Source organism: endosymbiont of Galathealinum brachiosum, from assembly GCA_003349885.1.
In the GTDB taxonomy this organism is placed as follows: domain Bacteria; phylum Pseudomonadota; class Gammaproteobacteria; order SZUA-229; family SZUA-229; genus SZUA-229.
This window is the reverse complement of record QFXC01000002.1, coordinates 230,686-288,356: the sequence shown is the minus strand read 5'-3', so window position 1 is coordinate 288,356 and position 57,671 is coordinate 230,686. Positions and strand designations below refer to the sequence as shown.

At 39.8% G+C, this 57,671-nt stretch carries 52 protein-coding genes and 1 pseudogene (2 of these 53 only partly in view); 44 read left to right on the top strand and 9 right to left on the bottom strand.

Annotated features, from left to right (window positions below; all coding sequences use genetic code 11):
• The 6 genes and pseudogenes from DIZ80_01380 to DIZ80_01355 all read left to right on the top strand — a co-directional run.
• Positions 1 to 1,749 carry the 3' portion of a hypothetical protein gene (locus tag DIZ80_01380; protein RDH86148.1) on the top strand. It extends 879 nt beyond the left edge of the window, so 1,749 of the gene's 2,628 nt are visible here — the last part of the coding sequence; the start codon falls outside the window, past its left edge; the stop codon is at positions 1,747 to 1,749.
• Positions 1,750 to 1,779: 30 nt separating this feature from the next.
• Positions 1,780 to 2,688 carry a hypothetical protein gene (locus tag DIZ80_01375; protein ID RDH86147.1) on the top strand — a complete coding sequence of 303 codons (909 nt, stop codon included), beginning with the start codon at positions 1,780 to 1,782 and terminating at the stop codon, positions 2,686 to 2,688.
• Between the two features lie 40 nt (positions 2,689 to 2,728).
• Entirely contained in the window at positions 2,729 to 4,351 is a 1,623-nt protein-coding gene (locus DIZ80_01370; protein ID RDH86146.1) for a hypothetical protein, read from the top strand.
• Between the two features lie 780 nt (positions 4,352 to 5,131).
• Positions 5,132 to 5,218, top strand: a pseudogene (locus DIZ80_01365) (VPLPA-CTERM sorting domain-containing protein).
• A gap of 163 nt (positions 5,219 to 5,381) precedes the next feature.
• Entirely contained in the window at positions 5,382 to 7,175 is a 1,794-nt protein-coding gene (locus DIZ80_01360; protein ID RDH86145.1) for a hypothetical protein, read from the top strand.
• 131 nt (positions 7,176 to 7,306) lie between these two features.
• Entirely contained in the window at positions 7,307 to 8,068 is a 762-nt protein-coding gene (locus tag DIZ80_01355) for a hypothetical protein (GenBank protein ID RDH86144.1), read from the top strand.
• 85 nt (positions 8,069 to 8,153) lie between these two features.
• Here DIZ80_01355 and DIZ80_01350 read toward each other — a convergent pair whose 3' ends face one another.
• The 4 genes from DIZ80_01350 to DIZ80_01335 form a co-directional block, all read right to left on the bottom strand.
• Entirely contained in the window at positions 8,154 to 8,672 is a 519-nt protein-coding gene (locus tag DIZ80_01350; GenBank protein RDH86143.1) for a hypothetical protein, read from the bottom strand.
• 1 nt (position 8,673) lies between these two features.
• Positions 8,674 to 9,093 (bottom strand): GNAT family N-acetyltransferase, encoded by a 420-nt coding sequence (locus DIZ80_01345; GenBank protein ID RDH86142.1) that lies wholly within the window; start codon positions 9,091 to 9,093, stop codon positions 8,674 to 8,676.
• A 221-nt stretch (positions 9,094 to 9,314) separates the two neighbouring features.
• Positions 9,315 to 10,475, bottom strand: coding sequence for a hypothetical protein (locus tag DIZ80_01340; GenBank protein ID RDH86141.1), 1,161 nt, complete (start codon positions 10,473 to 10,475; stop codon positions 9,315 to 9,317).
• Positions 10,476 to 10,577: 102 nt separating this feature from the next.
• Positions 10,578 to 11,945, bottom strand: a complete 1,368-nt coding sequence (locus DIZ80_01335; protein ID RDH86140.1) for an adenylosuccinate lyase — start codon at positions 11,943 to 11,945, stop codon at positions 10,578 to 10,580.
• A gap of 252 nt (positions 11,946 to 12,197) precedes the next feature.
• On the opposite strand from DIZ80_01335, the gene aspA reads away from it, so the two are divergent.
• The 4 genes from aspA to DIZ80_01315 all read left to right on the top strand — a co-directional run bounded on the left by aspA (position 12,198) and on the right by DIZ80_01315 (position 16,651).
• Positions 12,198 to 13,577, top strand: coding sequence for an aspartate ammonia-lyase (aspA, locus tag DIZ80_01330; protein RDH86139.1), 1,380 nt, complete (start codon positions 12,198 to 12,200; stop codon positions 13,575 to 13,577).
• A 50-nt stretch (positions 13,578 to 13,627) separates the two neighbouring features.
• The gene (locus tag DIZ80_01325; protein ID RDH86138.1) at positions 13,628 to 14,209 is read left to right on the top strand and encodes a hypothetical protein; all 582 of its coding nucleotides are present in this window, start codon (positions 13,628 to 13,630) and stop codon (positions 14,207 to 14,209) included.
• 100 nt (positions 14,210 to 14,309) lie between these two features.
• On the top strand, positions 14,310 to 15,917 hold the full coding sequence (locus DIZ80_01320) for a phosphohydrolase (protein ID RDH86165.1): 1,608 nt from the start codon (positions 14,310 to 14,312) through the stop codon (positions 15,915 to 15,917).
• A 200-nt stretch (positions 15,918 to 16,117) separates the two neighbouring features.
• The gene (locus DIZ80_01315; protein RDH86137.1) at positions 16,118 to 16,651 is read left to right on the top strand and encodes a transposase; all 534 of its coding nucleotides are present in this window, start codon (positions 16,118 to 16,120) and stop codon (positions 16,649 to 16,651) included.
• Positions 16,652 to 16,735: 84 nt separating this feature from the next.
• Here the strand turns inward: DIZ80_01315 and DIZ80_01310 are convergent, their stop codons facing one another.
• Both DIZ80_01310 and DIZ80_01305 read right to left on the bottom strand, forming a co-directional pair.
• On the bottom strand, positions 16,736 to 17,797 hold the full coding sequence (locus tag DIZ80_01310; GenBank protein RDH86136.1) for a hypothetical protein: 1,062 nt from the start codon (positions 17,795 to 17,797) through the stop codon (positions 16,736 to 16,738).
• Between the two features lie 178 nt (positions 17,798 to 17,975).
• Positions 17,976 to 19,640 (bottom strand): lytic transglycosylase, encoded by a 1,665-nt coding sequence (locus DIZ80_01305; protein RDH86135.1) that lies wholly within the window; start codon positions 19,638 to 19,640, stop codon positions 17,976 to 17,978.
• A gap of 161 nt (positions 19,641 to 19,801) precedes the next feature.
• On the opposite strand from DIZ80_01305, the gene DIZ80_01300 reads away from it, so the two are divergent.
• The 4 genes from DIZ80_01300 (at position 19,802) to DIZ80_01285 (ending at position 22,872) form a co-directional block, all read left to right on the top strand.
• Entirely contained in the window at positions 19,802 to 20,239 is a 438-nt protein-coding gene (locus DIZ80_01300) for a ribonuclease HI (protein RDH86134.1), read from the top strand.
• Between the two features lie 90 nt (positions 20,240 to 20,329).
• A complete protein-coding gene (locus DIZ80_01295; GenBank protein RDH86133.1) occupies positions 20,330 to 21,037 on the top strand; it encodes a DNA polymerase III subunit epsilon in 708 nt (235 codons plus the stop codon).
• Between the two features lie 152 nt (positions 21,038 to 21,189).
• A complete protein-coding gene (locus DIZ80_01290; protein ID RDH86132.1) occupies positions 21,190 to 22,167 on the top strand; it encodes a protein-methionine-sulfoxide reductase catalytic subunit MsrP in 978 nt (325 codons plus the stop codon).
• 51 nt (positions 22,168 to 22,218) lie between these two features.
• The gene (locus tag DIZ80_01285) at positions 22,219 to 22,872 is read left to right on the top strand and encodes a sulfoxide reductase heme-binding subunit YedZ (GenBank protein RDH86131.1); all 654 of its coding nucleotides are present in this window, start codon (positions 22,219 to 22,221) and stop codon (positions 22,870 to 22,872) included.
• 20 nt (positions 22,873 to 22,892) lie between these two features.
• Here the strand turns inward: DIZ80_01285 and DIZ80_01280 are convergent, their stop codons facing one another.
• Entirely contained in the window at positions 22,893 to 23,879 is a 987-nt protein-coding gene (locus DIZ80_01280; protein ID RDH86130.1) for a hypothetical protein, read from the bottom strand.
• A gap of 174 nt (positions 23,880 to 24,053) precedes the next feature.
• On the opposite strand from DIZ80_01280, the gene DIZ80_01275 reads away from it, so the two are divergent.
• The 6 genes from DIZ80_01275 to DIZ80_01250 all read left to right on the top strand — a co-directional run bounded on the left by DIZ80_01275 (position 24,054) and on the right by DIZ80_01250 (position 32,011).
• The gene (locus DIZ80_01275) at positions 24,054 to 26,225 is read left to right on the top strand and encodes a regulatory protein NosR (protein ID RDH86129.1); all 2,172 of its coding nucleotides are present in this window, start codon (positions 24,054 to 24,056) and stop codon (positions 26,223 to 26,225) included.
• A 107-nt stretch (positions 26,226 to 26,332) separates the two neighbouring features.
• Positions 26,333 to 28,264 carry a TAT-dependent nitrous-oxide reductase gene (locus tag DIZ80_01270; protein RDH86128.1) on the top strand — a complete coding sequence of 644 codons (1,932 nt, stop codon included), beginning with the start codon at positions 26,333 to 26,335 and terminating at the stop codon, positions 28,262 to 28,264.
• A gap of 127 nt (positions 28,265 to 28,391) precedes the next feature.
• On the top strand, positions 28,392 to 29,612 hold the full coding sequence (locus DIZ80_01265; GenBank protein ID RDH86164.1) for a nitrous oxide reductase family maturation protein NosD: 1,221 nt from the start codon (positions 28,392 to 28,394) through the stop codon (positions 29,610 to 29,612).
• Positions 29,587 to 30,522 carry an ABC transporter ATP-binding protein gene (locus DIZ80_01260; protein ID RDH86127.1) on the top strand — a complete coding sequence of 312 codons (936 nt, stop codon included), beginning with the start codon at positions 29,587 to 29,589 and terminating at the stop codon, positions 30,520 to 30,522. Before DIZ80_01265 ends, DIZ80_01260 begins: the two co-directional genes overlap by 26 nt.
• Positions 30,519 to 31,346 (top strand): hypothetical protein, encoded by an 828-nt coding sequence (locus tag DIZ80_01255; protein ID RDH86126.1) that lies wholly within the window; start codon positions 30,519 to 30,521, stop codon positions 31,344 to 31,346. Before DIZ80_01260 ends, DIZ80_01255 begins: the two co-directional genes overlap by 4 nt.
• A gap of 182 nt (positions 31,347 to 31,528) precedes the next feature.
• Positions 31,529 to 32,011: a copper resistance protein CopZ gene (locus DIZ80_01250; protein ID RDH86125.1), complete on the top strand. Its 483-nt coding sequence runs from the start codon at positions 31,529 to 31,531 to the stop codon at positions 32,009 to 32,011.
• Positions 32,012 to 32,030: 19 nt separating this feature from the next.
• Here the strand turns inward: DIZ80_01250 and DIZ80_01245 are convergent, their stop codons facing one another.
• Entirely contained in the window at positions 32,031 to 33,224 is a 1,194-nt protein-coding gene (locus DIZ80_01245; GenBank protein RDH86124.1) for a hypothetical protein, read from the bottom strand.
• A 183-nt stretch (positions 33,225 to 33,407) separates the two neighbouring features.
• Here DIZ80_01245 and DIZ80_01240 point away from each other — a divergent pair, with 183 nt between their 5' ends.
• The 20 genes from DIZ80_01240 (at position 33,408) to DIZ80_01145 (ending at position 54,377) form a co-directional block, all read left to right on the top strand.
• On the top strand, positions 33,408 to 35,348 hold the full coding sequence (locus DIZ80_01240; protein ID RDH86123.1) for a thiosulfohydrolase SoxB: 1,941 nt from the start codon (positions 33,408 to 33,410) through the stop codon (positions 35,346 to 35,348).
• Between the two features lie 518 nt (positions 35,349 to 35,866).
• Entirely contained in the window at positions 35,867 to 36,571 is a 705-nt protein-coding gene (locus DIZ80_01235) for a DNA/RNA nuclease SfsA (protein RDH86122.1), read from the top strand.
• A 96-nt stretch (positions 36,572 to 36,667) separates the two neighbouring features.
• The gene (locus tag DIZ80_01230) at positions 36,668 to 37,915 is read left to right on the top strand and encodes a lipoprotein-releasing ABC transporter permease subunit (GenBank protein RDH86163.1); all 1,248 of its coding nucleotides are present in this window, start codon (positions 36,668 to 36,670) and stop codon (positions 37,913 to 37,915) included.
• On the top strand, positions 37,915 to 38,649 hold the full coding sequence (locus DIZ80_01225; protein RDH86121.1) for a lipoprotein-releasing system ATP-binding protein LolD: 735 nt from the start codon (positions 37,915 to 37,917) through the stop codon (positions 38,647 to 38,649). Before DIZ80_01230 ends, DIZ80_01225 begins: the two co-directional genes overlap by 1 nt.
• A gap of 149 nt (positions 38,650 to 38,798) precedes the next feature.
• Positions 38,799 to 39,848 (top strand): heat-inducible transcription repressor HrcA, encoded by a 1,050-nt coding sequence (hrcA, locus tag DIZ80_01220; GenBank protein ID RDH86120.1) that lies wholly within the window; start codon positions 38,799 to 38,801, stop codon positions 39,846 to 39,848.
• 115 nt (positions 39,849 to 39,963) lie between these two features.
• Positions 39,964 to 40,566: a nucleotide exchange factor GrpE gene (locus DIZ80_01215; GenBank protein ID RDH86119.1), complete on the top strand. Its 603-nt coding sequence runs from the start codon at positions 39,964 to 39,966 to the stop codon at positions 40,564 to 40,566.
• Positions 40,567 to 40,799: 233 nt separating this feature from the next.
• Positions 40,800 to 42,740: a molecular chaperone DnaK gene (locus DIZ80_01210; protein RDH86118.1), complete on the top strand. Its 1,941-nt coding sequence runs from the start codon at positions 40,800 to 40,802 to the stop codon at positions 42,738 to 42,740.
• Between the two features lie 206 nt (positions 42,741 to 42,946).
• Positions 42,947 to 44,086 carry a molecular chaperone DnaJ gene (gene dnaJ, locus DIZ80_01205; protein RDH86117.1) on the top strand — a complete coding sequence of 380 codons (1,140 nt, stop codon included), beginning with the start codon at positions 42,947 to 42,949 and terminating at the stop codon, positions 44,084 to 44,086.
• 17 nt (positions 44,087 to 44,103) lie between these two features.
• Complete coding sequence (locus DIZ80_01200) at positions 44,104 to 44,589, top strand: hypothetical protein (protein RDH86116.1); 486 nt, start codon at positions 44,104 to 44,106, stop codon at positions 44,587 to 44,589.
• Between the two features lie 63 nt (positions 44,590 to 44,652).
• Positions 44,653 to 45,453 (top strand): 4-hydroxy-tetrahydrodipicolinate reductase, encoded by an 801-nt coding sequence (locus DIZ80_01195; GenBank protein ID RDH86115.1) that lies wholly within the window; start codon positions 44,653 to 44,655, stop codon positions 45,451 to 45,453.
• Positions 45,454 to 45,518: 65 nt separating this feature from the next.
• Positions 45,519 to 46,457, top strand: coding sequence for a [acyl-carrier-protein] S-malonyltransferase (gene fabD / locus DIZ80_01190; GenBank protein ID RDH86114.1), 939 nt, complete (start codon positions 45,519 to 45,521; stop codon positions 46,455 to 46,457).
• Positions 46,458 to 46,553: 96 nt separating this feature from the next.
• Complete coding sequence (gene fabG, locus DIZ80_01185; GenBank protein RDH86113.1) at positions 46,554 to 47,291, top strand: 3-oxoacyl-ACP reductase; 738 nt, start codon at positions 46,554 to 46,556, stop codon at positions 47,289 to 47,291.
• Positions 47,292 to 47,555: 264 nt separating this feature from the next.
• Entirely contained in the window at positions 47,556 to 47,789 is a 234-nt protein-coding gene (locus DIZ80_01180) for an acyl carrier protein (GenBank protein RDH86112.1), read from the top strand.
• A gap of 141 nt (positions 47,790 to 47,930) precedes the next feature.
• A complete protein-coding gene (fabF, locus tag DIZ80_01175) occupies positions 47,931 to 49,169 on the top strand; it encodes a beta-ketoacyl-[acyl-carrier-protein] synthase II (GenBank protein ID RDH86111.1) in 1,239 nt (412 codons plus the stop codon).
• Positions 49,170 to 49,345: 176 nt separating this feature from the next.
• Entirely contained in the window at positions 49,346 to 50,734 is a 1,389-nt protein-coding gene (locus DIZ80_01170) for an aminodeoxychorismate synthase component I (protein RDH86110.1), read from the top strand.
• Complete coding sequence (locus DIZ80_01165; GenBank protein RDH86109.1) at positions 50,731 to 51,558, top strand: aminodeoxychorismate lyase; 828 nt, start codon at positions 50,731 to 50,733, stop codon at positions 51,556 to 51,558. The genes DIZ80_01170 and DIZ80_01165 overlap by 4 nt, the downstream gene beginning before the upstream one ends.
• A 36-nt stretch (positions 51,559 to 51,594) precedes the next feature.
• Complete coding sequence (mltG, locus tag DIZ80_01160; protein RDH86108.1) at positions 51,595 to 52,599, top strand: endolytic transglycosylase MltG; 1,005 nt, start codon at positions 51,595 to 51,597, stop codon at positions 52,597 to 52,599.
• Entirely contained in the window at positions 52,599 to 53,219 is a 621-nt protein-coding gene (locus DIZ80_01155; GenBank protein RDH86107.1) for a dTMP kinase, read from the top strand. Before mltG ends, DIZ80_01155 begins: the two co-directional genes overlap by 1 nt.
• A gap of 259 nt (positions 53,220 to 53,478) precedes the next feature.
• Positions 53,479 to 53,925 carry a hypothetical protein gene (locus DIZ80_01150; GenBank protein RDH86106.1) on the top strand — a complete coding sequence of 149 codons (447 nt, stop codon included), beginning with the start codon at positions 53,479 to 53,481 and terminating at the stop codon, positions 53,923 to 53,925.
• A gap of 11 nt (positions 53,926 to 53,936) precedes the next feature.
• The gene (locus DIZ80_01145; protein ID RDH86105.1) at positions 53,937 to 54,377 is read left to right on the top strand and encodes a hypothetical protein; all 441 of its coding nucleotides are present in this window, start codon (positions 53,937 to 53,939) and stop codon (positions 54,375 to 54,377) included.
• Between the two features lie 89 nt (positions 54,378 to 54,466).
• On the opposite strand, the gene DIZ80_01140 is transcribed toward DIZ80_01145, so the two are convergent.
• Positions 54,467 to 54,808 carry a sulfurtransferase TusE gene (locus tag DIZ80_01140; GenBank protein RDH86104.1) on the bottom strand — a complete coding sequence of 114 codons (342 nt, stop codon included), beginning with the start codon at positions 54,806 to 54,808 and terminating at the stop codon, positions 54,467 to 54,469.
• Between the two features lie 259 nt (positions 54,809 to 55,067).
• Between DIZ80_01140 and DIZ80_01135 the strand changes: the two genes are divergently transcribed.
• From DIZ80_01135 to DIZ80_01120, 4 genes are all read left to right on the top strand, one after another.
• Positions 55,068 to 56,039: a DNA polymerase III subunit delta' gene (locus tag DIZ80_01135; protein RDH86103.1), complete on the top strand. Its 972-nt coding sequence runs from the start codon at positions 55,068 to 55,070 to the stop codon at positions 56,037 to 56,039.
• A 3-nt stretch (positions 56,040 to 56,042) separates the two neighbouring features.
• On the top strand, positions 56,043 to 56,396 hold the full coding sequence (locus DIZ80_01130) for a pilus assembly protein PilZ (GenBank protein ID RDH86102.1): 354 nt from the start codon (positions 56,043 to 56,045) through the stop codon (positions 56,394 to 56,396).
• 106 nt (positions 56,397 to 56,502) lie between these two features.
• Positions 56,503 to 57,273, top strand: a complete 771-nt coding sequence (locus tag DIZ80_01125; GenBank protein RDH86101.1) for a TatD family deoxyribonuclease — start codon at positions 56,503 to 56,505, stop codon at positions 57,271 to 57,273.
• Positions 57,274 to 57,342: 69 nt separating this feature from the next.
• Positions 57,343 to 57,671, top strand: partial view of a hypothetical protein gene (locus DIZ80_01120; protein RDH86100.1) — the 5' portion only. The gene runs 172 nt beyond the window's last position; only the first 329 of its 501 coding nucleotides appear in the window; the start codon lies at positions 57,343 to 57,345; its stop codon lies off the right edge, out of view.

Below are 57,671 nucleotides of genomic sequence, written 5' to 3'. Positions count from 1 at the left end.
GCCCAGGCAATTGATACAGTGAAGTCTAGAGGTGTTTCTTATTTTTCTGCGGCTGGAAATAATTATAGGCGATCATATGAATCAATTTACCGAAATTCAGGTGTAAGGGGTTATTCATCGAGAAGTAAACGGCATGATTTTGATTCTGGGACATCGACCGACTCGTTAATGCAAGTAACAATTCCGGCCAATACTCAGATTGTTTTTGTATTGCAATGGGATGATCCGTTCTTTTCTATAAGCGGAGCACCAGGTGCTGACACTGACATGGATATGATTTTATATTCTGCATCAGGGCAGGTCCTTGGCGGCAGTATAGATAGAAATACGGGTGGTGATGCGGTTGAAGTGTTTGCTTATACAAATACTTCAAGTGACGCGGTTATTTATCAAATTGCCATTGATAAAGTATCAGGCCCTGATCCAGGGCTGATTAAATTTGTGTACTTTGGTGGTATGACAATCAATGAGTATGCAACAAGTAGTGCAAGTAGTTATGGCCATTCCAACGCTAATGGTAGTCACTCGGTGGGTGCTGCAAGATATTCAAAAACACCGGCATATGGTGTAACGCCACCTTTAGTAGAAGGCTTTTCGTCTCGTGGTGGTCTTTCAGTTTTATTTGATCTTGCAGGTAATTCAATAAATGAGCTTCGACTTAAGCCAGATATAGTCGCGCCTAATGGTGTGGATAATACCTTTTTCGGTTCAGACTATGATGGCAACGGCTTCCCCAATTTTTTTGGGACATCAGCAGCTGTACCGCATGCGGCTGGTGTTGCAGCATTAATAAAATCATTTAGTTATCAGTTAACCCCTGATGAAATTTATACAATAATGGATACTACTGCAATTGATATGGGTAGTAACGGATTTGATTTCACATCTGGTTATGGATTAATTAATACTGTAGCTGCATTAACCAGTATGGATTTAGATTTAGATACTGTACTTAATGAAGTTGATAATTGTCCTAATGATGAAAATTTAAACCAGGAAAATAATGATCTGGATTCACAAGGTGATGTATGTGATTCAGATGATGATAATGATGGGATTTCTGATACAGATGAAATTGCATGGGGTTTAAATGTATTTGTTTCTGATACTGACAATGATGGCTTAACTGATTATGAAGAAGTTTGTTTTGATGGGGACTGCTTAAGTTATAACCCTTTTCCATCAGGGTTGGATGCCGATGCAAATAATAATGACACCGATGGTGATGGGGTACTTGATGGAAATGAAGTTGCTCTAGGGACAAATCTTTTGGTTATAGAACCCGCTGCACAAATTAGTGATGTAGGTGGTGTTGTTAATCAGGGTGAAACCGTAATCATAACAGGTGCCAATTTTTGCATAGAGCAGTGTGGTAATGTTTCTACAAATACAGAAACAACAGTTATGTTGGGCTGTCAATCTATAGAGTTAAGCTCAATAACACCTGGCTCGTTTGAATTTATTGTGCCACTTGATGCGATAACAGCGAATATTAAAGTGATTACTCCATTTGGTACATCAACAGATGCGTTAATAAATGTTAGTGGTACTTTTCAGGTTGGAGATATTAATGTTGATGGAGAGCTTAATGCTCCTGATTTATTATTAATGCAAAAATTTATTTTAAACATCAGTACACCTAGTGTTTCACAATCTCATCAAGCTGATATTTATCCGCCTTGTTCTGCCGATGGGCTAATAGATGCAAGTGACTTGTTCTTGTTACAAAAACAATCATTAACACAGTAATTAAAGTTGCTTGATAAATAAGGAAAACATATGAATTTTAGTAAGCAATCAGATAAAAATATATATGTAATAGTTATCGTGATGTTTTTTATGCTTCAAGGTTGTACCAATTTACAAACTTTTCCGGGAGTGGCGCGAGCAGGTGACACTATTACGCTTGCAGTTGGTTCGGCAGATGGTATGACTAAATCAGCAGCGAATACTACAGCTGTTTATGTACCAAATGTGGGCACTGAACAACCATTAACTATTCGTTCTGTTTTTAATTTATATCCAGACAAAAGAAGTCGATTATATTTAACGAATTCTGAAACTTTGCCGGTTATCGATAGTTCAGACCATGAGGCTTGGCAAACTGTAGTCGTTCTTGATTTACCTGAAGATCTACCTGTTGGAATGGGTAGTATTCAATTTAATTCGATTGCGAAATTCCCTACTATTACCAGTCATATTAACGATGTGCCAATTTCACTAGAAATAGTAAGTGGATTAGGGGCACCAACCATATTTACTCATGAATTTGGTATAGGTTCTTCTCGAAATGGCGATTTGGCGTTACTTGAGCCTTTACCGCATGCTCAGGTTACACCTCCCTCAGATAATACATATTATGGAGCTATAGAGCTTAGATTGACTTTGCCAACAACGGCAGCAGTACCATTAAGTGAGGAAAATGTGCGGGTTGTTGTGGATGATATGACGCCCAGTACCGTATCGAATCGAAATGTAGTATGGGGTGTTGATAACAATGAGTTAGTTATTATGTTGATGAGTCCTAATGGATTCTTACAGACAATTGAATCAAGGTTTTCTATTGTATTAGCACCTAAAATTAGTTTTACATCGCAACCCGTAATTACAAGCTTAAACTTTTTTGATGTAAATGGTGATCCAGTTTCTGGAGCTGTAGCGACCGATTATTCAGTGACTTTGAATTAATAAACAAATATTACTTATAACAAAGAACTTATAAAAAATTATGATACAAGAAGCCTTTAATTTGCTTAATACAGGAAGAAATGAAGAAGCAAAGACGTTACTAAATCAATTAACAAAAACAACACCTAATGATCCGCAATGCTGGTACTTATTTGGTTTGGTCAAAGCAAGGTATCAACAGTTTGATGCAGCAGAGGCGGATCTATTACATTCATTAGAATTAAGCGTTACCCCTCAGGCATGTGTGGCTTTGGGTCAGGTTTATCTTGGAACTAATAAAATAGATAAAGCTGAAACGTATTTAGAAAAGGCGCTTTCATTAGATGATACATTAGTTGAGGCATATAATGGGTTGGCAACTATCTATGCCTCAACGGGTAAAGATGCTCAGGCTATCAATTATTTTGAAAAAATAATTGATATGAATGTGGCTAATGAATTTGTATATGGCAATGTTGCTTTGTTGTATGAACGTTTGCGTAAGAGTGAGCAGGCGAATGAAGCAGCAAGTAAAGCGTTTTCACTTAATCCTAATAATGTGCCAGGTAACTTGGTTCTAGCTAGAGTTGATAGAAAAAACAAAGAGTACGATAAAGCTATTGGAAGATTAAATAAAATTCTAAATTCCCCCAATATTCATCCTTCAGTCATGATTAATATTCAATCGGAGCTTGGGTTGAATCTGGATTTAAAAGGTGATTATAATCAAGCTTATAGAGCGTTTTTAGCGAGTAATGAGGCATCAAAGCAAATAGCAAAACAAGCACCTTATGATAAGTCTTATTATTTAAATAAAGTTCATAATAATAAAATGTGGTATTCCCCTGAAAACGTAGCAGCGTTTCCATCAGTTAGTATTGGTTCATCTAATGATATATATACAGGTCGAAAACACCCGGTGTTTTTTGTTGGATTCCCGCGTTCGGGAACAACTTTAGTTGAGCAGATATTGTCATCAAATTCAAATATTGAAACTTCTGGTGAAGAATTTGGTTTAAATTATTTGATTGATTTTGCAAAATCTAATATTGGAAGTTCGAGAGCCTATCCTGAGTTTATGCAGGATTATGATACGGAAAATAAAATCTTTGAGCTTCGAAATGAGTATTTCAATAAATTAAAAACAGCTTGTGGATTTGAGGGTGGAGATCATTTGTTTATTGATAAATTACCCTTGAATATAGTGGATCTGGGTTTTATTAATCAATTATTTCCAGATGCAAAAATCATAATGGCATATCGAGATCCACGAGATGTTTGTTTAAGTTGTTTTATGCAAGCCTTTCAATTGAATCCTGCAATGATTCAGTTTTTAACCTTGAAAGACACGGCAAATTTTTATGCAAAAACAATGGAGTTATGGTTGCAATATAAAGAAGTATTGAATATAGAAATATTTGAGTATAAATATGAAGATCTAGTTGAAGATTCGGAATCTATAACTAAAAATATGGTTAGCTTTCTTGGTGAAGAGTGGTCATCTGAAATGCTGGAATACTATAAAGAAGTTGCCACTAAACATGTAGCAACACCAAGTTTTGCAGATGTTAAATCACCTATATACTCTCGTGCTGTTCAGCGCTGGAAAAACTATGCAGAAGAAATAAAACAAGTTGAAAGTGTTTTGGAACCATATATAAAATCATTTGGGTATGATGTTTAGTTGTGCATAATTTTATTAAATATTAATTTAAATAAATGGTGTGTGCCACACATTGCATACGATCTAGTTTTTTAGTGTTTACAAATCCTATGGCTTCAGTCCTTGCTATAGTTTTTGGTTTTATCAAAGGCGTATTCTTTTTGTGTTTATGGAGGATAAAAAATGAATGCAGGCTGCCAGTTCAATATAAAGTTATTATCTTATAAAGGTCTGTATTATTGAAATATAAAACTTAATAAGGAAAATAAAATGTTTAAAATAATTTTAATATGCGTGATTTCTGCTTTTTCTTCAATAACATATGCTGCTACATGGAATGTTCTCGGTGGTACTTTTCATGTAATAGATGGGTCAGGCTCAAGTCCCAATGGGGCTCCGATTTTATTTAATGGTAATGGTTCATTTTCTGATGGTGTTTTCGATGGTAGTGCAAGTGCTTTTAGTACTGATAGTTCAGCAACTTATGCAGGCGTTGAGACTTTTCAATACTTAAATGAAGATCTTGTTGCGTTTTTTGCGCCATCTGGAAAAGATGGTGAAATCGACAGGCTGACAGGGTTGAATGCACCATATATTGATTTGAATACAATGACAGCGGATATGAGTTCTATGTTTGCAAATTGGAACTCTGATCCAAGCATAAGTTATGTAGGCGAATATAATATAGGTGGTATTGCTGCGGTAACAACACTTGATGAATGGAGTTATGAATTGGCATGGAATTCACTTCAGGTATCTGGTCCGTATCAAGGTTTGACGGTAGAAATGACAATGCAAGTCAGTTCTGTTCCTGTGCCTGCTGCTGTTTGGTTATTTGGTTCAGGTTTGATTGGTTTATTTACCTTTGCCAAACGCAAGAAAGCATAGGTTTTATTTTTTTGAAGTCAACTCATTGAGTTGACTTCAAAAAATAAAGACTTAGTAGGTGAAACGCTTTGCTACTTAAGTAAGATGTCATGAATGACTTGTTATCTGAAATAAATACAAAATAAAATTATTAATTGTTACATAAAATTAGTGGAAATAAATAATGTCCGAACAAACTGTCTCTGCTTTGGGTGACCAGGCATTTGCATTATTTAATGGCGGCGACCTACAAGGTGCTAAAGTACTGTATGAAAAAATTTGTTCATTAGATCTTAATAACCCTGAGGCAACAATGATGTTAGGAGTCATTAAAGCAGATTCAGGTGATTTATCTGGGGCCGAATTTTTTTTGCAAAAAGCGTTAGCGCTTGATCCAGAGTATGCTGATGTCTTTTTTTACATAGGACATGTATTACAAGCCAAGGGCCAGCTAGAAAATGCCGTTAAAAATTTAGAGCGAGCAGTAGAATTAGACCCAGAGTTTAATGAAGCAAAAAAACTTTTAAATGAGTTACAGATGAAGTTTGCTAATGCTTTGCTTCAACAAGGAAAATTACAACAAGCTGCAGAGAGCTTTCAGAAAATAACGCAACAACAACCTCAGTTACCCATTGGTTGGGTTATGCTTGCACAGCTTCAGGCACAACAGGGTGCATTTGCTAAAGCTGAACAGTGTTGTCTTGAAGCGATTCGGCTAGATGAAAATATGCTAGATACACATCTTTTACTAGCTTCAATATTATTAAATCAAGGCAAGGTGCAGGATGCAAACCATTACAGTGATCGTGCTTTGCAATTGGATTCAGGTCATATAAATGCGATTGCATTAGCTGCAAATATAGCCAAACATTTAGGTAATCCCAAAAAAGCTTATGATCTTTTATCGCCACTATTAGAACAGGGCATTCAACAGGTAAATGTCGCATTGGCATTTGCCATGATTAGTAAAGATCTTGGTTGTCAGCAACAAGCCATTGCATTAATGAAGAAAATTTTATTATCTGACACTACATTAAGCGTGCTAAATAAAATTAACCTTAATTTTAATTTAGGCTTGTTGTACGACAATATCGAAGACTATGATAATGCTTTTTTGTACTACCAGCAGGGTAATGACCTAAAGCCAGTGAGCTTTGATGCAGAAGCTCACACACGTGAAATAGATCGACTTATCTCGGTGCACAGTCAAGCGTTTATGGAAAATCAACCACGCTCTAATATATATTCAGAGCGGCCAATCTTTGTACTAGGCATGGTACGTTCAGGTACCAGTTTGGTAGAACAAATTTTATCCAGTCATGGGGATGTTTTTGGTGCTGGTGAGTTGGGTAATATTTATCAGATGAGTAAAGAGCTGCCCAGTATCCTTGAAACAAATGATGAGTATCCCGAATGTTTATCTCAACTTACTCAAAAGCACACAGATGAATTATCAAAAACATTTTTAGATCACCTTACACATTTATCCCTAGATGCCAAACGAGTGGTTGATAAGTTGCCTGGTAACTTTATGTATTTGGGTCTGATTGAAAGTTTGTTTCCCGGCGCACGCGTCATCCATTGTATACGTGACCCACTAGATACTTGCTTGTCGACTTATTTTCAAGATTTTTCAACCGTTCATTCTTATGCGTATGACCTCACTAATCTGGGTGCGTATTATCAAAGTTACCGAAAGTTAATGTCTCATTGGCGTAAGGTTTTGAGTATTCCAGTACTTGAACTTAACTATGAAGAACTGGTGAATGATCAGGAAAAAGTGAGCCGATCATTGGTCGAATTTTGTGGGTTAGAGTGGGATGATAATTGTCTTAAGTTTCATGATAGCAAGCGGGTTGTAAGAACAGCGAGTTATGATCAGGTTAATAAACCTTTACACACTAAATCAGTCGCCCGCTGGAAAAATTATGAGAAGCACTTAACACCTCTCATTACCGCTTTAAATAATAAGCACTGATTGTTTGTTTTATTAGAAAAAATTTTTAGAAATTATTAAGATTTAGTTTGGTTTTATCGGTTTTGGAATAACTTACGATAGCCATGTTGTTCGGTTATTTAAAATGAAAATACATAAAGAAAAATAATATTATGAACGCAAAAAAAACATTATTAAACACCGCGATTGCCGGCATATTAACGAGTGCAATTTTGGCACCTGCTCAAGCAGATATTATTGATTTCAGTTTCGATGGTTTAATGACATTTGTTAACGCAAACGGTGACCCATCTATAAATACCTCTTACCCATATTATGGTGATACCACATGGAGTTATGGTAAACGGACACAAATTTCTGGCACGATGAGTTTCGATACAATAACCGGAGCAGGTACAGGGACGATTGCCCCATTTGAGTTCTTCGCAAGTGGTCCATTGCTAATACATGATATAGCGTATCAAGCAGTTGGCGACGGTGCAGGAGGTCCAGGCTCACTAGTTATAGGTAGCATGCTTTTTGACTGGAAGTCTACAAACATTGCTTTAGAAATTGTGCTTGATGCATCAGGCTTATTCGGTGCGTTAGGAGGTGGCATGACGGTAGGTGATACTGTCTCAGGTATTGGTACGCTGGGTGCAACAGAAAATATGATTGGTGACCTACCCATGGGGCTTGTTCCAGTGGCGACTTCTACATTAGATACAGATGGTGCTTCAATCATTGGCGATGATGGTATCGGAGGTTCGTCTATGGATAATGGCCCATTCAGTGGCTTCAATATGAACTTCGATATGACTTCAGTCACTATGACCGATTACACACCTTCAGCTGTTCCAGTGCCTGCCGCTATTTGGTTATTCGGTTCAGGTTTAGTTGGGTTAGTCGGGTTTGCGCGGCGCAAGAAAAAATAGTTATTAAACTTTTGTTTGTAAATAAATTAACAGGGCTGCTCGCGTATTTCATGGTTTTAAAGTTCGTATAAATTTTTAAAAAAGTTTATATGCTGAGCCTTCTTGTGTGACTGTTTTGCTCAGCTTGATCCCAGGCTAAGGTAAAAAAATCATGTAATTTATTATTTCTATTTTTGCAGTTAGATAAAATGGCTTTTTGCGATTTGTTATCGGGCTTAAAAATAAAGGTTGATTGGTCGTATAAAATAAAAGAAATTTTTACGCACTGATAATCAGCAGGGGTATCTTTAATTGTGACAATAGACGATAACTGTTGTGCTAATCCTATTAATTTATGGCCACTTTGTAATGCAGTGCTTATATCATCAACCAGTATCTGGATTTGTGCATGCCTGTTACCTTGTGTAAAGGAGAGTAGTTGTTTTCTAAACGTATCGTTATTATAGATTTCTGCTTCTAGATCAGGTGTAAAAATTTTTATAGTTCTTAGGGTGTTTTCTGTTGCTTTAATTACAGCTTCTGATATTGCCAGAGCAGAACTTAGCTGAATGTTATTTTCGTAATTTCCCTTTCGCTCAAAGTTTGTAAAGTCAAATTCCGCCACGTTATAAATCCATCTTCATTGTTTTATGTGGAATGCCAGCATCCATAAATTCTTCAGAGCTTATTTTAAAACCGTGTTTTTCGTAGAAGGAGATAGCGCCGATTTGAGCGTGTAAGTAAATCGACTTTATTTTTAATGTTTTAGAAACATCGATAAGTGCTTTTAAAACAGCTGATCCAATGCCTTTGTCTCTATAGTTTTTTAATACCGCTATGCGACCGATATGGCCATCCATTTTTATACGGCCTGTCGCAATGGGAGTGTTGTTGTGAGTAACGAGCACATGCACGCAGTTCTTATCGTCGTCATCCCATTCTAATTCTTCAGGTACATTTTGTTCTTCAATGAACACCTTTTGGCGAATTTTGCTTAAGGCTGATTTATCTTTTTCCCAGCTGGTAACCTGTATGTTGTAATTCATTTGTAGGTGCTCCTTATGGTTAAAGGCTTTTATAAATTAGTTGAAAGGTGCAGTATTGGTGTACCTTGTGTTAGCTATCAATGTGCACCTGAAGGTGCACATACAATGTTTTTCTCGTTCCCATGGTCCTCCGTAGGAGTGCATACTTAGTCTGGATTTGGTTTTAAATGAATCGGTTGGTGAGGTATGTGTTACCACGCGGGAGCGTGGGAACAAGATCATTAAATAGGCTCTTCCAGGTATAAGCTTCCTGCATTGTATAAATCTAGTAATAACTGTTTCTCTGAAGGGCTGGCCGATTCTATTAGCTCAATATCTATGTTTCTATTTTCACAGAGGTTTACCGTAAAATTATTAGGCACATCGTAATCATGGCCATCTATAAATAAACAGGATTCTTTGTCTTTTATAATAAAGGCAAAACGACTTGCTGGATGACGACTTAATATAGCACCATTTTCTATTTCGTTAATAAGTTTATCTATTGTTTCAATCAACTCTTCAGGTGCTTTAGTATGTTCTGACTTAGGGTCACTCATATACTTCCCGAACCAGCGCTCTATTTCTTTATGTTCAGGTTTTAAATATTCAGAAAATATTTTTTTAATTCGATTAATCGCATCTTCAGTAATTTCTGAAGAGTGTGACTGTAATGCTAAGTCTGCATCCTGATAAGTTAGTTTTGGTGACAGGTCCTGTGTAATATGGGCGATAAAATCATTGAGTAAATCAGCGTGGCTTACTGCACGGTAACCGACAGAAAAACTGATGCTTTCTCCTAAAGAAACACCGTGGTGAGAAACATTAGGCGGTATGTAAATCATGTCACCCGGTTCAAGTATCCATTCCTGTTCGGCTTCAAATGTTTTGTGTATACGTAGGGGGGTATCTTTTACCTGGTTGTCTTCGGTAACTTCAGCGGTGTTGATTTGCCAGCGACGTTTACCTGTGCCCTGAATAATAAATACATCATATAAATCAAAGTGGGGGCCTACTGATCCCTGGTCCGCTGCGTAACTACACATTAAATCATCTAGGCGCCAGTCGGGTATAAAACGAAACAGGTCAGGTAACCAGGCTAGTTCGGGTACAACTTTTTCCAGATCATTTAAAACCAGAGTCCAGTGTGATTCGGGCAGGCTTGAGTAGGTGTCATCATCCATAGGGCCAAAGATCGGTTGCCAGGGGTGATCTCCATCTTTCTCAATTACTATTCGTGAGTTGACTTCTTCTTCACATGAAAGACCAGCGAGCTCTTCTGCTGTTATGGGGCACTGAAAATTCGGTAAGGCCTGACGAATAACCAGGGTTTTCTTTTGCCAGTATTCGTTTAAGAAATCTTCGGGGGAGAGATTACCAAGTGGGTTGTGTTGATCATTCATATTGGCAACTACTCTGTAGGTGCTCCTTTAGGTGCACATGTGGTATTAATGTTTGAATATTGGCAGTGCGCCTGAAGGCGCACCTACAAATTAATTGTTAAATCAAATCTTATTTGTTTGCTCCACCGCATTACCAATATAATTCATCGGGGTCATATCCATTAACAGGTCTTTAGCTTCCTGGGGCATATCCAGATTTTGCACAAATTCCTGCATGATTTGCTGATCAACCCGTTTTCCACGGGTAAGCTCTTTTAGTTTTTCATAAGGCTCTTCAATGCCATATTTACGCATAACGGTTTGAATCGGTTCAGCTAGTACTTCCCAGTTACTGTCCAGATCTGCTTCCAGTGAAGCCGGGTTTATCTCTAATTTGCTCATGCCGCGTAAAGCAGATTGATAAGCAATACTTGAGTGAGCAAATCCAACACCTAATGTGCGTAATACAGTTGAGTCAGTCAAGTCTCGTTGCCAGCGTGAAATAGGTAGTTTCATACTCAGGTGATTGAATAAAGCATTAGCGATACCCAGGTTACCTTCGGCATTTTCAAAATCGATAGGGTTAACTTTATGGGGCATAGTTGAAGAACCAATTTCACCTGCGATGGTTTTCTGTTTGAAATAACCAATAGAAATATAACCCCAGATATCACGGCTGATATCGATCAGGATGGTATTGAAACGGGAAATGGCATCAAACAGTTCCGCCATGTAATCATGGGGCTCGATTTGAATAGTGTAAGGGTTGAAGGTAATACCCAGTGATTCAATAAATCTTTGTGCAAAGTCAGCCCAGTCCAGATCAGGATAAGCTGACAGGTGAGCATTGTAGTTACCGACAGCACCGTTGATTTTACCCAGTATTTTTATGCTCGCTACCTGTTCACGCTGACGTTGTAGTCGATAAACTACATTCGCCAGTTCCTTGCCCATAGTAGAAGGTGATGCAGGCTGGCCATGAGTACGGCAGAGCATAGGCTGTTCAGCCAGCTCATGTGCCAGATTTTTCATGGTGGAAATAACCTCATCCATTTGCTCTAAAAGCACATGGTTTCTACCCTGAGTTAACATTAAAGCATGGGACAGATTATTAATGTCTTCCGAGGTGCAGGCGAAATGAATAAATTCTGAAATAGCTTCAAGTTCTGCGTTACCGGTAATTTTTTCCTTAAGGAAGTATTCAACCGCTTTTACATCATGGTTAGTCGTGCGCTCGATATTTTTGATGTGCTGGGCATCTTCTTCGCTGAAGTTATCAACTATATTATTGAGTAAATTATTAGCATGCTCACCCAAAATAGGAATTTCAGCAATAGCTACTTCGTTAGCCAGTGCCTGTAACCAGCGAACTTCTACCTGTACGCGGTGACGAATCAGGCCATATTCACTAAAAATGGTCTGATAATCAGATGTTTTGCTGCCATAACGGCCATCAACGGGAGATATTGCTGTGAGTTCTGTTAGTAACATGTGTTTTATTCTTCTTTCGGCTAAGATATGTGCAGATAAAGCTACACCTATAAAAATTTAACTGAATTATACAGGTGCTACAACATTTTCACAGTTAGAGATGGCCTGTAAAGGTACTAATAATAGTTATTTATAGATAATCCATTGTCAGCCCATATTATGATCATGGCTAACGCCTACATTATTATTCGTTGTAGGCGTTGGCTTTAGCTGGCAGTTGGGAGTATTTAAAAGAATATATTGGAGAAATAAATGAGCGAAGTTCGCATAGAAAAAGACAGTATGGGTGAATTAGAAGTACCGGCAAATGCATTGTATGGCGCCCAGACACAGCGAGCTATTAATAACTTTCCGGTTAGTGGGCTGGTTGTGCCCCGTGCATTTATCAGTGCATTAGGTCAGATAAAAGCAGCCTGTGCTCAGGTAAACTGTGATTTAGGTGAAATGGAGCAGGCACAGACAGACGCAATTATTGCAGCGTCTAATAAAGTGAGTGGGGGAGAGGTTGATGAGCATTTCCCTATTGATATTTTTCAGACCGGCTCGGGTACCAGCACCAATATGAATGCAAATGAGGTAATTTCTCACCTTGCGAGTACGACTGATTTAAAAATACACCCAAATGATCATGTGAATATGGGGCAAAGTTCAAATGATGTGATACCCACTGCTATTCATGTGAGTGCCAGCCTGCAGGTAGCAGAGTTACTCATACCAGCATTAACGCATTTAAAAGATGCGGTTGATAAACGAGCAGCCGAACTGGCTAAAGTGATCAAAACCGGGCGCACACATTTAATGGATGCGATGCCTGTCAGTATGGGCCAGGAGCTCGGAGGGTGGTCAGCTCAACTGGGTTTAGGTATTGAACGTTTACAGTCTTCATTACCCCGAATCAGTGCGTTGGTGCAAGGTGGTACGGCAGTGGGCACGGGCATTAATGCTCATGAGCAGTTTGCAGATAAATTTGCAGGCCAGATGAGTAAACTGACAGGGCATCCCTTCACCAGTAATCCTAACAAGTTTGAGGGGCTGAGCACTCAGGATGCGGCGGTTGAGTTAAGTGGCCAGTTAAAGACCATTGCTGTGAGTTTAATGAAAATATCGAATGATCTGCGCTGGATGAACTCAGGCCCATTGGCTGGAATTGGTGAAATTGCATTACCTGCATTACAGCCAGGCAGTAGTATTATGCCAGGTAAGGTCAATCCGGTTATACCCGAGTCGATGGCAATGGTATGTGCTCAGGTGATCGGTAATGATGCTACTATTACTGTTGCAGGTCAGGCAGGTAATTTCCAGTTAAATGTGATGTTGCCGGTTATCGCCTATAATCTACTGCAAAGTATTGAAATTCTGGCGAATGGTGCCCGTATAATGGCTGATAAAGCGATTACAGGTTTTACCGTAAATCAGCAGAATATCGATGCCGCATTAGGTAAAAACCCAATTATAGTTACCGCGCTCAATCCGGTTATCGGTTATGAGTTAGGAGCAAAAATAGCAAAAACGGCTTATGCCGAAGGTCGTGCGGTTCTGGATGTTGCAGAACAAATGACCGATTTATCACGGGACGAGTTAGAAGAAATATTATCACCTGAAAAATTAACAAAAGGTGGTATTACTAAGTAAGGCACTTCCTTACATGAGAAAAACTAACAACTTTAAGGTTAATAATTAATATGATTAAAAATATACTTGCAGTCATTGGTGTGGCTAGTTTAATACTTGTCGTAGTTGCGGCACTTAAAATATTCCCCATAATGGAAAAACTGGATACATTCGAAGATAAAGCCGTAGACACTTATGCCGGTTTTGCGGAAAAACTTATCGAATCGGGTTCTGCTGTTGATGCGATGGTAATAAAAATAAAAGTTGAAGAAGATATCACGGCAGAAGATCTTGATACGTCAATTTTATCAATTGCGAATGAATTAAATATTAAAAATGTGGGCGAGCTTCCTCTCTCGAAGCAGGTAGAAGCGATGTCAGGTAAACCTTACCGACATGTGAAAATTTATTTATTATGCAACGCTATGACTGCTGCCAGTATGCTTGATTATAATGATTCTTTTTCAGCGTTTTTACCCTGTCGTATATCGGTCGTAGAAGACAAACAGGGTCAGTTATGGCTGTATGCCATGAATATGGATTTAATGATTTCTGGCGGAACACCTATCCCACCGGCATTGAAAAAAGAAGCACTTGTTGTACAAAACACGCTTGATGAAATAATGAGTCGTGCTGCTGAGGGTGATTTCTAATAAGCGATTAGATCGCTTTATTGCCATCCCGAGTTAAAACGAGGGATGGTATATTTCTAAAATTCGATATGAATGATGTGGAGTCATACACATGGATAAAATGATATCCAAAATTGAATTATTAAATGAAATTGGAATTGCTTTATCAGCAGAAAAAAACAGTCAGAAAGTTCTCGAGTTAATACTGGATGGTGCAAAAAAATTAACCAATGCAGATGGTGGTTCGCTTTATACGCTTAATGATAAAGATGAGCTGGTATTTGAAATTGTTTCAACTGATTCATTAGATATTCATATGGGTGGCACTACTGGCCAGTCAATCGATTTTCCTCCTTTACCACTACATATTGAAGGCCATGATAACTTATCAATGGTCGTAACCAGTGCGGTGTTAAATGACAATACCATTAACATACATGATGCTTATCATGCCGATGGTTTTGATTTTAGTGGTACACGAAAGTTTGATGAGAATACCGGTTATAGAACAAAATCTTTGTTAACTATTCCGATGAAAAATCACAAAGCAGATATCATAGGTGTATTACAGCTTATTAATTCCACATCTATTGATACAGGTGTGGTAGTTGATTTTTCAAGTGAAGATCAGAAGTTAGCAGAGTCGCTGGCTTCTCAGGCGGCAGTTGCACTGACCAATAAAAAATTAATCGATGAACAAAAAGCTCTGTTCGAAGCATTTATAAAATTGATTGCAACTGCAATTGATGAAAAATCACCTTATACAGGTGGCCATTGCAAACGTCTTCCCGAGCTGACTATGATGATTGCTGATGCCTGTGATAAAGACGATGCGGGTGCTTTAAAAGATTTTAAAATGACCGAGAAAGACCGCTATGAATTAATGATCGCGGGTTGGCTGCATGACTGTGGAAAAGTAACAACACCTGAGTATGTTATTGATAAATCAACCAAGTTAGAAACTATTTACGATCGAATTAATACCGTGAATGCACGTTTTGAAGTGTTAAAACGTGACGCTAAAATCAGCATGTTAGAAAAGCAGATGACAGCAAGAGAGACGGCAGATGAGCAGGCATTTAAGGATGCAGAGCGGGACTATGAGGCGCTTATTGAAAAACTTAATGATGATAAGGAGTTTATATCAGTCGCTAATGTAGGTGGTGAATATATGGCTGAAGATAAACAGGAGCGTGTAAGGGAAATAGCAAAGTATAAAATTGATGATTGCGAAGAGGAGCGTTGCAATTTTTTTAATGAAGATGAAATTCAGAACTTAACCATTGCCAAGGGCACCTTAACTAACGAAGAACGACAGGTCATTAATAACCATATTGTCGTCACCATAAAAATGCTTGATCAGTTGCCGTTTCCAAAACATCTTGAAAATGTGCCGGAGTATGCGGGTGGGCACCATGAACGAATGGATGGTAAAGGTTATCCTAAAGGATTAACGCGCGATCAAATGTCATGGCCCGCAAGAATGATGGGCATAGCGGATATTTTTGAAGCACTGACGGCAAGAGACAGACCTTATAAGGACGGTAAAAAACTAAGCGTGTGCCTGGATATTCTGGGTAAGATGCGGCTGGATAATCATATTGATCCTGAGATATTTGATGTCTTCGTACGTGAAAAAGTTTACATGGAGTATGCCAGTGAATTTTTAACACCCGATCAGATTGATGAGGTGGATCACAGTAAAATTCCGGGGTTTAGCGGCGATTAATGTTTGTAGGTGCTCCTTCCGGTGCGCAATTAACAGATTATAATTATGCTAAGGAAGCACAATGTCATATACGGACTTATTAAAAGGGAGATATTCTGAGTCTAATCGTGCATATTTCTCTGGTGCCGAGAGCTAATACTGTCCTTTAAAAAAATCTCGTTCCCACGCTCCTGCGTGGGAATGCATAAGGAGTATGCTAAATGGGAAGAAGTCGTTATAAATTTATATATCCAGATCAAACTTACTTTGTAACCCTAACCGTCCTACATTGGATACCTGTTTTTACTCGCCCTGCAACAGTAAATATTTTGTTTGATGCATTACGATTTTTAATGAAAGAAGGTTTAAAAGTATATGCTTTCGTTATTCTTGAAAATCATTTGCATATGATTGTGCAAAGTACTGCGATAGATAAAGATATAGCGCGATTTAAATCTTTTACTGCAAAAGAGTTAATTCATTTTCTTGATAAAAATAAAGTCAGTCAAATTCTTGAACAATTGGCATTTTATAAAAAAGCATATAAGAGTGATAGAGCATATCAGTTCTGGCAGGAAGGTGTTCACCCTGAATGGATTCAAAATGAAGAAATGATGCGACAGAAAATTGAATATATACACCAAAATCCTGTGAAGCGGGGTTATGTTGATGATGTTTTGCATTGGCGTTATTCTAGTGCACGCAATTATGCAGGAGAAACAGGGGTGTTAGAAGATGTATGTACTGTATGGTGATATATGCATTCCCACGCAGGAGCGTGGGAACGAGTATTATGAGAAGTCTGTAGGTGCTCCTTCAGGTGCACAGCGCTGTAAATTTTAACCCGCTGTTCGTCTATCTTCTGGTGCTGCACTTATCCCGTCTTTTAAAATACAGGTTGTAAAACCCCGTTCATTTAATAAATAGGAGGCTGCTGAGCTGCGTCGTCCGGTATCGCAATACACAACATAATGTTTACTGTTATCCAGTGAGTCCATTTTCATACGTAAAAAGATCAGTGGAATATGAGAGTCATCTTTTATGGCGTTTGCCTGATGTTCTGCGGGTAGTCTTACATCCAGCCATTGAGCACCATCTTCAACCAGTTTCTGGCCTTCTTCGTAATCTACCCAGTTAAGCAGTGGTTCATTAAGTAATTCAAGAAAATCTTTTTTGGAGAGTCGGCTTAACAGGCCTTCAGTTAGCATAGTGATAGTTGCATTTCTTTTGGCAGAAGAAATAAGTGCCTCTTCTCCAAAGGTATCCCCATCTTTCAGTTCTGCCAGTTTAATGCCTTTAGGTTGGTCAGGCATTGAGCGGGTAACGAGGGCGCGGCCTTTCTTAATGATGTAAAAGTAATCACCATCTTCACCCTGATCGACTATTTTTTCTCCTGCTTTTACAGGCACTGACTCCATGCGCATGAAGATAGCCTGAATATTAGCTGGCGGGATACGGTGAAAAGCTTCTGTCTGTAAAATACGGCTCATCCAGTCATCGTCACCATCTCCGCTTCCGACACCAAATTCAGTTACCTGATAGTTGCCTGTCTGATCCCATGTGAGCATGACATCAATCAGGTTGCCATCTATTTTGAAAATAGTGCAATCGGTTTTTGCAATGGCAGTAATAGTGCGGGGTAATATATGTGCAATCGCATTAAAACCATCAGTGGTACCGCTTTTAATGGTTTTTAAAATACCTGAATCACCTATTAAATCTACTTCACCTTTTGCCAGATAATATTGAACGGCTTCAGAATCGCCTTTTTTAAATAAGGTTGTGCCTGCAGTCAGTTTTTCCAGTTTGAGTTGCTTGAGAATCTCCTGAAGGTTTTCAGGGTTCAGTGCATTTAGAGGCTGGTAGCGTGCCAACAGGGCAACGTCAATTTCTTCGCTCATTTGTATCCTTAAAATAGTCGTTCAGATGTGATCTGTTAAAAATGCTCATCCAGAACGAAAAGAAGGATCTGATGTCGTGACATATCAGGATAAGTCATGACCACCAGATCGCTTCTTATGTGATTCTGTAAAAAATACTATGGTGAAAGTTTAGCCGTAAAATCCTGATTCGTACAGCTTAGCTATTACCTGTTTGTCGAGTTACATCAACATATAATTTAATTTTCTGCCCCGGTTGTAGGTATTTGCTGGTAAAGCTATTCCAGCGTTTCAGGTCTTTGATGCCGACATTAAATTTTTGTGCAATCAGGTAGAGTGAATCTCCATTACGTACGCGGTAGGAGATACGCTGAATAGTGTTTCTACCGTGACTTGCTGTTTTACTGACAGGTGCTTTAGTCCAGATAACCAGTTTTTGTCCTTCACGTAGTGGGTCACGAATGGCCATGCCATTCCAGCGAGCGATACTGTGAGACTTTACTTTGTATGTTCTGGATAGATCCCAGAAAGTATCTCCACGTTGCACAATATGGGTAATCTTATTGCCTTTTCGACGAATATTTTGCAGTGTTTTCTTGCGTTGATATGAGGTTAGATTGTAATCAGACAGCTTACGACTGGAAACCGGAATGACCAGATGTTTACCTGCACGGATACGGCTTTTGGAACCCAGATTGTTAAGTCGTTTCAGGCTACTAACTGATACGGAGTAACGATCAGCTATATGGCTTAATGTCTGGCCTTCTTTTATTTTATGACGTTTCCACTTGATACGCTCTGCTTTTGGAATCTGTGCAAGATTGCTCTTAAACGTTTCTGCATTATCAACAGGAATTAATAACCGATGAGGGCCGTAAGGTGCGGTTGCCCAGTGGTTAAAAGCCGGGTTGAGTTGGTATAACCGGTTTAAATCGATCTCAGCCATATCTGCTGCCATGGCCAGATCCAGTTGAGCGGTTATATCTACAGCTTCAAAGTAGGGAGTATCATCAATGCAATTAAGGGTAATACCATAATCAGACGGTTTATTAATCAGGCGTTTCAGGGCGAGTAATTTGGGTACATAAGCCTGGGTTTCTTTAGGTAACTTAAGATTCCAGAAATCGGTTGGTTTACCACGTTTTTTATTCTTACGAATGGCACGACGTACAGTGCCTGAGCCTGAATTATATGCCGCTAATGCGTGTAACCAGTTACCTTTAAATTCACGGTTCAGGTCTTCTAAATATTTTAATGCAGCCTGAGTTGATGCATATACATCACGTCGACCGTCATACCACCAGTTTTGTTTTAAACCGTAAATTTTTCCTGTTGAGGGAATAAACTGCCAGATGCCTGAAGCTCTACCATGAGAGTAGGCGAATGTTTGATAAGCACTTTCAACAATGGGTAATAGAACCAGTTCGGTGGGTAAATTGCGTTTCTCGGCTTCATTTAATACATAATGCAAAAATGGTTCTGCACGTTCTACAACCCGGTCCAGATATTTCTGATGTCTTGCATACCATTTAAGTTCTGCAATTAATCTTGGGTTATTAGTTGTGTCAGCAATGTTAAAACCATTACGTACTCTGGGCCAGATATCAGTTATGGATTCTTCGGCATAATCATCCGGATTAATAGCAAAAAACTCATCCTCAAGTTCCTGTTCTGCAGCAGCAAAAGACTGGGCCATTAACTGATTAATGCGTGCATTCTCAGCTGACTGTTCAGCTGTTAGCTCAGGTTTGTCAGGGCGTGTAGATTCTGTGGTCAGGCACCCAGAGAGTAAAATACTGAATATGATAGTGGTAATGAGTTTATGTAAATTATAGCTTTTCGCGTGATGGTTCTTTAAATTCAACAAGTTATCTTCTTTTTTTAATGTATGTGGTCAATATAAAATCGAGTAGACAAAGTGTAAATCATTACCCGTCTTTTTGCTTGAACTATTTCTCAATTAAAACCCTGTGAAAACGTTTTTTCAGCTTTAATTAAATACCATTTCAGGTAGTATCATGCCGCATGAATAATGAAAAAGTTAAATTATATACAGATGGTGCATGTCGAGGTAATCCGGGGCCGGGAGGTTGGGGTGTCTGGTTACGATTTGGTGAGCATGATAAAGAGCTCTGCGGTGGTGAAGAAAATACAACCAATAATCGTATGGAGTTAATGGCGGCTATTATGGGGCTTGAGTCATTAAACCGCCCTTGTGAACTGGTGTTATATACCGACTCTAAATATGTGATGCAGGGCATCACTGACTGGATTGATAACTGGAAAGCCAGAGGATGGAAAACCGCTGCTAAAAAACCGGTTAAAAATGTAGATCTGTGGAAGCGTCTTGATCAGGCAAGAAACCAACATCAGGTTGACTGGCAATGGGTTAAGGGGCATTCGGGGCATGAGGGTAATGAGAAAGCTGACGAATTAGCTAACAAAGGGGTAGATGGTCTGTAGGTGCTCCTTGTTAGGTGTACGTGTAATTTCAGTTTATATTACTTCCAGATTGTGCACCTGAAGGAGCACCTACAGGAGATTGTTTGAGATATGAGACAAATTGTATTAGATACAGAAACCACCGGTTTAGAGCCATCACAGGGGCATAGGATAATCGAAATTGGTTGTGTAGAAATTATTAATCGCAAGATAACCGAAAATACTTACCATCAATATATTCAGCCTGATCGTGAAAGTGATGAAGGTGCATTTGAAGTGCATGGTATTAGCACCGAATTTCTGGCTGATAAACCTCGTTTTGTTGATGTAGCCGAAGATTTTATAAAATTCATTAATGGAGCCGAACTGGTTATCCATAATGCACCATTTGATGTTGGTTTTCTTGACCATGAATTAGCAATGCTTGATCCGGTCTGGGGTAAAGTCAGTGACCATGCCCGTATAACCGATAGTCTGGTGATGGCGCGTAAGAAACACCCGGGGCAGAAAAATAATCTTGATATATTATGTAAACGTTATGACGTAAATAATGCACGCCGTGAGTTACACGGAGCATTACTGGATGCTGAATTACTAGCGGAAGTTTTTCTGAGAATGACCGGTGGCCAGGAGATGCTGGCTTTGGGTGGTGGGGCAGATGGCGCTACCTCTCAGGCTAATGTGAGTCCGATTAAACGAGTTGATAGTAATCGCCCGCAGATTAACGTTATCAGAGCAAATGTTGATGAACTTGAGAAACATCAGGAAAGGCTCGGTGCGCTGGGGGATGAGTGCGTCTGGAACAAACCACAGTCTTAGAGGAGATAGTCGTAAGTCATTAACTTAAGTTAAAAGAGGTAACGTGCTTAAGGTGCACTGCTTTGACATATGACTATTTTTTATCTGAACTTCTACTCTATACTCTAGTCAGTACATTACAGAAAATTGAATGCCCCCCAGAGTGATGTGTCATGAGTATAATTATTAAATCTGCTTCGAAGCAGGATATCAAATCGTCTGAAATTACCACTGAAACTGATTATCTAAACCGCCGGGATTTTATTAAAAAATCGGGCATTCTGGTTAGTGCTGCATGGGCCGGTGGTTTAAGTTTGCCCGCATCTGCAAAGTCATCTGATTATGGAAATGACTATCCCGGTTTAAAAAAAACTGCATATGGAAAAGGTGAAAATCTCACCTCGTTTAAAGATGCGACTACTTATAATAATTATTATGAATTTGGTACGGGTAAAAAAGACCCGGCAAAGAAAGCAGTCAACTTTAAAACAGACCCCTGGTCAATTACTGTTGAAGGTGAAGCCAGTAAAACAGGTACTTTTCATTTAGAAGATATTTTAAAACATGCACAGGTAGAAGAGCGCATTTATCGATTTAGATGTGTAGAAGCCTGGTCTATGACTGTGCCCTGGGTTGGCTTTTCACTGGCGGATATGTTGAAACGATTTGAACCAACGTCTAAAGCTAAATATGTTCAATTTGAAACCTTGTATGACCCGAAACAAATGCCTGGTCAGGTACGAAGGGTTCTAGACTGGCCATATCGTGATGGTTTAAGAATAGACGAAGCTATGAATCCATTATGTTTTATGGCAACGGGTATTTATGGTCGTGATATGCCTAATCAAAATGGCGCCCCAATTCGACTGGTTGTGCCCTGGAAATATGGTTTCAAAAATATTAAATCCATTGTAAAAATTAAATTTATGGAACATGAGCCTGTCTGCACCTGGAATGTGACCGGCCCTAAGGAGTATGGTTTTTATTCCAATGTGAATCCAGATGTAGATCATCCTCGATGGAGTCAGGCGACAGAACGTGCGTTGGGTTCAAATTTCTGGGAACCAAAAACGAAAACCCGGTTATTTAATGGTTATGGCGAGCAGGTTGCGCATCTTTATAAAGATATGGACTTAACGAAATATTTTTAAAATATTAGTCGTAAGTCGTAAGTCAAAAGATTAAAAACCATTCTAAACAGAATGAGGGTTTGGTGTAAGGAAGTGACAGTAAATAGTATGAATGCAGAATTATCGTTTTTTTCCAGTTTAAAGAATTTTGACTTAAGACTTTTTGTAAAACCTCTGGTTTTTATCCTGTGTCTAATGCCATTCGCTCTATTAATGATGAATGCCTTAAATAATAATCTGGGTCCCAATCCTGTTGAAGAAATGATTCGCACTCTGGGTGACTGGGGTATTTATTTTTTACTGACAGGTTTGTTCATTAGTCCGGCCCGTAAAGTGTTTAATCAGGTCTGGCTTATTCGTTATCGCAGAATGATGGGGCTATTTGCATTCTTTTACGTAAGTATGCACTTTCTTGGTTATATCTGGTTTGAGCAGTTTTTTAATGTTCAGGATATAGTTAAAGATATAATTAAGCGCCCATTTATTAGTATTGGATTTATCTGTTATTTATTATTAGTGCCACTGGCTGTAACGTCTACAGCAGGCATGATGAAACGTCTGAAGAAAAACTGGGGGCGTTTACATAAAGTTGTCTACCCCGTATCAGTTCTGGCGCTCTTACATTATTTTATGATGGTTAAAGCTGATTTTCTTGTGCCGGGTATAATGCTGGTTATTTTAAGTGTTCTGTTGGGATACAGGTTGGTTAGCAGATTTAAGTCTTAGTTTATCTCTGATCAGGTCTATTAATCAGAGTCACCAAAAGCTTCTTTCAAAACACCAATTCGATCAAGTGCGTTTGATGTGAGGTTTTGTGCTGTCAGCATAACCGCTTCATCAGTGGTTGTTTCGACAATTGCATCATAGAAAGCAAAACTGCGGTCACAGCACGACCATAATCGTTGCAATTCAAGTTCAGGGTTACCAAGTCGCTCATTCATTTCGGGATGATTAGCTTTAAGTTGCTCAAGGTTTTTTACAATTTCTTCACCCGGTGGCATTTGATTGCTTAGTGTTTTTTCATTGATGCTTATTTGCTGATTCGTTTCTTTTATAAGCGCCTCAATCTGCGGCTTGTTTTCTGTCACTATCAACATCTGGCTTTCTAAATAACGATCTATATGAATCGCAGCGGCTAACAGATCTGACTGGTTTTGAATTAATTCAGGATCCAGTCTTGGGCTTTCTTTATTCGATTCTCGCTCTTTATGAAAAGCCAGTCTGCGCTCGGCTCTAAGCAGGGCGGCGTGTCCCAGTTCTTCACGGGCCAGTACTTCAGCATATTTACGAACGGCTTTATTTTCAGAGTTGGCTTCAACGTGTGTATAAAAACGAAAGGCTATCTCTTCGTTATGCACAGCAAACGCTAATGCTTTATAAGGTGTGCTGTAGTAAGGGTCGTAGGCTTCGTCATTATAAACAGTGGAAACATGCGGGTCTTTCCATACAATGGGTTCGATCTCCGGGTTTTCGCTGATGCCTTCTTTATTCATCCATTCCAGTAGCAGGCGCTCATGTTCCACTTCTTCAGTTACCATGCGTTCAAACAGAGCCGCCGCACATTCATTACTGCCTTTGTGCATTGATTCGGCAAGCTGGGTATAACGACGAATAGCTTCACGCTCGGCTTGCAGCGCAATGCTCATTAAATCACTGGTGGTTTTTACATTTGTTGATAACATATTTTGTGAAGACTCCTTCGAGTCGTTTAATTTACGCTTAAATTCTGACATTGACTTGACCTATGTCATTTAAGCTGTGACAAAATGTCGCACAATACGCTACAGTATATAACACAGAACGTGCCCCCCAATATTGCCGTTAGTTTTATGCAATAAAAACGATTAAATGTTTTCAGGAGTTAAACGCACTTGCTGCATATATTAGACAAAGGGGTAATCCAACTTATGGGTTATCGTAACACTTTGAAATTACTATTTTTACTCTTTTTGTTACAGTGCTTACCCATAAGTGCTGTACAGGCAAATTCAGAGTTAAGCCGTTTTCTTGATGTTATTAAAACTCAGGATATATACCCTGGTGCGAATAAATTAGGTTCACCGACAGGGGATCCTGTAGTAGCGCCTGCTTATAAAGATGGCAAACAACTCGGATTTGTTTTCCTGACATCTGACTATGAAAATTCCACGGGTTATTCAGGCAAGCCGATACATCAACTTGTCGCTCTGGATATGCAGGGTATTATCAAAAAAGTATTACTGGTTGAACACCATGAGCCGATTGTTCTGATTGGTATTCCAGAAAGTAAAATCACTGAGGTACTAACAGAGTATGAAGGGCTAGATGTAGGCAAGCTGGTTCGTGGTACGCAGGACCATGAAATTGATATTGTATCCGGAGCGACAGTGACCGTAATGGTGATGGATGACAACATATTAAGGGGATCAATTAAGGTTGCCAGAAATTATGGTTTGTCAGGGCTTGAGGCTGTAATAAAGAAAGCAGGGCCAGTAGCTTCAGTTAATCCTGATATAAGTATCACTAAAAACTGGCAGAACCTGGTGGATGAAGGTTCGGTTAGCAGTTTAAAACTGACCGTTGGACAGATTAATCAGGCTTTTAAAGATAGCGGTAAACCGCTTGTTCTTGATTTTCCGGAAGAAGGGGAAAGTGAAGAAGTCTTTATTGAGCTGTATGCAGCGGTTGTGTCTATTCCCAGTATAGGTAAAAGCCTGCTGGGTGAAAATGAATACAAAAATCTTCTGAAGAAATTAAAGCCGGGTGAGCAGGCTATTATGCTGGCGGGTGACGGTCGTTTCTCATTCAAAGGTTCCGGTTATGTTCGGGGTGGTATTTTTGATCGTTTCCAGATAATTCAGGGTGATACGTCTATTCGTTTCCATGATAGATATCATAAACGTCTGCGTTCAATTGCAGCTGATGGTTCTCCAGATCTGAAAGATGTTGATTTGTTCAGAACACCTGCTGACTTAAAGTTTAAAGGTGCTGATGCCTGGAAACTGGAATTGCTAGTCGGTAGAAATATTGGTCCTATCAAAAAGATTTTTCTAACTTTTGATCTTAATTATAAAACACCGGATAAATATTTAATTATTACTGAGCCTGAAATAGCGCCTGTAGCTGATGTGGCAGAAAGTAATAAGTCACAGCTAATCTGGGTGAAGATGTGGGAGTTAAAAACTGGCGAAGTTATTGTTCTGGGTCTTGCACTGTTTGTTCTTACACTTATATTCTTCTTTCAGAACTGGCTGGTTAAAAGACCCAAACTAACCGAGCAAGTTAGAATTGGTTTTTTGATATTCACTCTGTTTGGTATTGGCTGGTATTTCAACGCCCAGCTATCCGTGGTTAATATTCTTGCCATGTTTAATGCGCTGGTCAGTGGTTTTGACTGGACCTATTTTCTGATGGAGCCATTGATCTTTATCTTATGGGCTTCTGTTGCTGCATCGCTGCTTTTCTGGGGGCGTGGCGCTTATTGTGGCTGGTTATGCCCATTTGGAGCCATGCAGGAACTACTTAATAAAATAGCCAAAGCGTTCAAAATTAAGCAGATCTCTGTGCCCTGGGCAGTTCATGAGCGTGTCTGGACATTTAAATATTTAATATTTCTCGGTTTGTTTGGTCTTTCACTTTATTCCCTTGAATGGGCTGAGCGTCTGGCAGAAGTGGAGCCTTTCAAAACAACAATCATTCTGAAATTTGTGCGTGAATGGCCTTATGTGATTTTTGCACTGGCTGTATTACTGCCGGGTATTTTCATTGAACGTTTTTACTGTCGTTATTTATGCCCACTGGGTGCGGCACTGGCGATTCCCGGAAAAATGCGCATGTTCTCGTGGCTTAAACGTTATAAGGAATGTGGCAGCCCCTGTCAGCGTTGCAGCAATGAGTGCATGGTTCAGGCGATACACCCTGAAGGTGACATTGATGTGAATGAGTGTCTTTACTGTCTGCATTGTCAGGTGCTTTATTCTGACGACCATGCCTGTCCGGTAATGATACAGAAACGCCTGAAAAAAGAACGTAGAAGTGTAAACCCTGCATCAGTTAAAGGAAAAAATGGTTCTGCCATTTCTATAGAGCTGGAGAAGTAAAAAGTAAGTTAAGAAAAAGTAAAAAAATAAGAAGTAATAATTAATGCTCTGGATAATCAGAGTGAAAATTTCGCCTGATTAACCAAAGGCATATGAGGAGAAAAGTAATGGCTATTAAAAAAGATAATCCGGAAAATGAACAACTCGAAGAGGTCGGGCGTAGCCGACGTCAGCTACTAGGTAGTTCAGTTAAATTAGCTGCGTTGGCTGGTTTTGCCGGTCTTACTGGTGCAGGTGTAATGACACCTAAAGCCGCAATTGCAGCGTCAAAAAATAGTGCACATGTGGGTCCTGGTGATCTGGATGAGTATTACGGTTTCTGGAGTAGTGGTCAGGCGGGTGAGCTGCGTATTTTAGGTATGCCTTCTATGCGTGAGTTAATGCGTGTACCTGTATTTAATCGATGCAGTGCTTCTGGTTGGGGTGATACCAATGAGAGTCGTAAGATTCTACGTGATGGTTTATTACCAGAAACGAAAGAGTTCCTTGATTCTGGAAACCGTGGCGGCGTCTGGTTAAATGGTGATTTACACCATCCTCATATGTCATTTACAGACGGTACCTATGATGGTCGTTACCTTTTCATGAACGATAAAGCGAATACTCGTGTTGCACGTGTACGTTGTGATGTGATGAAGTGTGACAAGATCATTGAAATTCCTAATGCATCTGATATTCATGGTCTGCGTCCACAGAAATACCCGCGTACTGGTTATGTATTTGCTAATGGTGAGCACCGTGTACCACTTCCTAATGATGGTTCTATTCTTGATGAGCCTGAAAAGTATCACGCTATTTTCTCAGCAATTGATGGCGATGAAATGGAAGTTAAATGGCAGGTTATGGTTGATGGTAATCTGGATAACTGTGATGCGGATTATCAGGGTCTATATGCGTTTTCTACCTGTTACAACAGTGAAGAAGCGATTAATGCCGGTGGCATGATGTCGAATGAACGTGACTGGGCGGTTGTTTTTGATATTAAAGCAATTGAAAAAGCGGTTAAAACAGGTGACTTTAAACGCATTAAAGGCGTGCCAGTTATTGATGGTCGTAAGGGTTCAAAATATACACGTTATATTCCTGTTCCTAACAGTCCTCACGGTTGTAATACAGCACCTGATGGCAAGCATGTTGTATTCAATGGTAAATTATCACCAACGGTTACGGTTATTGATGTTCGACGTCTACCTGATCTGTTCAAAGACAAAATCAAACCACGTGACACAGTTGTAGCAGAGCCAGAATTAGGTTTAGGTCCCTTGCATACAGCATTCGATGGTAAGGGTAATGCCTTTACTACTTTATTCCTTGATAGCCAGGCGGTTAAATGGAATATTCAGAAAGCGATTGATGCTTACAATGGTAAGAAAGTTAATCCAATTCTTGAAAAAATCGATGTGCATTATCAGCCGGGTCATAATCATACGTCTATGGGTGAAACCAAAGATGCAGATGGTAAATGGCTTGTGTCGCTTAATAAATTCTCTAAAGATCGATTCATTAATGTGGGTCCATTAAAACCTGAGAATGAACAGCTTATCGATATTACTGGTAAGAAGATGAAAGTGGTACACGACGGTCCAACTTATGCTGAACCACATGATGTAATCATTGTGCGTAATGACATTGTTAACCCTGATTCATTATGGACCAAGGGTGACCCAATGTGGGCAGAAGCCAGTGCTCAGGCGAAGAAAGATGGTGTTGAGCTGGGTGTTGATTCCAAAATAGTACGTGAGGGTAAGAAGGTTCGCATTTATATGTGGTCTATTGCACCAAACTTCAGTATGGAAAAATTCACCGTTAAGCAAGGTGATGAAGTGACGGTTTATGTTAGTAATAGTGATGCGATTGATGATCTGACTCACGGTTTTACCGTAGCAAATTATGGTGTGGCGATGGAAGTCGGGCCCCAGCAGACATCATCAATCACCTTTACGGCTGACCGCCCGGGTGTTCACTGGTTCTATTGTCAGTGGTTCTGTCATGCATTACATATGGAAATGCGTGGCCGTATGATGGTTGAGCCTGCATAAGGTTAAAGCGTTGCAGTTCAATCAACACGTTAATAACTCATCGGCCAGCTCTGTTTTTTTTAACAGACTGGCGGGTGTTTTATTACTCGTTCTATTCTTTTTTTCTTATACAACTCAGGCTAAAGAAATACAGGTGTCACCCGGACATGGTGTATTGCAGAAGGCCATCGATTTAGCAAAACCCGGTGATGCACTTATTCTGTCTTCGGGTACATATACAGGTTCAATAAATATTCACCGCACGCTTACTCTGTCAGGTGACAGGTCAAGTATTATTGATGGTGAAGGTTCATCACATGTCATTAAGGTTACCGCTCCTGATGTATTGATAAAAGGTTTGAGTATTCAGCACTCCGGTAATGATTACGATACCGAGGATAGTGCTATTTTTATCACCGACAAGGGTGATCGCACAGTTGTTGATTCTAATTATCTTGAAAATAATTTAATAGGTGTTTATCTAAAAGGCCCTGACGCGGCAGTTGTCAGTAATAATACAATTATCGGTAGCACCTTCCATAGAATGAATGACCGGGGTAATGGTGTTTATTTATGGATGACACCGGGCTCGGTTGTGAAAAATAATGATATTCGTTATGGCCGTGACGGTATTTTTGTAAATTACAGTAAAAAAAATATCTTTGAAGGAAATCGATTCAGAGATTTAAGGTTCGCTATTCATTATATGTATACCCTTGATAGCGAAGTAAAAAACAATATATCCATTAATAACCATGTTGGTTTCGCATTAATGTTTTCTGATCGTATTGTGGCAAGTGGCAATCAGTCGATTGGTGATCATGAGCGTGGTCTTTTTTTTAATTTCACTAATTACTCAACCATTAAAGATAATCGTGTTTCTGGTGGAGCAAAGAAGTGCGTTTTTATCTATAACGCGAATTATAATAAAATAAATAATAATTCATTTGAAGGCTGTGAAATTGGTGTTCATTTTACCGCTGGGTCACAGAAAAATGAAATATATTCAAATTCATTTATAAATAATCGTACTCAGGTAAAATATGTGGGTACACGATATATAGAATGGTCAAAAGAGGGTGTGGGTAATTACTGGAGTGATAATGTTGCATTTGATATAGATGCTAATGGTATTGCTGATCAGCTTTACAAACCAAATGACCTGGTAGATCAAATTGTCTGGCGTCACCCTATGGCAAAATTACTATTAAATAGTCCATCAGTAAAATTGTTGAAATGGGCGCAATCTGAATTCCCGGGATTACACCCTGGTGGTGTCACAGATAGTGCTCCACTGATGAAGCCCCCCGAAGTAGAAACTGTTATTAAAAGAGATTTAACCGATGGTTACGTTAAATTCAGCCAGTGAAGTTATTTCACTGCAGTCAGTCAACAAGCTTTATGCAAATGAAGCCGTATTGCATGATGTTAATTTATCTATTCAGTCAGGCGAGTGTATCGTACTGGTTGGTCATAACGGAGCGGGTAAAACTTCTCTAATTAAAATGATGCTGGGGTTGACTCGTCCCACCAGTGGCGCAATTAAAGTTCTGGGTCACGATCCTGCATTTAGTGCGGCGGTTGCTCAGGGTTTATCCCTGGGTTATCTGCCTGAAAGTGTTGCTTTTTATGAGGCAATGACAGGGCGTGAAGTGCTTTCATTTTATGCTCAGTTGAAAGGCGCAGGTAAAGCTGAGTGTGAAAAATTATTAGATCTAGTTGGTCTTGGTGATGCTTCAAAACGACGAGTCGGTACTTATTCAAAAGGTATGCGTCAGCGTCTGGGTCTGGCTCAGGCAATGTTAGGAAATCCACAACTGCTTTTTCTTGATGAGCCCACTACAGGTCTTGATCCTATTTTGCGCCAGCACTTTTATGAGTTGATTGATGAATTGCAAAAAGATGGCGCAACTTCAATTATTTCATCACATGCCCTGCACGAAGTTGAAACTCGAGCGAGTCGTTTTGTTATTTTGAAAAAAGGTGTAGTGGTTGCGTGTGGCACTTTAGATGAACTTTATCAACAGGCAACTCTGCCAGTTAGAGTAAAAGTTTCTGTAACACCGGGTGAAGCATCCATTGTTGCTGAGCGAATGGGTTCAGCTGTTAATGTTACCGATGTAAATAATCAAAGTTTTAATCTGTCCTGCGATTTGAATGAAAAGATGCCTATTATTCGTCACATTAGTAGTCTGGGTGATGTGGTGCAGGATATGCAAATTATGCCACCACGACTCGATGAGCTTTACAGTTACTTTATGAATGGGGATCCGTCATGAAGATGTTATGGGTGCTTGCGCTAAAAGAAATACGTGACGGTTTACGTAATCGCTGGATTGCCGCCGCTATTATTTTACTTGGCTCGTTGGCATTAGCTTTGTCATTACTCGGCTCGGCACCAACGGGGTCAGTAAAAGCCAGTGATCTTGATATTACCGTAATTAGTTTATCCAGTTTGAGTGTGTATCTAATCCCATTAATTGCCCTGATGCTTTCGTTTGATGCATTGGTAGGTGAGTTTGAGCGTGGCACGATGATGTTGCTATTAACTTATCCGGTTTCACGCTGGCAGGTGATTATGGGTAAGTTTCTTGGTCATGTGAGTATTTTATTTATCGCAATTTTTGCCGGTTATGGTGGAGCCATTCTTATAATGACAATATTCGCCGGTGGAAGTCTGGATGGCTGGGAAGCTTATGTCACGATGATGATGAGTTCACTGATCCTCGGTGCAGTGTTTATTGCCCTGGGATATCTGGTGAGTGTGTTAGTAAAAGAAAGAGCAACTGCCGCGGGTACAGCAATTGGTTTGTGGTTAGTGTTTGTTGTTATTTATGATCTAATATTATTTGGCGCTCTGTTAATGGATGATGAGCAGTTAATTGGTCAGCAATTATTTTCCACATTAATGTTAATAAGCCCAACTGATAGTTATCGGATTTTTAATTTGAGTCTGTTTGAAGGTGTTAGTGATGCAGCGGGTATTGCTGGAATTGCTAGTGAAGCTGGAATGAGCGGGGCATTGCTACTTGGTGTTATGTCACTTTGGGTAGTGGTGCCTTTAATGATTACTTTATTTGTGTTTCAGAAGCGAGAGCTTTAAAAGATAGTCGTAAGTCGTAAGTCGTAAGTCAAAAGATATCGCAGTACTTAATATAAGTGAAAGCGAACATCATCATACCCGCATGGATGTGGGCATAATCTAGTGACATTAGTCAATGCAAGGTAGTTTTGTTTATATAAAACTATTTCAGAGTAAATAAGAAAAGAATTAGTAGAGTGTTTATGTACAAATATTTAGCATTATTATTTATCGTTGTTTTGTCAGCTTGTGAAAAAACACCACCCGTAGAAATGCCAGCAGCTCAAAAACTAACCCGTGAAGCCAGTGGTTACTACTGTCTGATGACAGTGGTTTATCATAAAGGCCCTAAAGGTCAGATAATTCTTACTGATGATAAAGTATTATGGTTTACTTCTGTGCGTGACACCATTGCATTTACTTTATCACCGGAAGAACCTAAAAATATTGCAGCCATTTATGTAAACGATATGACTGATGCACCGTGGGATAACCCGGGTGAAGAAAACTGGATTGATGCAAAAAAAGCCTGGTATGTTTTAGGCAGTAGTAAAATTGGCGGAATGGACGCACCAGAAGCTGTGCCTTTTGGAGCGCAGGAAAAAGCTGCATTATTTGCTGAAAAAGAAGGCGGTACTGTTTATGCTTATTCTAAAATTCCCCATGAATACATTCAGAGTGAGTAGGATAAATAAATTTAAGTAATTAACTAATAGCCGCCCAGCTAAAACGATCCCACGTCCAGTACAACCCGGTCAGTCCAATCATTAATGATCCGGGTATCGTTATATAATTATGAAAATGCTCCCTGTTTTTAAACCAGTAAGTAATACCGAAATAGGCCGCTGTTAAAATAACCAGCTGGCCAATCTCAACACCTAAATTAAAACTAATCAGTGCGGAGGCGTAAGCGCTCTCCGGCATACCAAAATCTGCCAGTACACTGGCAAACCCTAAACCGTGTAATAAACCAAAAGCGAATACCAGCGCCAGTCGACTGGTTTTTAGTTTATGGGCAAATATGTTTTCAAAACCAATATAGGCAATTGATAAAGCAATCAGAGGTTCTACAATGCTGGCAGGTAAACTGATTACATTAAACATCGATAAACTAAGTGTAATGGAGTGCGCCAGAGTAAACATGGTGGCTTGCCAGACTAAAGGTTTTAATTTTGTACTGAGTAGAAAAATACCCAGTATAAATAAAATATGATCCAGTCCTTTGGGGATAATGTGATCAAAACCTGCAAGGGTATATTCTGAAATCACATCAAAAAGAGCAGGTTCGGTGAACACCTCAGTTAATGAAAATGACTTACTTGGCTGGTCGTTTCTTAACCATTGCCACGGTGACCAGTACCACTTTTCATTATCTTCATCGATTTGCCTGACACGTATAGCATTATCAGAAAAACGTGCAGGGTAATACCATGAGAGTTGTTTTACCTGTTTATCTATCTTGCCTTCAAATACGATTAAACTGGTTCTGGGTACTTTTGTGTAACCCGGTGGCGGTATTTGTACTTCAGTAATTTGTAGTTTTGTCTGTTGTTTATCAAAATAAAGGCGAATATCCCTGCTAAGTTCATTCTCAAAGGGAATAAATTTTTCCCGTAGTTGTGCAGATTGCAATACTCTGAGGGCATCATACTCGATGGCAAAAGGGGAATCCTGAGTATTTTTGTATTTAGAATTAATACCCGTCATCATGGCTTCAATGCTGGCGCGTAGTTCTACCCGATAATTTCCATTCGCATTGACACTAATTTCAACCAGTGCCGGTTTTACAACATCAGCAGTGCTATACTTTGCTCCGAGCAGAGCTAATATCAGGTATAGCATGATTGCAAAATGCACTTTGCAGATTGCATTATGAACTGAATGAATGTTACTAAGCATTTGAAAACTCTATGAATAATCTATATTATTAGGCTCGATAATTATAATAAATTAAACGCTTATTACAATAAGTTAAGTTTACTAAATTAAAGTCTCAGCATTTATAACAGGGACACAAAGCTATTTATTCAGCAAGGTCTATACTTGTTTTTTTATATAACCACCAATACTTAAGGTGAAACCATGCCATTTTTAAATCGACGCACATTTCTGAAACTGATGGGTGCTGCCGCTGCCTCAGCTGCTGTTCCTGCAATCATTGGCTGTTCTGATAAGTCCAGCTCTTCTTCTCCTGTTTCGGTTGCAGGTCTGAATGCGATGCCGGATGGTTTTTATGACCTCCCAATGAAAGGTAATGTGCGCATCATACATATTACTGATGTGCATGGTCAGTTGAATCCGGTTTATTTTAGAGAGCCGAATGTAAATCTGGGTGTAGGTGAAGCTTATGGTCGCCCACCACACGTAGTGGGTAATAAATTACTCGAAGCGATGGGTTTCAAAGCGGCTACACCTGAATCATATGCTTATACCTATCTCGACTTTGAAAATGCAGCCAAAGTTTTTGGTAAAACTGGTGGTTTTGCTCAGATTAAAACACTGGTTAATAAATTACGTGATCAGGCAGGTGGTAAAACGAATACAATCACTATTGATGGTGGAGACTTATGGCAGGGCTCTGGTACATCGTTATGGACACGTGGTGTCGATATGGTAGAAGCTTCAAATATCCTTGGGCTGGATGTCATGGTTGGTCACTGGGAATTTACCTATAAAGAAGAAGAAGTGTTAAGCAATGTCGCTTTGTTCAAAGGTGACTTCATAGGGCAGAATGTTCGCGTTAAAGATGACTCTATGTTTGGTGATGAATACCCGACCATGGTGGAAAAATATGATGGTAGTGGTCTGTTTGATGAAGATACAGGCCATGCGTTCCGTCCATATGTTATTAAAGAAATCAATGGTGCACGTATCTGTATCGTTGGTCAGGCCTTCCCGAGAACGGCTAATGCCAATCCACAGGAGTTTTTCCCTGACTGGTCATTCGGCTTGCGTGAAGATGACATGATCGAGCTGGTTAAAAATATTAAAGCCGATGAAAAACCGGATGCAATTGTACTGTTATCCCATAACGGTATGGATGTAGATATAAAAATGGCAGAACGCGTACCGGGTTTAAATGCGGTATTTGGTGGTCATACTCATGATGGTATTCCGAAACCAATTAAAGTTAAAAATGTAGATGGTGGTACTTGTCTGGTTACCAATGCAGGTTCAAATGGTAAGTTTGTCGGTGTAATGGATTTTGATATTCAGGATGGCAAAGTTAAATCCATGGATTACAAAATGCTGCCGGTTATTACTGACTGGTTAGAAGAAGATAAAGAAATGCAGGCGTATCTTGATCAGATGCGAAATACGGTTTATGACAAGAATATTGTTGAGAGCCGTGCGCAGAAGTATTTCTACAATGAAGGCCGTGTTGGTAAAACGTATAAAGAAATTCTTGATGAGAAACTGGCGATTGCTGATCGTTTATTGTATCGCCGTGGTAATTTCATGGGCACATGGGATCAGATTTTATGTAACGCACTGCGTGAAGAATATAGTGCCGATGTTGCTATGTCTGCGGGTGTACGTTGGGGTACGAGCACATTGAAAGGTGACTGGATCACTATGGAAGATGTAATGACACAATGTGCTATTACTTATGGTGAAACCTATGTAAGTGAAATGTCAGGCCGTGATTTATTACGCATACTGGAAGGTGTTGCGGATAATCTGTTTGATGTTGACCCATACTTACAGTCTGGTGGAGATATGGTGCGTGTAGGTGGTATGGATTATACGATTGATCCGTCAAAAGCCTTATATCAGCGTATTACTGATGCAAAACTGGATAACGGTCACTCTATTGAGCCGGATCAGATGTATAAGGTGGCAGGTTGGGCAACGGTAGGAAAAGCACCTGATGGGCGACTAATGTGGGATGTGGTTCATGATTATATTGTAAAGAACCGTGGTAAAGATAATGTATTAAAGTTACCGAAAATCAATCATCCTAAACTAGTGGGAATAAAAACAAATCCGGGTATTGCTGATTATCCAGGTGAGATTAGTTAGTTTATTTTTAACTAATTTAACGAAAAAAAGGCGCTTATATTAGGCGCCTTTTTTTTTGAGGTGTTAGAGGGTTTTAAATTAGTGTGTTACTTTTATTTTTCAGCGCAATAAAAGCCGCATGATTTTTTAGCGTTTGAAAGACATCTCTCCAGATCACCAATACATCTTCCGCGACAAGATTCCAGATCAATATCTTTTGAATATAAATTTGCTCTACAGGTGGCATTACAGGTTTTGTTAATACGGCTGCAATCGTGAGATCTCACACATGATTTGCATCCTTCAGAGTTGCTGTCAGCCACTGAGACAGATGAAATGCAAACTAAAAATAAAGCGATTAAAAGGTTTCTGATATTCAATTTCATTATTGTTTTCCAAAATTAATGCGAGTCATCAAGAGGAGGATATTTATATAATAGTTCAATATCAGGCAGGTGCTGAAAAAATACATAACGAAATTTTCATATACGTACGATTAGTTCTGTAAAATAATACATTAATGAATACTTGAGATTTTAATGAAATTTGATTCAACTTTAATCAGAGGCAAACTTATAAAGCGTTATAAGCGTTTTCTAGCGGATATTATTTTAGAAGACGGCTCAGAAATTACAGCCCACTGTGCAAATACCGGTGCGATGACCGGTTGCATGCCAGAAGGTGCAAATGTCTGGTTAAGCGTTTCTGATAACCCTAAACGAAAATATGCTCATAGCTGGCAACTGGTTGAGCTTAAACCGGATGTGCTGGCCTGTATTAATACGGGATTAACGAACAAACTGGCGCGTGAGGCGTTGATGCAAAACCAGATCACGGAACTAGCCGGGTTTGATCATTGTCGTAGTGAAGTGCCTTATGGAGATGAGGGTAGTCGCGTAGATTTTGTTCTGGATTTTAAGCAGGAGCAGGTCTTTGTTGAAGTGAAGCATGTGACACTGTGTCAGGAAGCCGGGTTAGGTAGTTTTCCCGACGCGGTCACAAAACGAGGACAAAAACATTTACGTGAGTTAATTCAGCAGGTTAAATCGGGCGATAGAGCTGTTCTGCTATTTATAATCATGCGTACTGATGTTAATCTTGTGACACCAGCTGATAATATAGATGCTGAGTATGGACGACTGTTAAGAGAAGCCGTTAAGGAAGGGGTGGAAGTAATTGCATACGGGGCAAAAATTGACCCAATGGGTTTGTCAATTGACAGGGCTGTGCCTGTATTGTTATAGGACGTATTGCTTTAGGTGTAATCATTTTTGATTACAGAAATAAACTGGTTAAAGAATAACCAGTTTCAATTAATTTTAAAAAGAACCCCTTCAGATATGTTTAGACCGAAAGAGCTTTACATCGGCCTTAGATACACACGCGCCAAACGTCGTAATGGATTTGTGTCATTTATCGCATTAATTTCTATGTTAGGCATAGCGCTGGGTGTGGCTGCACTTATTGTTGTGCTTTCAGTTATGAATGGTTTTGGTAAAGAGTTACGTGAACGTACTCTTGGTATGACCGCGCATGCAACGGTTACCGGTCAGGACGGTAAACTTGAAGACTGGCAGTCTATTCAGATAAAGAGTGCAATGCATCCTAATGTTGTTGATTCCGCACCATTTACACAGAATGAAGCCATGTTAAGTAACCGTAACCGGGTGAGTGGTGCAATTATTCGAGGTGTTTTGCCGGATCAGGAGCCTAAGGTTTCAGAGATAGCAGATAAAATGGTATCCGGGCGATTATCTGATTTAAAAGCGGGTCGTTTCGGTATTATTCTTGGTCGTGAACTGGCTAATGCCATGGGTGTGTTCGAAGGTGAAAAAATAACCCTTATAACACCTCAGGCGAATGTGACACCGGTAGGGGTAATGCCCCGCTTAAGGCGCTTTACAGTTGTAGGTGTATTTGAGGCAGGAATGCATCAATTCGATCGTTCAATGGCTTTTATACATATGAATGATGCGCAAAAGTTATTTAGTATGGGTGAAAAAGTTGAAGGCGTGCGTCTCAAACTCGATGATATGTTTAGTGCTTATGAGGTCACTCATGAATTAGATAGATCATTAGGTGAAGACTACTGGGTTCGTGACTGGACCAAAATGCACAGTAATTTATTTAAAGCATTAAAAACTGAAAAAGTGGTGATGTTCATTATTTTATTGCTGATTGTTGCAGTGGCGGCATTTAATATTATTTCGACACTGGTGATGACGGTTAATGATAAACAGGCAGACATAGCCATTTTACGCACTATTGGTATGACACCGAGTAGTTTAATGTGGGTATTTATTGTGCAGGGTGTGGTGATTGGTTTAGTGGGTACATTATTAGGTGTGGCACTAGGTGTGCCGGTTGCATTATACGTTAATGAAATTGTTGGTTTTGTAGAAGGTTTAATGAATACAAAATTTCTGCCGGCAGATGTTTATTATATTACTGAATTAAAATCAGATTTACGCCTTTCAGATGTGCTGACTTACACTGCATCTGCATTTGGTCTGTCAGTACTGGCGACAATTTATCCTGCCTATAGAGCGGCGCGTGTCCAGCCAGCAGAAGCATTGAGGTATGAATAATGCCTTTAATTGATCGTTTTACAGATTCGCAAATTTTCCCTAATGGCACCGGTGCTCCTATTGTTTTAGAAGCAGTTGATTTGAGCATGACTTTTAGTGAGGGTGGCGGTAGTTATCTGGAAGTTTTAAAAAGTGTAAACCTCACGATTAAGGCCGGTGAAAAAATTGCTATTGTGGGTGCCTCTGGTTCTGGTAAAAGTACTTTATTGCATTTACTGGGTGGGCTTGATGATCCTACATCAGGGCAGGTATTTGTTGATGAAAAAAACCTGTTTACCATGTCTGAAAAAGAACGTTGTAATATGCGTAACAATTACATGGGCTTTGTGTATCAGTTTCATCACCTGTTAGCAGAGTTTACTGCAGAAGAAAATGTTGCGATGCCTGCGCTGGTTAGAGGTACAAGTCCATCGCAAGCACTCAGCAAAGCGGATATGCTGCTTGAGAAAGTAGGTATGACCGGGCGTTTAAAGCATAAACCCGCAGAGCTTTCCGGTGGAGAGCGTCAACGAGCAGCCATAGCTCGAGCGGTGATTAATGAACCGCGTTGTATTTTTGCAGATGAGCCAACGGGTAACCTGGATAAAGCTACGGCAGACCAGGTGGTTCAGGTTCTACTGCGTTTAAATAAAGAGTTTGGTACCAGCCTGGTTGTAATAACTCATGATATGGAGCTGGCTAAAAAGATGGATACGATTTATACCATCGAAAGCGGGCATTTGAAAAAACTTTAAATAGTTTTAAAAGTAGTAAAGGGTCGGAGCCAGATTTGATGTCCGGGTTTGAATAATCCTGTGAGTTGGTGAGGTCAAATCTGATCCTGAAATATTACGACCTGTAATAGTGATCCTTTGGAAAAAAGTTTACGTAAAATAATTATGCCATGTCTAAAAACTCAACTCCATTAAACGAACGTTCCCAATATTTATTAAAAACCCTTATCAACTGTTACGTTGAAGAGGGCGCTCCGGTTGGTTCTAAAACACTTGCTGAATCAGCGGGTTTAAATATCTCTACCGCCACAATTCGTAATGTAATGGCGAACCTCGATTCAATGGGGCTGGTTTCAGCACCGCATACATCTGCTGGAAGAGTGCCCACCAATATGGGTTTCCGTATGTATGTTGATTCCATGCTGGAATTTAGTCCCATTGAAAATGCGATTAAAGAAAAACTACAGTTACAGTTAAATGCGGATCAGGATAAAGATACCCTGATTAATATGGCAAATAATCTGTTGTCTGATATTACTCAGATGGCCGGGGTCATTACTTTACCTAAAAGTGGCCAGTTGAACCTGCGCCGCATTGAGTTTTTACCCCTGCCAGATAAAAAAATTCTGGCTATTCTGGTCGTTAATGAACGTGATGTTCAAAATCGGATTGTGCACGTAGATAAAGACTTTTCTCAGAATGAGCTGGTTAAGATTTCTAATTACCTTAATCAGCACTTTATGGGTAAGGATATATTTCAGATTCGCTCTCTTTTGATAAAAGAAATGCAGGGAGCTCGCACCCAGGTTGATGAGTTAATGGCAGCTGCGGTTAATCTGGCAGATCAGGCGCTTAAACCTGATGATGAGAATGAGAGTTATCGACTACAGGGACAAGCTAACTTAATTCGTTTCAATGAAGCCGATAATGCGAATCAGCTGCAACAGCTGTTTCAGGTGTTTCAAAATAAGCGAGATATGCTGGGTTTACTGGATCGTTGTATACAGGCGGAAGATATGCAGGTATTTATCGGTTCAGAAGCGGGTATAGAGGGGCTGGAAGATTTTAGTGTTATCTCGGTTCCATATGGTACTAAAGAAAGTACGCTGGGAGTGCTCGGGGTGATAGGGCCGACCCGAATGGAATATAGTAAAGTGATATCGGCTGTGAATATCACTGCGCGCTTTTTAAGTCTGGCGCTGGGTGCGGAAGCTAAATAAGTACGATTATCTGTTTTTTTCTTTCTTCTTTATATCTTTTGTATTTCAAGACCCTTGAATCTTAATTGAATATCCCCATATGGCTAACAGACCTAAATATTGATGGAGACTGGCAATGTCAAACGAGGAAATCCTCGATAAGAATCAACAGGATGCCGCTGTAGAAGGCGACATTTTATCATCTGAAGAAGTTACTGAAGAAGCACTTGAGGCGGTTAATGAAACGGAAGGTGAAGCTTTTTCGCCGGAAGAAATGATCGAGCGCCTGGAGCAGGCGGAAAAGAAAGCTTCTGAGAACTGGGATCAGCTACTGCGTACTAAAGCTGAGATGGATAATATTCGTCGACGCACTCAGAAAGATCTGGAAAATGCACACAAATTTGCATTAGAGAAGTTTATCTCTGAAATGCTGGCGGTTAAAGATAGTCTGGAAATGGGTGTTGACGCGGCCGGACAGGAAAATGCCAATGTTGAAAATCTGCGTGAAGGCAGTGAAATGACATTGAATATGTTATCTGGTGTATTTGAAAAATTTAATGTGGTTGAGCTGAACCCGATGGGTGAAAAGTTCAATGCAGATCATCATCAGGCGATGTCAATGCAGCCCAGTGATGAGCATGAGCCGAATACAGTAATGGCAGTGATGCAGAAAGGTTACCTGTTAAATGATCGTCTGGTACGCCCGGCGATGGTAATGGTATCAAAAGCAGCTGACTAATTGTAACAGCTCAGCTTACCCCTGAATGGCTCCATGCCTTCGTTGAAAAATGGACACTTATACTTATAAGCTCACATTTTCCTCCCTGGCCTGAAACCACTCAGGGACAAGCTGAACAGTTACAGGAAAAATTATACTGGTGAGAAGGTTATAAAACTCTTCTAACCATTGAAAAGTAAAAACCTGCCCTTATTTAAGGGATAAGTTAAAAATTAAGCATTTTGGAGCAAAACATGGGTAAAATTATCGGCATCGACCTGGGTACAACTAACTCTTGTGTCGCAATTATGGATGGTGATGCACCGCGCATCATTGAAAATTCTGAGGGTGATCGTACCACTCCTTCAATCGTTGCTTTCGGTGAAGGTGATGAGGTTATGGTAGGTCAGTCTGCAAAACGTCAGGCTGTAACTAACCCTGCCAATACATTATTCGCAACTAAGCGTCTTATTGGTCGTCGTTTTGAGGAAGAAGTTGTTCAGCGTGATATCAAACTTGTACCTTACACAATCATTAAAGCGGATAACGGTGATGCCTGGATTGAAGCCCATGGCAACAAGATGGCTCCACCGGAAGTAGCAGCACGTATTCTTCAGAAAATGAAGAAAACAGCTGAAGAATATTTAGGTGAAGAAGTAACAGAAGCGGTAGTAACCGTTCCAGCTTATTTCAATGACTCACAACGTCAGGCAACTAAAGACGCAGGTAAAATTGCCGGTCTTGAAGTTAAACGTATTATCAATGAGCCAACTGCAGCTGCATTAGCTTACGGTATGGATAAGAAACTTAAGGGCGACTCTACTATTGCAGTATACGACCTTGGTGGTGGTACATTTGATGTATCAATCATTGAAATCGCTGAAATTGATGGCGAGCATCAGTTTGAAGTATTAGCGACTAATGGTGATACATTCCTCGGTGGTGAAGACTTTGATATGCGTCTGATTGACTATCTTGCAGACGAGTTCAAGAAAGACAACGGTATGGATTTACATAACGATCCGCTTGCACTTCAGCGTTTAAAAGAAGCCGCTGAAAAAGCAAAAATCGAATTATCTAACAGCCAGCAAACAGATGTTAACTTACCTTACATTACTGCTGATGCTTCAGGTCCTAAACACCTTAACCTGAAACTAACTCGCGCTAAGCTTGAATCACTAGTTGAAGATTTGGTTGAGCGTACTATTGCACCATGTAAAACAGCATTATCAGATGCAGGTTTAAGTGTTGGTGAAATCGACGATATCATCCTTGTGGGTGGTCAGAGTCGTATGCCAATGGTTCAGGATGCGGTCAAAAACTTCTTTGGTAAAGAAGCGCGTAAAGATGTAAACCCGGATGAAGCAGTTGCAATGGGTGCATCTATACAGGGTGGTGTTTTAGGTGGTGATGTTAATGACATCTTACTATTAGACGTAACACCATTATCTCTGGGTATTGAAACTATGGGTGGTGTAATGACCAAACTGGTTGAGAAAAACACAACGATTCCGACTAAGGCATCACAGGTGTTCTCAACAGCGGATGATAACCAGAGTGCGGTTACAGTTCATGTACTTCAGGGTGAGCGCGAAATGGCTTCAGGTAATAAGTCTCTAGGTCGTTTTGATCTACAGGATATTCCACCTGCTGCACGTGGTGTGCCTCAGATCGAAGTATCATTTGATATCGATGCAAATGGTATCCTGAATGTATCTGCGAAAGATAAAGCTACGGGTAAAGAGCAGTCTATTGTGATTAAAGCCTCTTCTGGTTTGTCTGACGAAGAAGTTGAAAACATGGTTAAAGATGCTGAAGCGCATGCGGATGAAGATCGCAAGCAGAAAGAACTGGTTGAAGCACGTAACACAGCAGATAATCTGATTCATGCATCTGAGAAATCACTGAAAGATCTGGGTGATCAGGTTGAAGAAGGTGAGAAAGCTGCAATTGAAACTGCAATTACTGAACTGAAAGAAGCGGTTGCTGGTGACGATAAAGAGCTTATCGAAGCTAAAACTACAGCACTAACAGAAGCAGCAGGCAAAGTTGCTGAAAAAGCATATGCTCAGTCACAGCAGCAGGAAGGTGGTGCGGATGCTGGTGGTGAACAGGCTGCTGGTGATGCTAATGCAGCAGAAGATGAAGTAGTTGATGCCGAGTTTGAAGAAGTAAAAGAAGACGACAATAAATAAGTCCTTTTCTTAGGCATTTAGCCGTTACAAAATGCCTGGTTTTTTAGCCGGGCATTTTGTGTGTTTAAAGTGTTAAAAGGTTTAATGACTGCTACAGAGAGCACAGAGTAAAATTTTAGTTTTATTCGCCACAGGCGGATAAATAAAAACTCCATGTACCCTGTTTCACTGTAGCAAAAAATCTGTAGATTTAGAGATTAAAAAGCATGTCAAAACGAGATTATTACGAAATTCTGGGAATATCCAAAGACGCAAATGAAAAGGACATTAAAAAGGCCTTTAAACGTCTGGCGATGAAACATCATCCGGATAGAAATGCAGACAACCCGGACGCTGCCGAGGAAAAATTTAAAGAAGGCAAAGAAGCCTACGATATTTTATCTGATGCACAAAAACGCGCAGCTTATGATCAGTATGGTCATGCGGGTGTTGACCCATCTGCGGGTGGTGGTGCCGGTTATGGTGCCGGTAATGGAAACTTTAGTGATATTTTCGGTGATGTGTTCGGTGATATTTTTGGCGGCGGTGGAGGCGGTGGTCGCAGCCGTTCTTATCGTGGTTCAGACCTTCGTTATAATATGGAACTGAGTCTGGAAGATGCGGTTGCCGGTACAACGATCAAAATCAAGATTCCTACACTGGTCGGCTGTAAAACCTGCGATGGTAGTGGTGCTAAAAAAGGTTCTACACCTACCACCTGTACTACCTGTGGAGGTACAGGTCAGGTACGTATTCAGCAGGGCTTCTTCTCTGTTCAACAAACTTGCCCGCATTGTCATGGGCAGGGTAAAACTATTTCTGATCCCTGTGGCGACTGCCATGGTCAGGGGCGAGTTGAAGAACGTAAAACACTGTCAGTAAAAGTTCCACCAGGGGTAGATAACGGGGATCGTATTCGTTTATCTGGTGAAGGTGAGGCCGGAGAAAATGGAGGTCCTTCAGGTGACCTGTATGTACAGGTACATGTGAAATCGCATGCTATTTTTGAACGTGATGGTAGTAATCTGTTGTGTCAGGTGCCAATTAGTGTGGCAACCGCAGCACTGGGTGGAAATCTTGAGGTGCCAACATTAAATGGCCGTGTTAAGCTAAAAATTCCTGCTGAAACGCAAACCGGTAGGTTGTTTCGTTTGAAGGGCAAGGGTGTTAAACCTGTTCGCGGTGGTATGGTAGGTGACTTGATTTGTAAGGTTGTTATTGAAACACCCGTTAAGTTAACCTCCAAGCAAAAAGAATTGTTAAGAGATTTTGAAGAAAGTATTCATGGCGATAATAAAAACCATAACCCTCAGGGTAGTAGCTGGATGGATGGGGTTAAGAAGTTTTTTGACGATATGAAGCTGTAATAAAATATGGGGTTATAATGGTTTCACGAAGGCGTTTACTCACGGGGTTAGCCAGCATTGCAGCAGGTGTTTTAACAGGTCGTAATGCAGGAGCCTCTGAAAAAGTAGCAGACGATAGTGAAATGCGTTTTCCCGGTGATCCGACTGAGCATAATGTGGTGTATCAGTTTAATAAGTCTGATCAGGCTTATCATGATGCGGTAATGTTTTCAGCCGCAGAAATGTTACGTAAGTACAATGATAATATAACAATTGTTATCACTGCATTTGGTCCGGGTATACACATATTGGGTAAAAAACCTCAGCGTTATGTTTCTTATGAAATTAAACAGAAAATAAGAAGTATGGCTGATTACGGGGTTAAATTTCATGCCTGCGGTAATACCATGCAGTCTCTGGGCTGGAAAAAAGAAGACCTGTATGATTTTGTTGAAATCGTTCAGGTTGGTGCAGCTGATTTAATTGATCTGCAGGAAAAGGGTTATTCATACATCAGTTGGTAGAATAATATTTCGTCATACCTGTATAGGCAGGTATGACAAAACAAAAAAATTCAGAGAATAAAAATGTTAAGAATAGCAATTACCGGTGCAGCAGGTCGTATGGGTAAAACCCTGATAGAAGCGTGCCAGCAGGCAGAGGGTTGTACGGTCAGTGCTGCTATCGAACGCCCGGGTATTAGTTTGATTGGTGCAGATGCGGGTGAGCTTGCAGGTGTTGGAGCACTAAATGTAAAACTGGTGGATGATGTAGCCAGTGTCGTAAATGATTTTGATACCTTAATAGATTTCACATCTATTGAGTCAACATTAAATAACCTGGAAATTTGTAAAAATAACAATAAACAGATCATTATTGGAACAACCGGTTTTAGTGATGAGCAAAAACAGATAATCAAAGATGCATCGGAACAAAGTGCGGTGGTATTTGCGCCTAATATGAGTGTAGGTGTAACTTTGTGTTTAAAGTTATTACAAACAGCAGCTTCTATTTTAAATGATGATTACGATATAGAAATCGTCGAAGCACATCATCGTCATAAAGTTGATGCGCCTTCAGGTACTGCTTTACGTATGGGTGAAGTGATTGCAGATACGCTTGGCAGAGATCTAAATGAATGTGCTGTTTACGGGCGACAGGGTAAAACCGGCGAACGTAAAGCGGAAACAATTGGTTTTGAAACGATTCGTGCTGGCGATATTGTAGGTGATCATACAGTTATGTTTGCTACTGAAGGTGAGCGAGTAGAAATAACACACAAAGCTTCAAGCCGAATGACCTTTGCAAAAGGTGCAATGCGAGCAGCGAAATGGCTGCAGACTAAAGATAAAGGTCTATTTGATATGCAGGATGTTTTGGGGCTGTAAGCCAAATGCTTACATTAAAATAAATTTTATTTGTTGGTAGTGAAAAAATTATAAAAGGTAAATCTATGAAATTGGCATGTGTATTTCCGGGGCAGGGCTCACAATCTTTGGGCATGATGGCTGAACTGGCAGAATCTTATCCTGTTGTTAATGAGTTATTTTCCAGAGCGTCTAAGGTATTGAAATATGACCTTTGGAAAGTTGTACAGGAAGGTCCTGTAGAAGAGCTTAATAAAACGGAAGTTACTCAGCCTGCAATGCTGGTTTCTGGTGTAGCCGTATATGAAATCTTAAAAAGTAAGCTGGAAATAGAACCTGAGATTATGGCAGGCCATAGTCTGGGTGAATATACGGCTCTGGTATGTGCCGGTGCAATTGAGTTTGAAGCTGCAGTTAAGTGTGTATCAAAGCGTGGCAAGTTAATGCAGGCAGCTGTTCCGGATGGAGTGGGTGCAATGGCTGCTATTCTGGGCCTGGATGATGATACCGTTAAAGAAATTTGTGACATGTGCAGCGATGATAATTTTGCAGTGCAGGCAGTTAATTTTAACTCACCTGGTCAGATAGTAATTGCAGGCAATATACAGGCTGTTGAAACAGCAATGGCAATAGCAAAAGACAAGGGTGCAAAACGCGCATTAAAACTTCCTGTGAGTGTGCCTTCTCATTCTAATTTAATGGAAGGCGCAGCTAAAAAGCTGGCGACTTATTTAAAAGATGTAAAAATTAAAAAAGCCTCAACCATTCCTGTTATTCAGAATGTTGCAGCTAAAAATTATACTAAACCAGCTGAAGTTAAAAAGAATCTGGTTAAGCAATTACATAACCCTGTTCTATGGGTTGATAGTGTAAATAACTTAATCGCTGAAGGTGTAGACACAATCGTTGAATGCGGGCCTGGTAAGGTTTTAATAGGTTTAAATAAACGTATTAATAAAGAAGTCGCTCACTTCACAATTAATAATGTGGATACATTAGATAAAACATTAGAAGAGATATCTTAATAAATTTAAATGTTATTCCTGATATAGATGTCAGGGGGTGACAGGTTTATATATTAGTAGTGCCTTAAGGCTAACTGATATGAAAGAGGATTAATAATGAACTTAGAAAATCAAATCGCATTAGTAACCGGTGCAAGCCGAGGCATTGGTAAAGCTATTGCTGAAACATTAGCTGCAGCAGGTGCAACCGTTATTGGTACGGCTACCTCTGAGGGTGGAGCTGAAAAAATCACTGAATATTTATCACCTAAGGGTGGTAAAGGAATGTGTCTGAATGTTGCTGATGATGCATCAATTAAAGATGTGATGAAGGCGATTAAAGATGATGTTGGTAATGTCAGCATACTGGTAAATAATGCGGGTATTACACGTGATAATTTATTAATGATGATGAAAGATGATCAGTGGAACGATATTATTGATACTAACCTGACATCAATTTTTAAAATGTCCAAAGCGGTTATTCGTCCTATGATGAAAGCACGTTCAGGTCGTATCATTAATATAACGTCTGTAGTTGGTTTAACGGGTAACGCGGGACAAACAAATTACTCGGCGGCTAAAGCCGGCATACTGGGTTTTAGTAAATCGTTAGCTCGAGAAATAGGTTCGCGTTTTATTACTGTTAACTCGGTTGCGCCCGGTTTTATTGATACTGATATGACAAAAGAGTTACCTGAAGAGCAGCGTGAAGCATTGATTTCACAAATTCCATTGAATAAATTAGGTGACCCGCAGGATATAGCAAACGCTGTTGCTTTTTTAGCTTCACCTGAAGCGAGTTATATCACAGGTGAAACGATCAATGTTAATGGCGGTATGCATATGCCATAGTGGCCGATCAGGGATAATGAAGGGTAGAGCTATATTAGGGGGTTTCTGGCCTGAAACAGCTTATTGTTATTTTAAAAGTAGCTCATATCTTTCTTTTTCTGCATGGTAGCTCGCTTGCATTTACACCAAATTCAGGCTAACTCATTGATTTGATTTAGATTAAGTTGTAATCAAATAGATTAAAAAAACACTGGTAGTCTGTGCCGTTATTCACTAAAATACCGCGCAGTTCGAACATATTCGTAATATTAAGAGGAAACATACATGAGCAGTGCAGAAGAACGCGTTCGCAAGATTGTTATAGAACAGCTAGGCGTAAAAGAAGAAGAAGTAACTAACTCTGCTTCATTTGTAGATGACCTGGGTGCTGATTCACTAGATACAGTTGAGCTGGTAATGGCATTAGAAGAGGAATTTGAATGTGAAATTCCTGATGAAGATGCTGAAAAAATTACTACAGTTCAGCAAGCTTTAGATTACGTTAACGCTAACGGTTAATCTGATCTATGGAAAAGGGCAGGCATAGTGCCTGCCCTTTTTTCGTTTCTGGCGTTGTAGTTTTGCCTTGCCTGTTTATGAACAGGTGTCATTATTTCTGTAACACAGAAACCCCCCAACATATAATTCTGGAGAATACTCTTGGCTAAACGTCGTGTTGTCGTTACCGGTTTAGGTATTGTTTCACCTGTAGGCAATGATTTAAAGTCTTCATGGAGCAATATCCTTGCAGGCAAAAGTGGTATATCACTTATTACTGATTTCGATACTAGTGATCAGGCTGTTAAATTTGCAGGCACCGTAAAAGATTTTGACGCTTCCGAGTATATTCCGAAAAAAGACCTGAAAAAAATGGATACCTTTATCCATTACGGCATAGCTGCTTCAGATGAGGCGATTAAAGATTCAGGCATTGAAATCACTGAAGAGAACTCTGAACGTATAGGTATTGCTGTTGGTTCGGGTATTGGTGGTTTACCTCTGATTGAAAAAAATAAAGATGCCATGGATAAAGGTGGCCCAAGAAGAATTTCACCTTTTCTTATTCCCGGCTCTATTATCAATATGATTTCCGGTAATCTGTCTATTAAATATGGCATTAAAGGCCCGAATATTGCGCTGGTTACTGCCTGTACTACGGGTACCCATAGTATCGGTATGGCAGCACGTATGATCGCTTACGGTGATGCTGATGTAATGATTGCCGGTGGTGCTGAGAAAGCCTCTTCGCCTTTAGGTATCGGTGGTTTTGCTGCTGCACGTGCTCTGTCTCGTAATAACGATAATTTTGAAGCAGCCAGTCGTCCATGGGACAAAGACCGTGATGGTTTTGTGCTGGGTGATGGTGCAGGTGTTTTAGTTTTAGAAGAGTATGAACACGCAAAAGCACGTGGTGCGAAAATCTACTGTGAAATGGCCGGTTTTGGTATGAGTGGTGACGCTTATCATATGACCAGCCCGTCTGTAGGTGGAGAAGGTGCGGCACGTTGCATGATTAACGCTATAAAAGATGCGGGCCTTAACAAAGAAGATATTCAGTTTGTTAATGCTCATGGTACATCTACTCCTGCGGGTGATGTGGCTGAAACTATGGCCATGAAAGCGGCTTTCGGTGATCACGCTAAATCACTGGCCGTGACTTCTACCAAATCTATGACAGGTCATTTACTGGGTGCAGCGGGTGGTATTGAAGCTGTGTTCTCGGTAATGAGTTTAGTTGATCAGGTAGCATCACCTACTATTAATTTAGATAATCAGGATCCTGAATGTGATCTGGATTATGTGCCAAATACAGCGCGTGATATGAAGATGGACGCAGTGCTTTCAAATTCGTTTGGCTTTGGTGGTACTAATGGTACTGTTCTGTTTAAAAAAATCTAAGTAACTATTCAGCTCGCCCTTGTAAATTCACATTTTTTGCCTGGACCTGAAGCCATACAAGGGCAACCTGAACAGTTACAGTCTGCTGCTTAATTGTTACAGGTTTAAAAGTTTAAATTAATTATCCTGTTATTCCCGATAGAAGCCTCTGGGGACAACAGCTATATAAAAAATAAATGCCTAGCTCATTAATCATTCATGCTTTAGAAAATACTCCCGATTTACTAGCGCTTCACGCCAGTAACCCCGAACGATATCCTCATTTGTTAACCAGTAATGCATCAACTGAAGAAAAATCGGATCTTGCTCGTTACGATATTTTATTTGCCTTTCCACAGCAGACGATAGAAAGTTGTTCAGGTGATTTTCTGCAGCAACTGGATCTTGCATGGCAAACTGAAAAGCTGGAAATGGAAGCGGCAGATTTACCTTTTACCGGTGGCTGGTTTTTATATTTAGGTTATGAGCTGGCACAACAAATTGAAACGGGGTTAATACTACCTGAAGCAGAAGATGCTTTACCTGTTGCATTTGCAACACGTTTTCCCGCAGCAATTATTATTGACTCGCATAATCAGAAAGCATTTATTGTTTGTGAGTCAAAATTTAACGACTACGTAAATCAAATTCAAACAGATTTAATTAATCAACTCAATAATGTAGAAGATAAATCATCGTCATCCTCGAAAGTTTCTGTTGGCAGCTCAGTGGCTTTTAATCAGGCATTTCATATTAATGATATACAGGAAGATAATGAAGAAAATTATCTTCAACAATTAGAGTTATTACATAAATATATAATTGATGGAGATGTTTTTCAGGTAAATCTATCTCGTTGCTGGAAAACACAATTAGATGATGATGTAACACATGCAAGTATTTATCATCAGTTGAGTCAGTCAAACCCCGGTCCCTTTAATGCTTTAGTTACTCTGGGTGATAAAGCGATTATCAGTTCATCACCAGAACGTCTTATACAATCTAAAAGTGGTTATTTGCAAACCAGACCCATTGCGGGGACACGACCCAGAGCCGAAGATAGTAGTACAGACAGTCAGTTATCAGATGAGTTATTAGCTAACGCTAAAGAGCAGGCAGAGCATATTATGCTTATTGATCTGGAACGTAATGATATGGGGCGGGTATGTGAGCCGGGTAGTATTGAAGTGAATGAGTTAATGGTGCTGGAAAGTTACCAGCATGTTCATCATATTGTATCTAATGTGCAGGGGCGCTTACGTCAGGGTATCACTCCGGGTCAGCTCATTGCAGCTGTATTTCCCGGCGGTACGATTACAGGCTGCCCTAAAGTGCGTTGTATGGAAATACTGGCAGAACTGGAAGGTGTGGGCAGGGGAGCTTATACAGGCTCACTGGGTTACCTGAACCATGATGGCAGTATGGATTTAAATATTCTTATCCGAACCATAACCCGCAATGGTAATAAGCTGCAATTTAGAGCCGGTGGTGGCATAGTAGTGGACTCCGACCCAAACAATGAATTGAATGAAACACGGGCTAAAGCAAAAGGGTTAATTCATGCACTGCAGACAGGGAATCAATGACTAACGTTCTAATAAATGGATTTGAAGAGACCAGTATAGATGTACGTGACAGAGGCTTTCAATATGGTGATGGTTTATTTGAAACCATCAGTTATACAAATAAGAAATTACAGTTCTGGGATGAACACATGCAGCGATTACGTAATAGCTGCAATCGTTTGTCGTTAGCGTGTGTTGATGAGTCTCTCTGGCTTGAAGATATAGACAAACTGGAGTTAGATGATAATTCAGTCGTAAAACTGATGATCAGTCGTGGTGTATCAGGTCGAGGTTATATTTACGCGGAAGGTGATAGTGTTACGCGTGTCACAGCTTCTTTTGCAATGCCGGATTATCCTGAAGAGCATCGTCAGGGTATAACGACGACTATATGTAAAACCCCTATTTCAATAAATGCTGCATTAGCAGGTATGAAACATTTAAACAGGCTGGATAATGTACTGGCTAGAAATGAATGGAATGATAGCGATATAACGGAAGGTTTCATGTTCGATAGTCACGACCATGTGATTGAAGGGACGATGAGTAATGTGTTTTGTGTGATGGGTGATGAGTTATATACGCCTTTACTGGAACGATGCGGTGTAGAAGGCGTAATGCGCCAACAGGTAATTAATATTGCTGCTGAATTAAAAATCCCGGTGAATATAGTCGATATTAGTAAACAGAATTTTTTACAAATGGATGCGGTGTTTGTAACAAACAGTTTGATTGGTATCTGGCCGGTTAAAAAAATAATAGATGATGAGGATAGTGTGGATTTTAAACAACATAAAATGCTTGATGATATTAATCATAAATTAATACAGTTAATGTCTATTTGAGGTCGAGAGTGTACCTGAAGGAACACTTACAAGAGTATGATAAAAAAATTATTAGGTTTGCTTTTAATCACAGCAAGTGCAATTGCTGTTGATTTTTATTTCTTTTTGAATAAACCATTAGGTGTAGAAGCCGAAGAAACATATAACTTTAAACCGGGCACCAGTGTGTCTGTGCTTGCGCGTGATCTTGAAAAGAAAAAAATAATATCCAATCGACTGTATTTTTCTGTGTGGTCCAGAGTAACCGGTAGTGCCAGAAAGTTAAAAGCAGGTGAATACAAGATAAGCCCTGATCTTAATACGTTGCAGTTATTTACCTTAATGCAAAAAGGTAAAGTTCGTTTATATAGCTTAACACTGATAGAAGGCCTGACATTCAAACAGATGATGAAACTGGTTAATAAATCAGAGCATCTGAGTCATCATTTACTGGAATTAAATGGTAAGCAGATCATGCAAAAAATTGGTCATGCAGGTGAACACCCTGAAGGACGTTTTTTTCCTGATACCTATCGTTTTCCTAAAGGTATGAGTGATATTGATCTGTTAAAAAAAGCCTATAGAGAAATGCAAAAACGTTTAGATGTAGCCTGGCAAAAAAGAGATAAAAACCTGCCGTTAAAATCAGCGTATGAAGCATTAACGCTTGCATCCATTGTAGAAAAAGAAAGCGCCATAGCAGAAGAACGAACGCGTATTGCGGGTGTGTTTGTAAACCGTTTACGTAAAGGTATGCGCCTGCAAACAGATCCAACGGTTATTTACGGTATCGGTGATAAGTATAAAGGCAATATTCGTTATAAGCATTTACGTACTGATACGCCTTACAATACCTATACAAGAAAAGGTCTCCCGCCAACACCAATTGCAATGCCAGGGCAGGGTGCATTAGATGCGGTTAGTCATCCGGATAAAACAGAATATATTTATTTTGTCGCCATGTCAGATCGATCGGGCAGGCACATATTTTCAACCACATTAAAAGATCATGAACACGCAGTCGATGTTCATCAACGTAAACGCAAAAAGAAAGCAAGATAATGACAAAACCAATGTTCATAACGCTCGAGGGATGTGAAGGCGTCGGTAAAACTTCGAATATGGAATTTATAAAATCCATGTTGCAGGAAAATAATATTAATTTTATAGAAACCCGTGAACCCGGTGGAACACCACTAGGTGAGTCATTGCGCGCGATGTTGCTAGGTGAAGATTTTAAAGGTATGTCAGATGATACCGAGTTAATGTTAATGTTTGCCGCGCGTGCTGAACATGTCGCTCAGGTTATCAAACCTGCATTAGAAAAAGGTCAGTGGGTATTATGTGACCGCTTCACGGATGCAACTTATGCGTATCAGGGCGGTGGCCGTCAGTTAGATATAAAACGAATTGAAGGACTGGAAAACTGGGTGTTAGGTGATTTACGTCCAGATTTAACGCTGTTACTGGATGCACCTATTTCGGTAGGGCGTGAGCGTGCTGGAAAACGTAGTACACCTGATAGATTTGAGCAGGAAATGGATGGTTTTTTTAATCGTGTTAGAGATACTTATCTTAACAGGGCAAAAGCTGATGCTAATCGAATGAAAGTGGTTGATGCGAGTGGCGATTTGCTGGCAGTGCAAAATCAAATACGTGAAATAATTAAAGGTTTCATGTGAAAATTTATTGTTATTGCGAATTATCATTGTACACACTTCAAGAGAATAAATAAAATAGTCGAAGTATGGAAAAAAAATAAAAAGCGAATTGTTGTTATGGGAGAAATGGATAACACTACAAAAAAAATTGGCAGCAACAGGTAAAAATCGTATTACCCACATTCATTTTGAGTGAATGACAAGTCAGTATTAATATTTAAAACGGAAATGAGTATTTAAGTTTTTTAAATTAAATCAATATAATATAAGGATTATATTCATGAAAATTCCGTATTTATCTTTAGTTTTTAGTTTTGCTCTCTTATTTGGCTGTTCAACAGCTCCAAAAGAAGTACCTACAGATCATTTAGAGTCTGGCCCAAATATTGAACGTCATACGGGTAAAGTTACTAATATAAGAGAAGTTAAAAAGAAGGCATCATTAGGCAAACAATTTGAAGGTGCATTTATTGGTGCACTTATAGGTGGGCAGATTGGTGGTGGTAGTGCCAGTGCGATAATGGGAACCAGTGGTGCATTTATTGGTTCTGCTTATATGGATGAAAAGCATGGTGAAGTTGTTGATAGGTTGATCTTGACTGCTGACTCTGGAAAAGAGTATGACTGCTTAGTGCATGGTCATGACTTTAAAGTAAATGATAATGTTATCTTCACTCTAGTGGAAGGTCATGTTAGCGCAATAATTCATACTAAGATTAAAAAATAACTGGAGTTAAAATGAAATTAGTTAATTTATATATATTATTAATTGTAGCTGTTTTTATGCAATTATCCGCATGTGGAACAACGCATTATTCAAAACCTGATCAAGATGCTCAGGCAAAGTTATTTAATAAAGATCCGCTTAAATCAGGTATTTATATATATAGGCCTAAAGTTCTAAATTTTAATACTGAAATGGCGGTTGAAATTGACGGAAAACATGCCGGAAATACAGAAGATGCGACATTTATATATCAATCATTAGAGCCCGGTGAACATGTTTTTGCAGCACATGGTGAAGGTACTGTAGAGATAAAAATTTCTACTAAACCGGGTGAAAATTACTATGTTAAGTTAGATGTAAGGCCGGGTCTTATTATACCAACACCTTTTCTGAAACAGGTAGATAAAAAAACGGGGCAGTCAGGAGTTAATGAGTGTCGTCTGGTTGAATAGTTAATCAGGTTATCTGTTATAACGTACATTTGTTATTTTTAATAAAAAAGCACCCATCCCGGGTGCTTTTTTGTTACAGCAATTACTAATCAATCATCAGGTTGGGGCATAGGCAAGCCAGCAAGTTTGCATACCTCGTGGGTTGGATCGGTTGGAAACAGTTTATAAATATGTTTTTCGTATTCTTTCTGGTTGTGAAAGTGTTCGTTTTTATTACCAAGTTCTCTAACCACTTTATGCATAGTCGGGCATATCTGGTTTTCTTCATAATAATCTCTGAAATAAAGAATCAGTTCCCAGTGATCATTATATAATTCTACGCCATCGTTTTTTGCTGTGGCTTCCGTAAAGTCTTCATTCCATTCACCAAGGTTTGCAAGAAAACCCTGTTCATTTGTTTCTATGTTTTGTCCGGCTACACTTAACATCATGGTCTGGGGCTCCAGTTAGTCATATGCTCGAGGGCATAGTGGGGAAGTTGTTTTATCACTTATTGGATCTACCGTTTAAGTATAGCCAGACATGTGTAAATTTTATGCCCTTATAAATAAATTCAGATTAACGGTATAAACCTTTAAATTTCTATGGTTTAATCAATTTTGCTGATTATTTACATGGTGATTTGGTTGTGTAAATAGTAATATTTTGCATTGATCATTTTGTGCATCTGAAGGAACACCCAAATATAATATGCTTTATCCCTGGCAACAATCTCAATGGCAAAAGATACAGCAACAAAAGTTATCGGCCAAATTACCTCATGCGTTATTAATGTCTGGTCCTCTGGGGCTGGGTAAGCTGGATTTTGCATTACACCTTGCCCATAGTTTGTTGTGTCAATCACCGGATGATCATGGTATTGCCTGCGGTAAGTGTGCTTCCTGTCAGTTGGTTGAAGCTGAAACTCATCCGGATCTGTTTATTTTGCAGGCGGAGGAAAGAGGAAAAGCGATTAAGGTTGATGATGTGCGACAGTTATCATCTAAGCTGAATTTAACCAGTCAGTATGGCGGGTATCAGGTTGCACTGATTGTTGATGCACATGATATGAATATCAATGCATCGAATAGTTTATTAAAAACACTGGAAGAGCCTTCCTCTGATACGGTGTTAATTCTGGTTAGTTCTAACCCGCAAAAATTACCTGTTACGATTCGTTCACGCTGTCAGAATATCAGTTTTAATGTGCCTGAATCACAACAGGCATTAAGCTGGTTAGAGAGTCAGAATATTCAGCAGGCAAATGCGCTGCTCAATCTGGCGCATGGTGCGCCGTTACTTGCGTTAGATTTACAGCAGGGTGAATTATTAGACCATCATAAACTGCTTATAAATTCGTTGCTTAATGTGGCTAAAAATCAGCCTGTAATTGAGCAGGCTGAGTTATTACATAAGCTTCCATTAAATTATTTACTTAACTGGTTATTTGACTGGGTGCAGGATTTAATTAAACTGCATCAATGCGGTGATTCTGCAACTTTAATACACACAGAGCAGCAGACAGAATTAAAACAACTGGTGACTCGATCCAGTCTGCAGGGGCTTTATGATTACCTGGATCAGTTAGTTAAAAACAAACAATTGCAATCAATTCCACTGAATTCACAACTGTTGTGGGAAGATTTGCTATTATCATGGTATAAAACACTAAAACGGGTTTGATTTATGGCAGCAGGCGGCGCTCCAAGACAGGGTATACTCTCATTAACTATTAAAGATAAAGCAGCGTTATACGCTGCTTATATGCCTTTTGTTTCGAATGGTGGGCTCTTTATTCCTACCAATAAATCATATGGTCTTGGTGAAGAGGTCTTTATGCTGTTGACCCTGATGGACGATAAAGAACGTTTGCCGGTGGCGGGCAAAATAGTCTGGATTACACCCACAGGTGCACAGGGTAATAAATCAACCGGTATCGGTGTGCAGTTCGGGCCACAGGATAATGGCCAGACCAGAACTAAAATTGAAACCTACCTTGCTGGTGCTCTGAAGTCAGATCGCACTACACACACTATGTAAACATAGTCTTAAGTCAGAAGTCCTAAGCCAGAAGTCAAAGCGGTGCGCCGTAGGCGCTGCATATTTAGGGCTTACGACTTATGACTTACGACTTAAGACTTTTTTCATGTTCTATGATTCCCACTGCCATCTAGATCGAATCGATCTAAAAGATTTTAATAATAATTTCTCAGAATTAATGGATGTTATCCAGCAAGCTCAGGTTGAGCGTATGCTGTGTGTATCGATTAGTCTGGATGAATACCCGTCTATGAAAGCGCTGGTGCAGGATCGCGATAATATTGATATCTCGGTTGGCGTACATCCCTGTGATACACAGGATGATACCGTCAAACTTCAGCAATTGATTGAGCTGGGTTCAGACCCTAAAGTCGTCGCAATTGGTGAAACCGGGCTGGATTACTATTACTCTAAAGATACCCGTGAGCAGCAATTATCCAGCTTTCAGGTGCATATGCAGGCGGCAAATGAACTGAAAAAACCCGTGATTATCCATACCCGGGATGCACAGAAAGATACGCTGGATATCCTTAAAGAAGGGAATGTAGAGACATGTGGTGGCGTATTACACTGCTTTACAGAAAGCTGGGATATGGCGCGTCAGGCGCTTGATATGGGCATGTATATCTCATTCTCAGGTATAGTCACGTTTAAAAATGCTGAAGCACTTCGTGAAGTGGCCCGGCAGGTACCCGATGATCGTTTTCTAATTGAAACTGACTCACCTTATCTGGCACCTGTGCCGCATCGGGGTAAACAGAATCATCCCGGCTGGGTAGGGCATGTGGCTGAGTGTCTGGCAGAAGTGCGGGGAAACAGTGTAGAAAACATCGCCGAGTTGAGCAAAGTCAATTATCTGCGGCTATTTGACACATAACCAGAGGGTATTTAAGCATTTATTAATGTTATAATTCACCCCGACTTTTACTTAACCGGTTAACCATTCATGAAGTTTGATATTTCACCTGAAGACATCAAAAAAGCCCGTGTTCCTCATGAGGTATTTTTAACGAACCTGATTTTCAATCACGTACTTGTTTTTGTTGCGGTTATGAGTGCGAGTTCATTGACTCACCTGATCGTGGTTATTCCTATTTTCTCAGTAGTCAGCCTGGTATATCTTTTCTGGGGTGCTCAGAGAGCTAAAACACGGGCTAGCTGGTATGTGAATGGTCATTGGCAAATTGCAGCACGTCGCAGTCGTTTCTTCCTTCTCATGCTGACAGTTGTAGGGAGCTTATTAGGTATTATTTATATGATTGCCGGTGGTGATAT

Excerpts from the sequence above, each read along its gene's own strand:
- DIZ80_01375 (RDH86147.1), top strand. The coding sequence starts at position 1,780 with ATGAATTTTAGTAAGCAATCAGATAAAAATATATATGTAATAGTTATC.
- DIZ80_01370 (RDH86146.1), top strand. The coding sequence starts at position 2,729 with ATGATACAAGAAGCCTTTAATTTGCTTAATACAGGAAGAAATGAAGAA.
- DIZ80_01360 (RDH86145.1), top strand. The coding sequence starts at position 5,382 with ATGTCCGAACAAACTGTCTCTGCTTTGGGTGACCAGGCATTTGCATTA.
- DIZ80_01355 (RDH86144.1), top strand. The coding sequence starts at position 7,307 with ATGAACGCAAAAAAAACATTATTAAACACCGCGATTGCCGGCATATTA.
- DIZ80_01345 (RDH86142.1), bottom strand. The coding sequence starts at position 9,093 with ATGAATTACAACATACAGGTTACCAGCTGGGAAAAAGATAAATCAGCC.
- DIZ80_01340 (RDH86141.1), bottom strand. The coding sequence starts at position 10,475 with ATGAATGATCAACACAACCCACTTGGTAATCTCTCCCCCGAAGATTTC.
- DIZ80_01335 (RDH86140.1), bottom strand. The coding sequence starts at position 11,945 with ATGTTACTAACAGAACTCACAGCAATATCTCCCGTTGATGGCCGTTAT.
- aspA (RDH86139.1), top strand. The coding sequence starts at position 12,198 with ATGAGCGAAGTTCGCATAGAAAAAGACAGTATGGGTGAATTAGAAGTA.
- DIZ80_01325 (RDH86138.1), top strand. The coding sequence starts at position 13,628 with ATGATTAAAAATATACTTGCAGTCATTGGTGTGGCTAGTTTAATACTT.
- DIZ80_01320 (RDH86165.1), top strand. The coding sequence starts at position 14,310 with ATGATATCCAAAATTGAATTATTAAATGAAATTGGAATTGCTTTATCA.
- DIZ80_01315 (RDH86137.1), top strand. The coding sequence starts at position 16,118 with ATGGGAAGAAGTCGTTATAAATTTATATATCCAGATCAAACTTACTTT.
- DIZ80_01310 (RDH86136.1), bottom strand. The coding sequence starts at position 17,797 with ATGAGCGAAGAAATTGACGTTGCCCTGTTGGCACGCTACCAGCCTCTA.
- DIZ80_01300 (RDH86134.1), top strand. The coding sequence starts at position 19,802 with ATGAATAATGAAAAAGTTAAATTATATACAGATGGTGCATGTCGAGGT.
- DIZ80_01295 (RDH86133.1), top strand. The coding sequence starts at position 20,330 with ATGAGACAAATTGTATTAGATACAGAAACCACCGGTTTAGAGCCATCA.
- DIZ80_01290 (RDH86132.1), top strand. The coding sequence starts at position 21,190 with ATGAGTATAATTATTAAATCTGCTTCGAAGCAGGATATCAAATCGTCT.
- DIZ80_01285 (RDH86131.1), top strand. The coding sequence starts at position 22,219 with ATGAGGGTTTGGTGTAAGGAAGTGACAGTAAATAGTATGAATGCAGAA.
- DIZ80_01280 (RDH86130.1), bottom strand. The coding sequence starts at position 23,879 with ATGTCAGAATTTAAGCGTAAATTAAACGACTCGAAGGAGTCTTCACAA.
- DIZ80_01275 (RDH86129.1), top strand. The coding sequence starts at position 24,054 with ATGGGTTATCGTAACACTTTGAAATTACTATTTTTACTCTTTTTGTTA.
- DIZ80_01270 (RDH86128.1), top strand. The coding sequence starts at position 26,333 with ATGGCTATTAAAAAAGATAATCCGGAAAATGAACAACTCGAAGAGGTC.
- DIZ80_01260 (RDH86127.1), top strand. The coding sequence starts at position 29,587 with ATGGTTACGTTAAATTCAGCCAGTGAAGTTATTTCACTGCAGTCAGTC.
- DIZ80_01255 (RDH86126.1), top strand. The coding sequence starts at position 30,519 with ATGAAGATGTTATGGGTGCTTGCGCTAAAAGAAATACGTGACGGTTTA.
- DIZ80_01250 (RDH86125.1), top strand. The coding sequence starts at position 31,529 with ATGTACAAATATTTAGCATTATTATTTATCGTTGTTTTGTCAGCTTGT.
- DIZ80_01245 (RDH86124.1), bottom strand. The coding sequence starts at position 33,224 with ATGCTTAGTAACATTCATTCAGTTCATAATGCAATCTGCAAAGTGCAT.
- DIZ80_01240 (RDH86123.1), top strand. The coding sequence starts at position 33,408 with ATGCCATTTTTAAATCGACGCACATTTCTGAAACTGATGGGTGCTGCC.
- DIZ80_01235 (RDH86122.1), top strand. The coding sequence starts at position 35,867 with ATGAAATTTGATTCAACTTTAATCAGAGGCAAACTTATAAAGCGTTAT.
- DIZ80_01230 (RDH86163.1), top strand. The coding sequence starts at position 36,668 with ATGTTTAGACCGAAAGAGCTTTACATCGGCCTTAGATACACACGCGCC.
- DIZ80_01225 (RDH86121.1), top strand. The coding sequence starts at position 37,915 with ATGCCTTTAATTGATCGTTTTACAGATTCGCAAATTTTCCCTAATGGC.
- hrcA (RDH86120.1), top strand. The coding sequence starts at position 38,799 with ATGTCTAAAAACTCAACTCCATTAAACGAACGTTCCCAATATTTATTA.
- DIZ80_01215 (RDH86119.1), top strand. The coding sequence starts at position 39,964 with ATGTCAAACGAGGAAATCCTCGATAAGAATCAACAGGATGCCGCTGTA.
- DIZ80_01210 (RDH86118.1), top strand. The coding sequence starts at position 40,800 with ATGGGTAAAATTATCGGCATCGACCTGGGTACAACTAACTCTTGTGTC.
- dnaJ (RDH86117.1), top strand. The coding sequence starts at position 42,947 with ATGTCAAAACGAGATTATTACGAAATTCTGGGAATATCCAAAGACGCA.
- DIZ80_01200 (RDH86116.1), top strand. The coding sequence starts at position 44,104 with ATGGTTTCACGAAGGCGTTTACTCACGGGGTTAGCCAGCATTGCAGCA.
- DIZ80_01195 (RDH86115.1), top strand. The coding sequence starts at position 44,653 with ATGTTAAGAATAGCAATTACCGGTGCAGCAGGTCGTATGGGTAAAACC.
- fabD (RDH86114.1), top strand. The coding sequence starts at position 45,519 with ATGAAATTGGCATGTGTATTTCCGGGGCAGGGCTCACAATCTTTGGGC.
- fabG (RDH86113.1), top strand. The coding sequence starts at position 46,554 with ATGAACTTAGAAAATCAAATCGCATTAGTAACCGGTGCAAGCCGAGGC.
- DIZ80_01180 (RDH86112.1), top strand. The coding sequence starts at position 47,556 with ATGAGCAGTGCAGAAGAACGCGTTCGCAAGATTGTTATAGAACAGCTA.
- DIZ80_01170 (RDH86110.1), top strand. The coding sequence starts at position 49,346 with ATGCCTAGCTCATTAATCATTCATGCTTTAGAAAATACTCCCGATTTA.
- DIZ80_01165 (RDH86109.1), top strand. The coding sequence starts at position 50,731 with ATGACTAACGTTCTAATAAATGGATTTGAAGAGACCAGTATAGATGTA.
- mltG (RDH86108.1), top strand. The coding sequence starts at position 51,595 with ATGATAAAAAAATTATTAGGTTTGCTTTTAATCACAGCAAGTGCAATT.
- DIZ80_01155 (RDH86107.1), top strand. The coding sequence starts at position 52,599 with ATGACAAAACCAATGTTCATAACGCTCGAGGGATGTGAAGGCGTCGGT.
- DIZ80_01150 (RDH86106.1), top strand. The coding sequence starts at position 53,479 with ATGAAAATTCCGTATTTATCTTTAGTTTTTAGTTTTGCTCTCTTATTT.
- DIZ80_01145 (RDH86105.1), top strand. The coding sequence starts at position 53,937 with ATGAAATTAGTTAATTTATATATATTATTAATTGTAGCTGTTTTTATG.
- DIZ80_01140 (RDH86104.1), bottom strand. The coding sequence starts at position 54,808 with ATGATGTTAAGTGTAGCCGGACAAAACATAGAAACAAATGAACAGGGT.
- DIZ80_01135 (RDH86103.1), top strand. The coding sequence starts at position 55,068 with ATGCTTTATCCCTGGCAACAATCTCAATGGCAAAAGATACAGCAACAA.
- DIZ80_01130 (RDH86102.1), top strand. The coding sequence starts at position 56,043 with ATGGCAGCAGGCGGCGCTCCAAGACAGGGTATACTCTCATTAACTATT.
- DIZ80_01125 (RDH86101.1), top strand. The coding sequence starts at position 56,503 with ATGTTCTATGATTCCCACTGCCATCTAGATCGAATCGATCTAAAAGAT.